General features: G+C 34.1%; 45 protein-coding genes. 24 read left to right on the forward strand and 21 right to left on the reverse strand.

The features are described 5' to 3' along the window. Positions 1-110: 110 nt before the first annotated feature. Positions 111-896, reverse strand: a complete 786-nt coding sequence (locus tag H9636_RS15210; protein WP_191708425.1) for a TerC family protein — start codon at positions 894-896, stop codon at positions 111-113. A 669-nt stretch (positions 897-1,565) separates the two neighbouring features. Between H9636_RS15210 and H9636_RS15215 the strand changes: the two genes are divergently transcribed. From H9636_RS15215 to H9636_RS15230, 4 genes are all read left to right on the forward strand, one after another. Beyond that, on the forward strand, positions 1,566-2,123 hold the full coding sequence (locus H9636_RS15215; RefSeq protein ID WP_191708426.1) for a TetR/AcrR family transcriptional regulator: 558 nt from the start codon (positions 1,566-1,568) through the stop codon (positions 2,121-2,123). A gap of 15 nt (positions 2,124-2,138) precedes the next feature. Continuing rightward, a complete protein-coding gene (locus tag H9636_RS15220; protein ID WP_191708427.1) occupies positions 2,139-2,501 on the forward strand; it encodes a DMT family transporter in 363 nt (120 codons plus the stop codon). 25 nt (positions 2,502-2,526) lie between these two features. After that, positions 2,527-2,904 (forward strand): YvaD family protein, encoded by a 378-nt coding sequence (locus tag H9636_RS15225; protein WP_191708428.1) that lies wholly within the window; start codon positions 2,527-2,529, stop codon positions 2,902-2,904. Positions 2,905-3,288: 384 nt separating this feature from the next. Next, positions 3,289-3,666 (forward strand): hypothetical protein, encoded by a 378-nt coding sequence (locus H9636_RS15230; protein WP_225230263.1) that lies wholly within the window; start codon positions 3,289-3,291, stop codon positions 3,664-3,666. Positions 3,667-3,738: 72 nt separating this feature from the next. Here the strand turns inward: H9636_RS15230 and H9636_RS15235 are convergent, their stop codons facing one another. From H9636_RS15235 to H9636_RS19120, 5 genes are all read right to left on the reverse strand, one after another. Beyond that, positions 3,739-4,149 carry a MerR family transcriptional regulator gene (locus H9636_RS15235; protein WP_191708429.1) on the reverse strand — a complete coding sequence of 137 codons (411 nt, stop codon included), beginning with the start codon at positions 4,147-4,149 and terminating at the stop codon, positions 3,739-3,741. Positions 4,150-4,406: 257 nt separating this feature from the next. Continuing rightward, a complete protein-coding gene (locus tag H9636_RS15240) occupies positions 4,407-5,549 on the reverse strand; it encodes a Ger(x)C family spore germination protein (RefSeq protein ID WP_191708430.1) in 1,143 nt (380 codons plus the stop codon). Then, complete coding sequence (locus tag H9636_RS15245; protein WP_191708431.1) at positions 5,549-7,003, reverse strand: spore germination protein; 1,455 nt, start codon at positions 7,001-7,003, stop codon at positions 5,549-5,551. The genes H9636_RS15240 and H9636_RS15245 overlap by 1 nt, the downstream gene beginning before the upstream one ends. A gap of 1 nt (position 7,004) precedes the next feature. Then, positions 7,005-7,817, reverse strand: a complete 813-nt coding sequence (locus tag H9636_RS15250; protein WP_225230264.1) for a GerAB/ArcD/ProY family transporter — start codon at positions 7,815-7,817, stop codon at positions 7,005-7,007. Beyond that, the gene (locus tag H9636_RS19120; RefSeq protein WP_225230265.1) at positions 7,769-8,128 is read right to left on the reverse strand and encodes a hypothetical protein; all 360 of its coding nucleotides are present in this window, start codon (positions 8,126-8,128) and stop codon (positions 7,769-7,771) included. Before H9636_RS19120 ends, H9636_RS15250 begins: the two co-directional genes overlap by 49 nt. Positions 8,129-8,409: 281 nt before the next feature. Here H9636_RS19120 and H9636_RS15255 point away from each other — a divergent pair, with 281 nt between their 5' ends. From H9636_RS15255 to H9636_RS15290, 8 genes are all read left to right on the forward strand, one after another. Then, entirely contained in the window at positions 8,410-8,673 is a 264-nt protein-coding gene (locus tag H9636_RS15255) for a metal-sensitive transcriptional regulator (protein WP_191708432.1), read from the forward strand. A gap of 72 nt (positions 8,674-8,745) precedes the next feature. Next, a complete protein-coding gene (locus H9636_RS15260; protein ID WP_191708433.1) occupies positions 8,746-9,093 on the forward strand; it encodes a rhodanese-like domain-containing protein in 348 nt (115 codons plus the stop codon). 10 nt (positions 9,094-9,103) lie between these two features. Then, entirely contained in the window at positions 9,104-9,400 is a 297-nt protein-coding gene (locus H9636_RS15265; protein ID WP_191708434.1) for a rhodanese-like domain-containing protein, read from the forward strand. Between the two features lie 104 nt (positions 9,401-9,504). Further along, complete coding sequence (locus H9636_RS15270) at positions 9,505-10,017, forward strand: sulfurtransferase TusA family protein (protein WP_404817765.1); 513 nt, start codon at positions 9,505-9,507, stop codon at positions 10,015-10,017. Positions 10,018-10,059: 42 nt separating this feature from the next. Then, positions 10,060-10,437, forward strand: coding sequence for a DsrE/DsrF/DrsH-like family protein (locus H9636_RS15275; RefSeq protein ID WP_191708465.1), 378 nt, complete (start codon positions 10,060-10,062; stop codon positions 10,435-10,437). A 98-nt stretch (positions 10,438-10,535) separates the two neighbouring features. Next, positions 10,536-11,663 (forward strand): MBL fold metallo-hydrolase, encoded by a 1,128-nt coding sequence (locus H9636_RS15280; RefSeq protein ID WP_191708435.1) that lies wholly within the window; start codon positions 10,536-10,538, stop codon positions 11,661-11,663. Positions 11,664-11,728: 65 nt separating this feature from the next. Then, positions 11,729-11,962, forward strand: coding sequence for a sulfurtransferase TusA family protein (locus H9636_RS15285; protein WP_191708436.1), 234 nt, complete (start codon positions 11,729-11,731; stop codon positions 11,960-11,962). 85 nt (positions 11,963-12,047) lie between these two features. Beyond that, on the forward strand, positions 12,048-12,827 hold the full coding sequence (locus H9636_RS15290) for a sulfite exporter TauE/SafE family protein (protein ID WP_191708437.1): 780 nt from the start codon (positions 12,048-12,050) through the stop codon (positions 12,825-12,827). Positions 12,828-13,018: 191 nt separating this feature from the next. On the opposite strand, the gene H9636_RS15295 is transcribed toward H9636_RS15290, so the two are convergent. Together H9636_RS15295 and H9636_RS15300 are read right to left on the reverse strand one after the other, a co-directional pair. Beyond that, entirely contained in the window at positions 13,019-13,513 is a 495-nt protein-coding gene (locus tag H9636_RS15295) for a hypothetical protein (RefSeq protein WP_191708438.1), read from the reverse strand. A gap of 48 nt (positions 13,514-13,561) precedes the next feature. Next, positions 13,562-13,837, reverse strand: a complete 276-nt coding sequence (locus H9636_RS15300) for a transporter (protein ID WP_191708439.1) — start codon at positions 13,835-13,837, stop codon at positions 13,562-13,564. 176 nt (positions 13,838-14,013) lie between these two features. Here H9636_RS15300 and H9636_RS15305 point away from each other — a divergent pair, with 176 nt between their 5' ends. The 4 genes from H9636_RS15305 (at position 14,014) to H9636_RS15320 (ending at position 16,324) form a co-directional block, all read left to right on the forward strand. Continuing rightward, a complete protein-coding gene (locus H9636_RS15305; protein ID WP_191708440.1) occupies positions 14,014-14,319 on the forward strand; it encodes a YciI family protein in 306 nt (101 codons plus the stop codon). A 209-nt stretch (positions 14,320-14,528) separates the two neighbouring features. Continuing rightward, positions 14,529-14,852 carry a YnfA family protein gene (locus H9636_RS15310; RefSeq protein WP_191708441.1) on the forward strand — a complete coding sequence of 108 codons (324 nt, stop codon included), beginning with the start codon at positions 14,529-14,531 and terminating at the stop codon, positions 14,850-14,852. A 307-nt stretch (positions 14,853-15,159) separates the two neighbouring features. Continuing rightward, complete coding sequence (locus H9636_RS15315) at positions 15,160-15,936, forward strand: LAGLIDADG family homing endonuclease (protein ID WP_191708442.1); 777 nt, start codon at positions 15,160-15,162, stop codon at positions 15,934-15,936. Positions 15,937-15,949: 13 nt separating this feature from the next. Beyond that, positions 15,950-16,324 carry an rRNA methyltransferase gene (locus H9636_RS15320; RefSeq protein WP_191708443.1) on the forward strand — a complete coding sequence of 125 codons (375 nt, stop codon included), beginning with the start codon at positions 15,950-15,952 and terminating at the stop codon, positions 16,322-16,324. 468 nt (positions 16,325-16,792) lie between these two features. Here the strand turns inward: H9636_RS15320 and H9636_RS15325 are convergent, their stop codons facing one another. Next, positions 16,793-17,383: a YdhK family protein gene (locus H9636_RS15325; RefSeq protein ID WP_191708444.1), complete on the reverse strand. Its 591-nt coding sequence runs from the start codon at positions 17,381-17,383 to the stop codon at positions 16,793-16,795. 727 nt (positions 17,384-18,110) lie between these two features. Between H9636_RS15325 and H9636_RS15330 the strand changes: the two genes are divergently transcribed. The 3 genes from H9636_RS15330 (at position 18,111) to H9636_RS15340 (ending at position 20,311) form a co-directional block, all read left to right on the forward strand. After that, positions 18,111-18,440 carry a DUF485 domain-containing protein gene (locus H9636_RS15330; protein ID WP_225230267.1) on the forward strand — a complete coding sequence of 110 codons (330 nt, stop codon included), beginning with the start codon at positions 18,111-18,113 and terminating at the stop codon, positions 18,438-18,440. Next, complete coding sequence (locus tag H9636_RS15335) at positions 18,437-19,981, forward strand: solute symporter family protein (protein ID WP_191708446.1); 1,545 nt, start codon at positions 18,437-18,439, stop codon at positions 19,979-19,981. Before H9636_RS15330 ends, H9636_RS15335 begins: the two co-directional genes overlap by 4 nt. Positions 19,982-20,095: 114 nt before the next feature. Then, on the forward strand, positions 20,096-20,311 hold the full coding sequence (locus H9636_RS15340; protein ID WP_191708447.1) for a hypothetical protein: 216 nt from the start codon (positions 20,096-20,098) through the stop codon (positions 20,309-20,311). A gap of 95 nt (positions 20,312-20,406) precedes the next feature. On the opposite strand, the gene parC is transcribed toward H9636_RS15340, so the two are convergent. Further along, the gene (gene parC / locus H9636_RS15345) at positions 20,407-22,848 is read right to left on the reverse strand and encodes a DNA topoisomerase IV subunit A (RefSeq protein ID WP_191708448.1); all 2,442 of its coding nucleotides are present in this window, start codon (positions 22,846-22,848) and stop codon (positions 20,407-20,409) included. After that, complete coding sequence (gene parE, locus H9636_RS15350; RefSeq protein WP_318241036.1) at positions 22,845-24,821, reverse strand: DNA topoisomerase IV subunit B; 1,977 nt, start codon at positions 24,819-24,821, stop codon at positions 22,845-22,847. The genes parC and parE overlap by 4 nt, the downstream gene beginning before the upstream one ends. Before the next feature lie 374 nt (positions 24,822-25,195). On the opposite strand from parE, the gene plsY reads away from it, so the two are divergent. Further along, positions 25,196-25,798 (forward strand): glycerol-3-phosphate 1-O-acyltransferase PlsY, encoded by a 603-nt coding sequence (gene plsY, locus H9636_RS15355; RefSeq protein WP_191708450.1) that lies wholly within the window; start codon positions 25,196-25,198, stop codon positions 25,796-25,798. A 34-nt stretch (positions 25,799-25,832) separates the two neighbouring features. Next, complete coding sequence (locus tag H9636_RS15360; RefSeq protein ID WP_191708451.1) at positions 25,833-26,123, forward strand: HesB/YadR/YfhF family protein; 291 nt, start codon at positions 25,833-25,835, stop codon at positions 26,121-26,123. Positions 26,124-26,202: 79 nt separating this feature from the next. On the opposite strand, the gene H9636_RS15365 is transcribed toward H9636_RS15360, so the two are convergent. Next, complete coding sequence (locus tag H9636_RS15365; RefSeq protein WP_191708452.1) at positions 26,203-26,592, reverse strand: DUF3221 domain-containing protein; 390 nt, start codon at positions 26,590-26,592, stop codon at positions 26,203-26,205. 179 nt (positions 26,593-26,771) lie between these two features. Beyond that, positions 26,772-28,829, reverse strand: coding sequence for a thioredoxin domain-containing protein (locus tag H9636_RS15370; protein ID WP_191708453.1), 2,058 nt, complete (start codon positions 28,827-28,829; stop codon positions 26,772-26,774). A 191-nt stretch (positions 28,830-29,020) separates the two neighbouring features. Here H9636_RS15370 and H9636_RS15375 point away from each other — a divergent pair, with 191 nt between their 5' ends. Then, positions 29,021-29,452 (forward strand): NUDIX hydrolase, encoded by a 432-nt coding sequence (locus tag H9636_RS15375; RefSeq protein WP_318241037.1) that lies wholly within the window; start codon positions 29,021-29,023, stop codon positions 29,450-29,452. Positions 29,453-29,477: 25 nt separating this feature from the next. On the opposite strand, the gene H9636_RS15380 is transcribed toward H9636_RS15375, so the two are convergent. Continuing rightward, on the reverse strand, positions 29,478-30,050 hold the full coding sequence (locus tag H9636_RS15380) for a flavodoxin family protein (protein ID WP_191708455.1): 573 nt from the start codon (positions 30,048-30,050) through the stop codon (positions 29,478-29,480). Between the two features lie 178 nt (positions 30,051-30,228). On the opposite strand from H9636_RS15380, the gene H9636_RS15385 reads away from it, so the two are divergent. Continuing rightward, positions 30,229-31,125: a 3-hydroxyacyl-CoA dehydrogenase gene (locus tag H9636_RS15385; RefSeq protein WP_191708456.1), complete on the forward strand. Its 897-nt coding sequence runs from the start codon at positions 30,229-30,231 to the stop codon at positions 31,123-31,125. Positions 31,126-31,166: 41 nt separating this feature from the next. Here the strand turns inward: H9636_RS15385 and H9636_RS15390 are convergent, their stop codons facing one another. Then, positions 31,167-31,811, reverse strand: a complete 645-nt coding sequence (locus tag H9636_RS15390) for a glycoside hydrolase family 25 domain-containing protein (RefSeq protein WP_191708457.1) — start codon at positions 31,809-31,811, stop codon at positions 31,167-31,169. Between the two features lie 176 nt (positions 31,812-31,987). On the opposite strand from H9636_RS15390, the gene H9636_RS15395 reads away from it, so the two are divergent. Further along, positions 31,988-32,908: an oxidoreductase gene (locus H9636_RS15395; protein ID WP_191708458.1), complete on the forward strand. Its 921-nt coding sequence runs from the start codon at positions 31,988-31,990 to the stop codon at positions 32,906-32,908. A 44-nt stretch (positions 32,909-32,952) separates the two neighbouring features. On the opposite strand, the gene H9636_RS15400 is transcribed toward H9636_RS15395, so the two are convergent. The 6 genes from H9636_RS15400 to H9636_RS15425 form a co-directional block, all read right to left on the reverse strand. Beyond that, complete coding sequence (locus H9636_RS15400) at positions 32,953-34,536, reverse strand: amidohydrolase (protein WP_191708459.1); 1,584 nt, start codon at positions 34,534-34,536, stop codon at positions 32,953-32,955. A 173-nt stretch (positions 34,537-34,709) separates the two neighbouring features. Next, a complete protein-coding gene (locus H9636_RS15405; protein WP_191708460.1) occupies positions 34,710-35,549 on the reverse strand; it encodes a DMT family transporter in 840 nt (279 codons plus the stop codon). A gap of 141 nt (positions 35,550-35,690) precedes the next feature. Next, a complete protein-coding gene (locus tag H9636_RS15410) occupies positions 35,691-36,641 on the reverse strand; it encodes a VanW family protein (RefSeq protein WP_225230268.1) in 951 nt (316 codons plus the stop codon). Positions 36,642-36,763: 122 nt separating this feature from the next. Then, entirely contained in the window at positions 36,764-37,882 is a 1,119-nt protein-coding gene (locus H9636_RS15415; protein WP_225230270.1) for a Ger(x)C family spore germination protein, read from the reverse strand. 5 nt (positions 37,883-37,887) lie between these two features. Next, positions 37,888-38,997, reverse strand: a complete 1,110-nt coding sequence (locus tag H9636_RS15420; protein WP_191708462.1) for a GerAB/ArcD/ProY family transporter — start codon at positions 38,995-38,997, stop codon at positions 37,888-37,890. Further along, on the reverse strand, positions 38,994-40,577 hold the full coding sequence (locus H9636_RS15425) for a spore germination protein (RefSeq protein WP_191708463.1): 1,584 nt from the start codon (positions 40,575-40,577) through the stop codon (positions 38,994-38,996). The genes H9636_RS15420 and H9636_RS15425 overlap by 4 nt, the downstream gene beginning before the upstream one ends. Positions 40,578-40,762 lie beyond the last annotated feature (185 nt).

The raw sequence follows: 40,762 nt of genomic DNA on the forward strand, positions 1-40,762 counted from the left end.
AATACCCGAAAAACGTTCAAAATTACAAAAGGCCTTCAGAATGTGACCATTCTGAAGGCCTTTTGTCGACAATCTGAGGGAAGGGGTATATCCCTTCCCGTATATACACTTTATTCTGTTGTTGGTTCTTCTATAGGTTCTTCTTTTTTATCTTTTGATAAAAACCAACCAGCTACTGCTATGGAGATTAATACAGCGTAGAAGATCAGTTTCCATTGTGTTGAATGGGCAAAATCATGAGAAATAACACCAATTTCTGGATGACCTAATGTTAATACTGCAAGTTTGACACCAACCCAACCAACGATGGCAAAGGCAGCTATTTCAAGTCCAGGTCTTGAATGTAGTAGTTTTACAAAAAGGTTTGCAGCAAATCGCATGATGACTAAACCTATAAAGCCACCTATAAAGATAACGAGGAATTTTCCTCCGTCCATTCCACCAATTTGTGGTAGAGTCGTATTTGGAAGCGTCATTGCTAGAGCAACTGCTGCTAAAATGGAGTCGATTGCAAAAGCGATATCAGCTAACTCTACTTTTATAACTGTTCCCCAAAAACCTGATTTTTTCTTTTCTTTCACTTCAGTATCTTCTTCTTCTTTCTTTTTAAAGAAAATCTTCCTTACGATGTGGTTAATGGCGATGAATAATAGATATAATGCTCCGAGTGCTTGGATTTGCCATACATCGACAAGAAAAGAAATGATAAATAATGAAGCAAAACGGAAAATAAAAGCACCGGCTAACCCATAAAATAGAGCCTTTTTCCTTTCTTTTTCTGGAAGATGTTTCACCATAATGGCTAAAACGAGTGCATTATCCGCTGCCAGTAACCCTTCAAGTCCAACTAAAAGTAGCAATACCCAACCGTATTCCAATAAAATTGATATATCCAATTTTGATTCCCCCTTAATTTATAGTTATCTATTTAAAAAATATAAGTGATTACCATTTCACTTTAGGCTTCATCCAATTCAACTCCGTTCATCTAGTTTGACAAATTTTACTTCAAAAAAACAAAAAACCTTTATCTAGTTAGATAAAGGTTTAAAAAATAAAAGACCTTTACCATAACATAGGTAAAGGTCTTGCTAACAACAAGTTAGTTGCCAACAAAGCCGAGAAGAACGAATCTTCCGTAATGACGACTTCGCTGTAAAAGCTACTCCCCTTTAGGAGAAATATTCATATTAATTAATTAAAATATACAAAATTTTTCTACTTTTGTCAATGCATTATCTAAAAGATATGGAATTGTTCATTTTTTATTATTTTCAAAGATGTGAATTTATCAACTGAATTGAACGGAATCCTTTAATTAATTGGAGTAGCAGTTGTTGCATTGTCTCCCTTTAAAAACACGCTTTTTTCTATCGTAGGGGAAAGAAGAAGTGAGAATATCAATTTTTTTTACAGCTATTCCTAATTTATTTCCAACTCTACTATTCTTAATAGCGCGATAATTTCAAATTCATAAGATTAATTTCTTTATTTTCATTATTTGATATTACACGATACTTTTGGTACTATTTTGTTACTTACAGTACCAAAAGGGGGAGTCCATTTTGAAAAATCGAATTATACAAGAAGCAATTCATTTAATTAAGGAGAAAGGCTTTTCTTTTACTACGAATGACTTGGCTAAAAATTTAGGTACGAGCAAACGAACAATTTATCAATCTTTTCACTCTAAAGACGCGATCATTGAAACGGTTATTGAACAGTTAATATCAGATATTAAATTAAAAGAGGAAGAAATATATAATAATAATCACTTGAGTTTAAAAGAAAAACTAAAAGAGTTACTTACTTGTATGCCAGAAGAGTTTAAGATAATTGATGTTCGTCTATTAGTAGAATTAAAAAAGCATCATTATGAACAATGGGTCAAATTAAATGAATTTATAACGAAAGAATGGGATTTTGTTATAAAAATCATCGAAAAAGGAATACAGGAAGGAACGATTCGAAAAATTAACGTACAACTATTCATCGAAATGTATTTAGGGACAATCAATCAAATTTATGATGTCAATTCTCCGCTAAAAAGTCATCTTACTATGAGCGAAATTTTAAATTCTGTCATTGATATTCTATTAAACGGTATTGCGTTAGAAAAATAGGGAGGGGATCATATTATGCATTGGCTATATTTATGTTTAGCAATTATTTTTGAAGTAGCAGGGACTATTTCGATGAAATTATCGGACGGCTTTAGTAAGCTCGTTCCAAGTGTGGCGCTAATACTTTTTTATATTTGCAGTTTAGTATTTTTGACATTGACGTTAAAAGAAATAGAAGTATCCATCGCATATGCTATTTGGTCTGGTATGGGGATTGTGCTTATTACTTTAATCGGGGTCATGTATTTCAACGAAAGTATAAACTTCTTAAAGGTGTTTGCTATCGTTCTTATTATTATAGGGGTTGTCACATTGAATTTGACTGAAGAAAATCATTCATCTGCAAGTAAAGATAAAATTGAGCAAATATCGAATTAAATTTTAAATAGGATGTGGTGTAGGTTTGAAACGTTTAAAACCATTTTTTCTAGTAACAGATATAGGATTTATTATATATTGGATTGTCACTTTCTTTCATTTGATACCTGAAAGTGTTGCTTTTAAAAATTATGATAATCCGATCATTTTAGCTTGGAATTGGTCGTTTTTCCCGTTGGACATACTCATTTCTATTACAGGGTTACTTAGTTTGTATTTATATAAGCGGAATATAGATTCGTGGAAGAGCTATGCATTAATTTCTTTAGTATTAACCTTTTGTTCAGGTTTACAAGCAATCGCATTCTGGGTATTCATCAAAGATTTCGACCTCGCTTGGTGGGCGTTTAACTTATACCTCATGATTTATCCATTGTTTTTTATTCGAAAGTTTTTAAAATGAATGTACATAGTAAATTTTCCTAAATTATAAAAATAAATCCCCATCATAGGGGACATATTTTTTATAAAGTCACTTTTACATAAAATTTCCCTTATCTTTTGTTCGCACATTCCTTTTAAGAAAAGTATAGATTACTCAGATATTAGAACAAATGTATTGGTATACACACAATTTTTATTGAAATACTATTTGAAAACAGAATTGCTAGTTCTAAATTGGGAAGTGAAAAATAATGAAAATAATCTGTTTAATCTCTACTATTAGCTTGAGTATTTTTCTGTTTAATAGTCAAGTGGTGTACGCTAATCCTCAAGATACCCCCCAACTTTTGAGGAACAATTTACTGAAGGTAAAGATGGTTATATATCTGTTGAAGAATCAGTAATGGAATTTACTACCTACTGTAAATGTGAAGTGAAATTGCCAACAATTACTCCACCTATTTCTTTCACTCATAAATTCGGGAGGTTTTTTGACGATAAGGAATATAAAATGAATACCAGCCTAGAAATTATGTTTGTTCACAAAAATATTAAAGACCATATTTTTAAAATTGAAATTCGTCCATTGAATAATAAAGTGAAGTTCGAAGGTGAAGAGTTTCTACTACACGATGGTGTTTTAGGGATTTATTTTGAATCCCAAATTTTCAACTTTTTTGTCTTTGAAAAAAATAATTTGCAATATTTGCTTGGTATTCATAAAAGTATAGCAAACGAAGAAGCACCAGATTTTTTTATTGATATCGCGAATTCAATATAATACGCTTAACAAATCTGATAAAAACAGACCCTTTGTACTTCATAACATGATTTATGAATACAAAGGGTTTTATTAATGGGGGATTTCTATTTTATTCGCTTTATGAACATCTTCCGTGCCAGCTTCTAACGCAGTTTTGTAGTAGTCACATTTATGGTCAATGAGTTCTAACGTTTTCTTTAATTCTTTCAGTTGTGTCTCTACACTAGCTTTTCTTTCTATAAACATGTCATATCTTTGCTGTAATGTGGCATCCCCGTCAGAACACCAATCAATGAAATTTTTAATCTCCTTAATCGGCATACCTGTTGATTTTAGGCATTCTATCACTTTTAAAGCTTCAATATCGGATTCTTTAAACATTCGTATTCCGCTAGATGTCCTTTCCACAAAAGGCAAAAGCCCTTCCTTATCATAATAACGTAAAGTATATACGGTCAGATCCAATTGTTTTGCAACTTCACTAATAGAATAAGTCTTCATTTTTAAACTCCTTTCTTTCAAGTAGACCTCGAGTTAACTCTATGTTAAATGAGTCTATCATGCTCATTTCTCTAAGTCAAAGTCGGTTAGGAATAGAAAACTATTTTAAGTGATAGTATCAGTAGATTAAAAGTATAAGCATTAACTAAAGAAAAACGGTTGAATTAAATAAAAGTATGGTTGCATTCCATAAAAATAACAAAAACCCTCAGACTGTGATTAATTCTGAAGGTTTTTCGACAGTTCAATAAAATTTTCTAATTTATTGTTTCTTTAAAAGATTTTCTACCGGATGTTAATTTTTCCACATTAATATTAATTTTGCCGATTGTATTATTATCTAATTTTATATTCCCATTTTGTTGAAGCTTTTTCCATGTCTTTACGTCTTTTCGATATAATACTTCCGAAAATTGATAAATATCCATATTCTTCTCTAAACCAGCTTGATAAGTCTGCTTAATTTCTTTTTTCATTTCCTCAATTACTTGCTTCTTTATTTCTGTTGAAGTTAAATTTTCTTCAAAGCTTGCTAAAGTTGCATTAAATTCAATGTTTATATCGAATTTTACATTATTTCCATTTACAACCGGTTTAATTTTTACATTGATATTTCGGAGAGTTACAGTTAAATATTTCTCTTTGTATTTAGTTGTAATTTCTCCTCTTTTTGCTTGATTACTCATCCATTGAAGACCACTAACATCATCGTTTTTAATATAACCTTTGAATTCTTTTGTTGTAACAACACCAACGCCATTAATTTTTATAGTAGATTCGACACCGTCTTGTGTTTGCCAATCTTTTTTCAATGAGATATATGGAATATTCGCATCGTGTCCAGGCTCATCAAGAGCAATAATTAATCTTCTAACATCAATTGGGTCAATAAAAGATTCCTGCTCGTATGAATTTCGAGGATCTCCAATTACTGTCAAACTAATCCCTTTGTTGAGAACTGGTACAGTGATGAAGAATTGGTCTAAAGGTTGATCAGTACAATAAACCCAAATATTGTACCGAGTATCAGTATAGCGAGTGAGCGTATTCAGAACAGAGTTAACTCGCTCTTTCTTTAATGCTTCTTCACTAAAAATTAACAATGATAAGTGTCCCCAATAAACTCTTTCATCAATTGCATGATAAAGCTTAAACAGTGCTTCATCCATTGTCTTCCCCGAGGCGGATGATACTTGTGACTGTATTCCGTCGATAGAAGATTGCTCCGTTTTTGCAATGTTTGCAAAATTAATTAGTTGAATCCAAATGACAAATTCATCATTTTGATAGTCGACACCTAATCCGTAAGCATAATACATACGTTCATTTTCATTTAAATCCCAGCATCCTGTTAATAAGATAAGTGGTAAAAGGAGGAAGAGTAAATGCTTTTTTTTCATTATTTATTTCCCTCGTTGTTGCGTGTCTTATCTTGGGGATGTAAAAAATTCGGTCTTTTTCTATACTTATACTTTGCTGTTCTAAACAACGTCTGCTTCACATTATCCCAACTTAAATCTGCTGTAATATTTATATATGGAATTCCAAAAACACGTACATTTGCTGTATATAAGAGAAGAAAATATAAACTAATGAAGAATCCAAACAGGCCAAAGAATGCGGTTACTAGAATGCAGAAGATACGTAAAACACTTATTATCGACTCTAATTCTCGATTAACAACTGTGTAAGAAGCGATCGTTGCAGTTGCAATCACTACAACCATTGCTGGACTTGTAATACCCGATCGAATTGCCGCATCACCTATAATTAGCCCCCCTATGACACCGATAATACCACCAATTTTAGTCGGGAGCCTCAAACCAGCTTCTCGAAGTATTTCAAACATAAGAAGAATTAATAACATTTCTAATACTGCTGGAAATGGTAAACCTTGATTCGTCATAACGACCGTTGCTAGTAATGGTAATGGTAATTGGTTTTGATGAAATAATGTTAAGGCAAGCCAAAATGAGGGAAGTGCAATTCCAAGTAATGTGCCAACTAATCTAAGACCTCTTGCGAAAACACTATATATACCTGCGACTTCAAAATCTTCTCCAGCTTTTAATAAAAAGAAAAAGTTGACCGGTGTAATCGTGGCGTATGCGACGGTATCCACCAAAATAACAAACCTTCCTCGCAGCAATGATTGAACCGCGTATTCAGCAGTTCCCGTATAGTTTGATGTCGGAAATATCCAGTTTTTTTTGTCGATATATTCCATTAAAGAGTCTCCGCTTATAATGGCATCTGTATCGATTTCTTGAAATCGTTTTTTTAATTCTGTCAGAATATCTTTATTTGCAATATCATCAAAATAGAGAAGAGCAATTTTCGTTTTACTTCGTCTGCCTAGTTCTATTTTTTCAACACATAATGAATTTGTAGGAAGACGTTTTCGAATAAGGGCAATATTTGTGGAAATGTCTTCGATAAAATTATCTCTAGCTCCTTTGACCATTACTTCCATATTTGTTTCTTCAACTGAACGATTCGGTTTTCGTGCAATGTTGCAAGAATATAGAAGTTGAAGATCTTCGAAAAATATTAGGAGATTGCCACTATATGCAGAAGTAATGATGTCAATTTCTTGTGTCAATTTTTTTATTTCTGGAATAGGTAATTGCTCAATATGTTCTTTAGTAATTTGATTGGTAGAATCTTTATAAAGTTTCTCGATATTTGGAATAACAAGTGTATAGAGCATCTGCTCATCGACCATTGAATCACATTTAACAAATAAAACCTTTGATTGATTAAATGTCATTTCACTAAAAATAATATCATCGGATTTCTCGAATAGTTGCTTTAAGTTAAAAAGATAAGGTGATGATTGTCCAGATGTGTCCATGTTAAGTATCACTACCTTCTGTTTTTTGATTGTTTTTTGGACTTTGGACTTTGTTTTTCTTTTGACTACCAGAGAAAAGGGCAACAGCACCTACAATAAGTGATAGTAGAAAGAAAAAAACGAATGTGATGATTAAAAAATCATGGGTGTTTAATTTGAAAAATAGGTTATCATCCAATAAGTAAAGGATTAAGTTGACAATGAAAAATGGTGGCATCAAATAAGACCATATTTTTTTACTTTCCCCAGTTATATTTAATATGTCCGCTGCAATAAATAATAATAACCCTACACGTATAAATGTTCCTGTTAGCCACTGATAGATAGATAAAAAATCCATGTGAGTAATGAAGGCACCAATTGAAACTAGCCCCCATTCTTCAAATGCTGGATAACGCTGTTTTGCAGCTTCTTCAGGTCCGAATATAGTAATCGCCCCCATAAGCGGTCCTAATGTTAAACCCATCAAAATAAATAGCATGATCGCAAGATGATACCACTTCATTTTTTCTTTAAAATAATGTTGAAGAAAGAGGAGTAAGAATAACTCAATAAAACCGGATGCAGGAAAAACAATACTTTTTGTTATTGGTAGTAACCCATTTTCAAAAATAGGAAGTAGATAACTATAGTCTTTTACTTGTAAATTCGTAAAAGCCACAAAAAAACCAAAAACAACAACAAAAAATAAGACAAACGCATTCACAATAACAATCGTTAAAATGTTCTTAGAAACGAGTAAAAAACAAAGGATTATATAAATCGTTAATAAAAAAAACTGAGGTGTTTCTGGTAAGAAAGTTGGGAGATCCAAAGTATCGTTTCGCGCATTGTAAAAGCAGAAGAAATTACTAAAAAAATAACTGTTCCATACAATAATATTGCAGCTCCAGCATGACCGATTTTATCTTTCAACCATTGTTTCAACGGCTGCTGATTAGATTTATTTTGAATATAAATAATTAAAAATAACAAAGGGAAAATTACGAATGCAGCTAAAATAACTGAAGCCCAACTGTCCCTTTTGGCAGTTTCTAAAATAGGTGGCAGAATTGTTACGTGGTTTTTTAATCCGATAAATGTCATCACTAAAAAAACGACATGAAGTAAACTAATTTTTCCCATATGATCCCCTTTAAAACGATAATATTACTTATCAGTTTTGACAAAATTATGGGAAATTAGTATTAAAATGAGAATCTGAGTAAAACATAACTGTTCATTTATAATAACTTTAATAAAATCAAAGACGTTTCTAAAAATGCAGAACCATCTATGTTTTTGAAAAAATAAGTTTTGGTGAACATTTTATATTTAGAACTTTTCCATTGACATTATACCCTATGGGGTATATTATGTGGATGTCAGGATGATTAAAAATAATAAAAATAAAAGGGGGGACATAATTGAATTCATACGACGATAAAATAAAGAATCGAATCAAACGATTAGAAGGCCAACTCAGGGGAATCATGAAAATGATGGAAGAAGGAAAAGATTGTAAATCTGTTATTACGCAACTTTCTGCTGTTCGTTCAGGAGTAGATAGATCAATCGGTTTAATTGTAAGTCAAAACCTAATTAATTGTATTCGAGAAGCAGAGGGTGATGAAAATGCTATGAATGATTCAATTAAAGAAGCGGTGAATTTGTTTGTTAAAAGTCGATAAATTCTATTGACTTTTTATTTTTCACGCTAATTATACCCTGCTGGGTATAATTTTGGAGGAAGGTTAGACGTAATGGAATTAGGGTTACTTATATTATTCGCTATTACTTTTATCGTTTGGCGTTTGAAACCGGCCAAGGGAATAAAAACAATATCAACAGATCATTTAAAAGACATTCTACATGATAAAGAAAAAGTGTTTCCGGATGTTCGAACTGCTGGAGAATACAAATTACGTAACATCCGACAATTTACGAATATTCCATTAGGAGGAGATTTTACAAAACTTCCAAAGGAAAAAGAAATTATTGTGATATGTCAAAGTGGAATGCGTAGTGCACAAGCTTGTAAACAATTGAAAAAATTAGGATATGAAAATGTTACCAATGTACGTGGTGGTATGAGCGCATGGAGAGGATAGGTGTAGTAAAGTGAAAAAAATTACAGCAAAAGAAGTTCAACAACGTTTAGAAAATGGAGAAATGTTAAACTTAATTGATGTTCGTGAGGTGGATGAAGTGCAGGCAGGTCATATACCCGGCATTATTAATATTCCACTTGGTTTGCTTGAATTCCGAACACATGAACTCGATAAAAACAAGCCATATATTATGGTTTGTCGATCAGGTGGACGTAGTGGAAAGGCAACACAATATTTACAAGATCAAGGCTTTGACGTAACAAATATGACGGGCGGAATGCTTGATTGGGAAGGTAACATTGAATAAGTTTTATTTTTTTAGATAAAATGATACCCTATGGGGTATATGGGGGGTAAAAATTGTTTATTAAAGCAGATGTTCATTTAGATGCAAAAGGATACGCATGTCCCATGCCAATCGTGAAAACAAAAACGGCTATGAACGATTTAACTGATGGTCAAATACTTGAAGTACAGGCAACAGACAAAGGTTCCATTGCTGACCTAAAAGCATGGGCAGAAAGTGTGGGTCATCAATATATTGGTACAATTGAAGATCATGGTGTGTTATTTCACTTTATCCGTAAAAATGGTGATGCTGAAGTAACAGAAAAGAAATTTGAACAAACGATTCAAAATGACGAATTACTTGAACGTGTATCAAATGGTGGGATAGTTCTCGATGTTCGCGAACAAGCCGAATATGCTTTTGGTCATATTGAAGGAGCAAAATCTATACCTTTGGGAGAATTAGAAGAGCGCTTAGTAGAATTAACTAAAGATCAAGAAATATATGTGATTTGTCGTACTGGAAAACGTAGTGATTTAGCCGCTCAAAAGTTATTCGAAAAAGGATTTACAAAAGTTTATAACGTATTACCAGGAATGAGTTCCTGGAATGGTCCTTTAGAAAAAAATATATAAATTTCATTAATAGGAGGAAATTATTATGTCTAACAAGTAGCTATTATTGCAAGTAACGGAGGTCTTTTTGACGCTTATAAAGTATTTAATATCGCAACGGCAGCCGCCGCAACAGAAAAAGAAGTAGCTATTTTCTTTACGTTTGAAGGTTTGAATTTAATTCATAAACAAGCAGTCCACCAATTACCGATGCCAGAAGGTCGCGAGCACTTTGCAGAAGGATTTGCAAAAGCAAATGTACCAAGCATCCCTCAATTAATAGAAATCGCGCAAGAACTGGGTGTTCAGTTTATTGGTTGTCAAATGACAATGGACGTAATGGGATTAACAAAGGAAGACTTTATTGACGGTATTGATGTAGGTGGAGCCGTTACCTTCCTAGAATTTGCAAAAGATGCATCACCAACGTTAACCTTCTAATCAGCAAGAAGAAAACTTCTAAATTGTGAAAGCTAGTGGAAGGGCAAATCCCTTCCACTTAAAAAACTATAAAATAATACCTATGGGGGTAATTTGGGATGGCAAGTATGAAAATGACGGCAGCACAAGTTGCTCGAAAAGTGATTGAAAATCAACCATTATTTATTTTAGATGTACGTAATGGGGATGCTTATGAAGATTGGAAAATTGAAGGACATCGCTTTGATTATTTAAATGTTCCTTATTTCCATTTAATAGACGGTGTTGAAGAAATTTTACATGCGCTTCCAACAGATAAAGATGTATTAGTTGTTTGTGCAAAAGAAGGTTCCTCTCAAATGGTAGCCGAAATGATTTCCGAAGCAGGACGAGATGTATATTACCTTGAAGGTGGTATGAAGTCCTGGAGTTCCTATGTTGAACCAATTAAAGTAGGAAATTTAACTGGCGGTGGTGAACTTTATCAATTTGTTCGATTTGGAAAAGGGTGTCTATCATACATGGTCATTTCTGAAGGTGAAGCGGCAGTTATCGATGCTGTTCGTTTTACAGACGAATTTATTAACTTCGCGAAAGAGAAAAACGTAGAGATTAAACATGTATTTGATACACATTTACACGCTGACCATATTTCAGGAGGACGTCATATAGCAGAAGAAACTGGCGCCATATACTACTTACCTCCAAAAGATGCAACAGAAGTTGAATTTGAGTACACACCACTTGAAGATGGTTTATCCATTAAAATTGGTGTATCCAAATTAGAAGTAGGTGCACTATACTCTCCAGGGCATACTATAGGTTCGACATCTTTTATTGTTGATAGTAAGTATTTATTAACAGGTGATATTTTATTCATCGATTCGATCGGACGGCCAGACTTAGCAGGACTTGCGGAAGATTGGGTAGATGATCTTCGCCAAACTTTATATATTCGTTATCGTGAATTATCAGAAGAATTAACAGTTTTACCAGCTCATTTTATGATCATCGATGAACTAAATGAAGATGGAACAGTAGCCAAGCGATTAGGTGATTTATTGATAGAAAATCATGGATTAAACATTGAAGATGAGGCTGAATTTAGGCGTACAGTAACGGATAATTTGCCACCGCAACCAAATGCGTATCAACAAATTCGTCAAGTAAACATGGGGAAAGTTTCTCCTAATCACGAAGAACAAATAGAGATGGAAATCGGTCCGAACCGATGTGCTGTACGTTAAGTATTGCATAATACGAGGAAGGGATAGTGTTAATCTTTTCCTATAGAAATAAAAGGAGAATTAATATGGATTCAATCACAGTATTAGATGTTAAAGGAATGTCTTGTCCAATGCCGATTGTTCGTACAAAAAAAGCAATGGATACTTTAAGTTCGGGTGACATTTTAGAAGTTCATACTACCGATAAAGGTGCTTTAGCTGATATGCCTGCATGGGTAAATACTGCGGGACATTCAATTGTGGAACAAAAAGAAGTGGAAGATGTTTTAATATTTTTTATTAAAAAAGTTGAAAAGTGAGCGGTTTATCGTCTCACTTTTTCTTCCGAAAATCAGTAGGATTAGGATTCTAAAGATCCTGCTTTATTAGAAAGAAGGAAACAAGATGGATATTTTCCATATGTTACTCTTGTTTGTAGTCGGATTTATTGGATCATTTTTATCTGGGATGCTCGGAATAGGTGGAGCAATTGTAAAATATCCATTATTACTGCTAATACCACCATTGTTTGGTTTTCACACACTAACAGCACATGAAATTTCTGGCATTAGTGCCCTTGATGTTTTATTTGTCTCCTTAGCGGGTGTTATCGGGTTTCGGAACGGGGGATATTTAAATAAATCGCTAATTATTACGATGGGTATATCAGTCACGATCGGTACATTGATTGGTAGTTTTGGCTCACTACAATTAAGCGAAGCTCAAATAAACATTGTTTACGGGATATTAGCATTACTGGCAGCCATTATGATGTTTATTCCTAAAACACAAATTGATGATATGCCATTAGATGAAGTGATCTATAGTAAGCCATTAGCAGCTAGTTTAGCATTCATTGTTGGGATTGGTTCCGGTATTGTAGGGGCTGGTGGAGGATTTTTGTTAGTTCCGATTATGTTATTAATTCTTAGAATTCCTACACGAATGACGATTGCATCAAGCTTAGCTATTACTTTTATATCATCTATTGCTGGATCGATTGGTAAAATATCAACTGGCCAAATAGAATATTTAACTGCAAGCATTGTGATTATTGCTGGAATTTTAGCCGCTCCTCTTGGTGCAAGAATTAGCAAAAATATGAATACAAAAACTTTACAAGGATTATTAGCGGTTTTAATTTTAGGGACAGCGGTTAAAATATGGGTGGATATATTAAAATAAAAACGATTATAAATTGGACGAAAAAAAGTTAATTGGTCCGGAAGTTTTTGTCTAAATTTTAGGACAAGAACTTCCGGTTTTTTAAGTGCTAGATAAGAATCTATAAAAACTAATCGAAAAGGTGATGGTTTACTTGAGAAAGGATGAGATGCAACCTTATTGCATTCGAAAAAGCAAATGAATAATAAATACTATTTACATAAAACAATGATTTGATAAGGTGTTGTTTGAGCTGGGATACTTCTTGTGGAAGGTCCATAGATAACGATTAAATCGCGGTTTGCTGGATATTTTGAAAAGTATTGTCCATTTGTTAATAACATTTGCGTATAGTTCGATAAATTTAATTGTAATTGTCCATCGCTACTGATCAATTGGTTATTAAAATAATCCACTTTTACATTTTGATTTGGGTTGTCTTTTACCATTACAAGGGCGTGATATTGGGGAGGATAAATAAGGATAGTTGGTAAATCTCCATCATAATAGCCCGTTACGCGATCACCTTCAACCATCATTTCATGGTTTACGAAATAAGTTGAGGGCGTAACAACAAAATTTACTACTGAACCCATCTCATTTTGAACAGTAAATAATTTAGTACAACCTTCACTTTCCCCATTTTGCCCTGTAAAAAAATCACTAATCGCTGTAACAGTTCCATGAAATGAATAAAAATTAGTCATTTAATACCTCCAAAACTTTTTAACTATTTATAATCAGGGTTTTTAGGCTTAGTATAATGTTGGGGTAGGTGGACAGGCAACAGCATCTACAAATCTTGGATCAATTCCATAGAATTGCCAGAAGACACCGTTCCATCTATATCCAGATATTTCACCATATTCAACGCGGGTTGGGTAAAACCAAAATTGTTCCCCAGTAATGAGCCATACATAAGTGTTTTGATATACACAGTCAATGATATATGATACGGAAGGTTTTGATGGTATGAAAGGTGGAGGAGGTAATTGTGGTGCCATTGTCCCCTCTGGTTGGAAAAATCCCATGCATCTTCACTCCTATAAGTTAATTACCAATTATTATATGTACAATAGGAGTAAATGGGTTCTTTAACTGGCTTTGCACATTTTAATGCATTTAAACTAGAGAAGATTGTATGTGGAAAACGAGATTATTAATGAAAAAACTTATAAACTGATATTAAGATAAGGAGGTTAAGTTAATGCAATATATAATAACAGCCTATGATGGCACTGATGAGAAAGCAATGGATCGACGATTAATGGCAAGGGAAGAGCATTTAAAATCAGTTGAAAGAAGAGTAAAAGAAGGTCAACATTTATATGGTGCAGCAATCCTTGATGATAATGGAAAAATGATAGGTTCGTTGATGGTAGTCGATTATCCATCAAAAGAAGAGTTGGATAATTGGTTGAAGGTTGAACCTTACGTTGTGGTGAAAGTGTGGGAGAAAATAGACATTAAACCTTGCAAAGTAGCACCTATCTTTATGAATCTGTTTGATTAGGAAACGTAAACCATAGATAGACTTATTATACTTCACCGAGCCGGCGCTTTTCTGAAATACGAAAGCGTCTTTTCATATGAATAAGGCTAATTTATTCAACATTATTGTTTTTCAGATGTTAGGTTTTCAGCAAATTTAGTGGAAATAGGTAATTTTTAAAATAGGGTTGATGAAAATATTTTAATAGAAAATGAAGGAGTTAATAAAAGATGTATGCAATTGTTTTGTTTGTACTAGCAGGTTTAGCAGAAATTGGTGGTGGTTATTTAATCTGGTTATGGTTAAGAGAAGGTAGAACGATTTATTGGGGGATCTTTGGAGGAATAGCATTGGTTTTATATGGAATGATTGCTACATTTCAAGCTTTCTCATCGTTCGGTAGGGTTTATGCAGCTTATGGCGGAGTGTTTATTGTATTATCTGTTTTATGGGGGTGGGGCATCGATAAAAAAACACCTGATTTATATGATTTTATAGGTGCGGGTATATGCTTAGTTGGTGTTTCGATTATGTTATTTGCACCACGCCAGTAAAAATCAGTTTCAACATTTGATCGCTAACCTGGAATAAGAAAAGGTATATTTTTGGAGAGAATAAGTTTGGGATAAACTTTAAAGTCCAGTTATAATTTTATTTTAATAGATGTTGACAAGCTGCGCGGCATCCAGCAGTACGACAACAAAATGATTGAGATAGGTATATCCGTAAATGATTAGCTAAAAAATGTCTATACAATCCTATTTTTGTTAATAATTGAATACAAGAACAAAAGTTCGTATAATTAAATTAACATCTTTGTTTGCCAGCATATGAAACCTAAAAGTAACTGGAGGGTTTAGAATGCCGAGAAATAAAGGGATTACTGATGAGATGATAATAGAAATGTATAAAAGTGGTATGTCCTATAAAGAAATGATGCCTATTGTTGGTCTGTCAAGCAGGGGAATTTATAATGTACTATCAAAACATAATGTTCCGATTCGCAAGCAGTTTAGCGGTCAACCACGAAAACATAAAGTGAATGAGGACTTTTTTAAAGTATGGTCTCATGAAATGGCTTGGGTATTAGGTTTATTTGTGACAGATGGAACAGTTAATGGTCATACACATAGCATAACTTTTTCTCAAAATGATGAGAGGATATTAAAATTGATTGCTAAGTATATGGAGGCAGACTATGTATTAATGTCGACAGGCAAAACAAGGACTGTACCTACATTAGTTATTAATTCGAGGGAAATTAAAAAAGATCTTGCTGCTATGGGAATTACTCATAATAAATCTTTAACACTTCCATTCCCAAAAGTTCCAGAAAAATATTTGTCGTCTTTTATTCGTGGTGTTATAGATGGGGATGGATGGGTACAAGACAGAGGATATGTTATGAATGTAACTACTGCTAGTATAGATTTTGCAAAAGGAATTATATCGGTGTTTATTTCATGGAATCTTAGAACAGAGATGTCATATGAATTGACTAAAACTGGTAGGGAAATTTACCGAGTTTGGGTAAAAGGTAAAGAAAGTATTTCAATGCTTTCAACAATTATTTATAGCAATTGCGATGATAATTATAATTATAAAAAACGTGAAAGATTATCAAAATGGATTAAGTGAGGAGGCAAATATAATGTGGAAATTAGTAAATGGTAAACTAATTCAAACAGTCGATATATCTAGGGTAGAATATAAAACACGCATTAGTAAGAAATTACTTGACGAGCTAAAACAACTAGCAGAAGAGCATAAAACCCATGTAGGATATCTACTAGAGAATGGATTCGAAAATATTCTAGAAGTAAATTACATAAATTTTGATAAGAATAAAAGGCCAAAAGATCGAATTGAGTTTAGAACAACTTGCAATAAAGAGACTCTAGAAAATTTAAGGAAATTAGCTAAAGAAAATAAACTAAACTTAAATGATGTTATTGAAACAAGTATTGCTTACATTAATATCGAACAAGTGAAAGATGGTAATTGGAGATATCGAGTGGAAAATTAGAAAAGGGAGTTTCCAATTACTTCTTTTTCTAATTCTCAAATTGGGATGTGGTCATAATATGAATTATATGAAGTTGCGTATCGTTTCAAAAGTATACTTATAATAGTGAGACAGAAACGAAAATTTCAAAGACAAGTCTTAAGTTTTAGATTATCTTAACTAAAATAATAAAACCTCAATCAGTTTAAATGATTGAGGTTTTATAAATCTTCTCTTATAAGTTGGTTGAATGATATTTCTATATTGGTGCAATTTGTTCTTTTATTCAATTTGCTGAGTTAACTTAAACTAATCGCTGTATATTTTATTAATTAAAATAATCCTATTATTATATGAAACAATTAAGTTTTACATTTACCTATACTTAATTTCTTATGCAGTTTTAACTTCACTAATTAATAATTACCAAAATATACAAAATATATAATAAAAACACCTTAATAATTTAAGATGTTTTCGAAATAAGAATTATTTAACAGATAGTTCGCTTTCTGTAACCCACTTATGGTTAGTTACGCTTTCACCAGTTGTAGAAGTATAATCAACCATGTAAACAGTTGTTACTTCAGCAGAATCAATCGTTGCGGTTGCTCCATTCATACCTTCCATGTGATCTGCATTAATCTTTACTGTATCACCTGGTTTTAACGGTTCGTTCCCTACTCCATCTAATTCTTCGTGAATGACCCATTTATGATTCAAAACAGGCTTCCCGCCATTTGTAGGTGTGTAGGAAGCTGTGTAAACTGTCGTATCGTAGGCCCCAACGATTGTAGCTTCAGCACCATTCATACCTTCCATATGGTCTGCTTGGATAACCGCTGTACTACCTATTGGATATTTAGGGTTTGTTGATTCTTTTAATCCGTTAGGAATTTGGCCGTCTGTTGAATGATTCATAGTAGAATGATCCATTTCCCCTGAATTTTCAGTATGTTCCGTACTATGCGCGTCATGTCCTGAAGTTTCCTTTGCATCTTCATTCGTATTACCGCCGCATGCAGATAAAGTTAAAGCCGCAGTTAATGAAATAAGTCCAATCATCATTTTATTAGCCATTTTTTTGCCTCCCATTTAATTAGATATTTAACAAATAATCTTTCTATAGTATTCTTTATAAGCTTTATCCAAGCTACATTTGCATACTGTGATGCTATTTTATTTCGAATAAATTTTACCATACCATTGTAGGGTATGTAAAGTGTACACTATTTCCTCTTTATGAATTGGTAAAGTACTTTTTGCCAAACTTAAAAGTTATATACCGTTATTATTTCAATATTTATAGTTCATATTTTGTTCGTTAAAGACAATGATTATATTATTTCTAAAACTTCTTCATTCATCTATTAAAATTAGTATATTTTTATTATAAAAGACTCCAATAATTGTAGATTTTTACCACTATCCTTTTAATAGAATTTCCACATCGCATACTGTTTTTTATTGCAAAATATTTATTCTAGAATATTAAATTTTCGGTATATTCTTATATTAAACGTCCTCTTTTCTACTATGGAAGTTTGTCAATGCTTAATAATTCAAAAATATTCTACTTTAGTCATACTGATACTAACCAACCTTTTAGGCGATTAGTAACTAAAAATTATCGTTTTTCACTATAATTTCTCTATTATTCTTGAATCTCTTTGGAAATATATTATTTTTTTAAGCAAAAAGTATTGCAATTTTGTGAACGAGTAAATACAATGAAAATTGTAAAAACTATGAAAATAGAATTTTACAAACATAATGTAGTAAAAAAGAACAAAAAAGGAGGATGTGTATGGCGGGAAATCAAAACCAACCACCCATTGATTATGACAAAATTGCGGAATTGCAATCTTTTAAACAATTATCAAAAAGGAAAAATAAATTTTTATGGACTCTTACAGCTATTTTCCTAATTATTTACTTGCTATTACCAATTTTGACATCATTCACTGAAATCTTACATCAAAAAGCAATTGGTGAAATTACTTGGGTTTGGATCTACTCTGCTGGTCTATTTGTTATGACTTGGGGACTAGCTCACTTGTATGTATCGAAAGCAAACTCTTACGATAAAGAAGCGAAAGCGATTATCGAGGAGTACGAAAGAGGTGTCAATAAATGAGTGTAACTGCTGTTGTTATGTTCTTAGCGATTGTCGGGTTAACATTAGCTATCACTTGGTGGGCATCAAGAAGAACGAGTACTGCGAGCGATTTCTATACTGCTGGTGGAGGCCTTAAAGGATGGCAAAACGGACTCGCAATTTCAGGAGACTATTTATCAGCTGCCTCTTTCTTAGGTATTGCTGGATCGATTGCGTTAACAGGTTTTGATGGTTTCTTCTTCTCATTAGGTTACTTAGTAGCTTATTTAGTTGTTTTATACATCGTTGCTGAACCATTACGTAACCTTGGTAAGTTTACGTTAGCAGATATGATTTCTGCTCGTTTTGATGCTAAAAAGGTTCGTGGAACTGCTGCTTTAAGTTCAATTGTTATCGTATTATTTTATATGATTGCACAACTTGTTGGTGCAGGGGCACTTATTCAATTATTATTAGGTATTGATTATTGGATGGCAGTACTACTTGTAGGATTTATGATGACAATCTACGTTCTATTTGGTGGAATGACTGCAACTTCTTGGGTACAAATTATTAAAGCATGTTTATTAATGTTAGGTACAGTTATTATTTCATTCTTAGTTTTAGCAAAATTTGATTTCAACATCTTAACTATGTTCTCTGAGATGACAACGGCAACAGATGCTGGACAAGCTTATTTAAATCCAGGTTTAAAATATACTAACGGAATTGATACAATTTCCATGTTAGTTGCTTTAGTATTAGGTACAGCTGGATTACCGCATATTTTAATGCGCTTCTTCACTGTAAAAGATGCTCAAACTGCCCGTTCATCTGTTATTTGGGCTACTTGGATTGTAGGTATTTTCTATGTCTTAACAATTTTCTTAGGATTTGGTGCTGCTGCATTCGTTGGGAAAGAAACGATTGTAGAAGCAAATGCTGCTGGTAACATGGCTGCCCCACTTCTTGCACAAGCTTTAGGTGGAGATATTTTATTCTCATTCGTATGTGCGGTTGCCTTTGCAACAATTTTAGCCGTAGTGGCAGGATTAGTATTATCAGGTGCGTCTGCCCTTTCTCATGATATTTACGGTCAAATTATTAAAAAAGATAAAGTAACTGAGAAAGAGCAAGTTGTTGCAGCTCGTGTAGGTTCAATTATTATTTCTGTTATTTCCATTGTTTTAGCACTAGGAGCACAAACGTTAAACGTCGCATTCTTAGTGTCTTTAGCGTTCTGTATTGCTGCATCTGCAAACTTACCAGTAATTATTTATACAATCTATTGGAAACGTTTCAATACAGCAGGAGCTGTTACGGCAATGTTAACTGGTTTAATTTCAGCATTAGTTCTTGTAGCAGTATCTCCAAATGTTTGGAATCCTGAAGCAGGAAAAGCAATCTTCGTTGGAGATCCATTAATTTTCTTAACGAACCCAGCGATTGTATCAGTTCCTCTAGGATTCTTAGGTGGTTGGATTGGTACTCTATTATCGAAAGAAACTGATGAAGCGAAATATCGTGAAGTAGACGTAAAAGCTCAAACTGGTATTTCTGTTCAAGATGTATCTCACTAATATTCTAAACCTCGAGTTCTAAAGCTCGAGGTTTTTATTTTCCCCTCCCCCTTCCCTTTCTCTGTTTAATTGTATAAAATAGGGAATAACTAATTAAAAATGAGGTGAAATAAATTGGCTACATCAAAGGCTAAGAAGAAACGGTTAAAAACGATGCGTGAACAAGGTAAAGATATAACGTTATTAAGAGGACAGTCGGGCTTTAGTACCCACGAACGCATGACAAAGACAAAACTTGAAACGCTTGAAAAAGGGTATAAAAAACATAAAAGGCATTTCCGTGAGGAGGAAGATCACTCAAATGGAAATGTCTTTTATGTTTTTTTATAGATTAAAGGGTTTAATAAAAAAGTTTCCAATATATTATCATTACATTAAAAAAGGATATGTAAAAGCGTTATGCTTGTACATATCCTTTCGTTTTATTAATTATTTTCTTTCGTTTCATGAGGAATTACTTTTACAAGCATTAATTCACCATCATTTGAAACGTCGATTTTCAATGAGCCATTTGAATAGCGATCAGCTCTTGTTAACGATTTAACTTCAATCGTCTCTTGTACATTATTGTTAGTTTCCAATAATATCGAATCATCGATATTTACGATCTTAACGGTATAAATTCGATGAGGATTTGCTTTTAATTCTTTTAAAACGACTACTCCTCGTTTTGCTCTCGAACTTTTCTCAATTTCAGAGACACTCATTCGTTTAACGGCTCCACGGTGCGTCACGATTATTACATCTTGTTTATCCTGTTGTTCTAATAAGTTTACTGAGATGAGGATATCCCCATCTTTTAAGTTAATCCCTTTTACTCCACCTGTTTTTACACCAGTAACCGGAATTTCTTCAATATCAAATCGTAAGCTATAACTTAAATGACTTGTAAGTAATAGCTCTGTTTGTGTCGTAACTAGGCTAGCAAAAATCATTTCATCGTTATCTTTAATATTCATCGTTTTTATCGGTTTGGAATAACGAGTAACCGAATAATCAGCTAAAGCAGAACGTTTAATTTGTCCCTCTTTTGTTGCAGTAAGAATAAAGACATTTTCTTGATCAAACTTCTCAATACCGATTGCTTGGATGATTTCTTCGTCCTTATCAATAGGAACGATACTAGATATATGTTGTCCTAAATCCTTCCAACGAATGTCAGGTAACTCATGAACAGGCTGATAAATATAATTTCCTTTGCTTGTAAATAACAATAGATGATGTTGTGTATTTAAAGTTTGTTCAAACAATAAATAATCAGAGTCCTTCATTGCGAAATCTTGTCCATTGGAAGCGGCATGAGAACGGGTACTTGTACGTTTCACATAACCATCTTTCGTTACAGTTACGACCACTTCTTCACTTGGAACTAACACATCTAATGTTAGCTTAATTTCCTCAATTTCAGCTTCAATGCTGGACCTGCGTGGTTCTTTAAACTTTTTACGAATTTCTGTTAATTCTGATTTGATAACTTTAATTAATTGTTTATCGTTATTCAAAATATCATTCAGTGCTGTAATAGATTTTTGCAGTTCCTCTTGTTCAGCTCGAAGATCTGTAATATCAGTATTTGTTAAACGATAAAGTTGCAAGCTTACGATAGCTTCTGATTGCACTTCTGTAAATCCGAATTGATTTTCTAAATTCGATTTTGCATCCCGTTTATCTTTAGAAGAACGGATTGTCGCAATTACCTCATCTAAAATTGAAATTGCTTTAATTAAACCTTCTACAATATGTAAACGATCTTTTGCTTTTTGAAGGTCGAAATTAGAGCGTTTAATCACTACATCCTTTTGGTGAGCGATATAGGAATCCAACATTAAAGGTAACGTCATCATTGTTGGACGACGATTATGAATCGCAATCATATTAAAATTATAATTTACTTGTAATTCAGTCGTTTTATATAAGTAATTTAATATCCCTTGACCTTGTACGTCCTTTTTCAGTTCAATCACAATACGAAGCCCAGTACGGTCAGACTCATCCCGTATATCTGCAATGCCTTCTAAACGTTTATCGATACGTTGCTCATCAATTTTTTTCACTAAATTCGCTTTGTTTACTTCATAAGGGAGTTCTGTAATGACAATTTGCTCTTTGCCACCTTTAATTGGCTCAACAGTTGCCTTAGCACGGACGATAATCTTGCCCTTTCCTGTTTCATAGGCCTTTTTAATACCTTCAACCCCTTGAATAATTCCACCTGTAGGGAAATCAGGACCTTTAATAGCGGTCATTAAATCGTCTACACTACAGTTAGGTTTATCGAGACGCATTAAAACAGCGTCTAACGATTCTGTTAAGTTATGGGGTGGTATATCTGTAGCATAACCGGCTGAAATCCCTGTAGAACCGTTTACAAGAAGATTTGGAAATCTTGCAGGTAGAACGGTTGGTTCCATATCTTGATCGTCAAAATTTGGGATGAATTCAACTGTTTGTTTATTAATATCACGAAGCATTTCAGCAGCTATAGCTGATAAACGAGCTTCTGTATAACGCATAGCAGCAGGTGGGTCACCGTCAACGGAACCGTTATTTCCATGCATTTCAATTAACATATGGCGCATTTTCCAATCTTGACTTAAACGCACCATAGCATCATATACAGAAGAATCACCATGGGGATGGAAATTACCGATTACATGACCGACCGTTTTAGCTGATTTTCTAAAAGGTTTGTCAGAAGTATTTCCTTCGTTAAACATCGCATATAAAATACGGCGCTGTACCGGTTTCAGTCCGTCTCGAGCATCAGGTAATGCGCGGTCTTGGATAATATATTTACTATAACGACCGAACCGATCGCCCATCACTTCCTCTAGCGGTAATTCTTGAAATCGTTCGGTTGCCGTCATACTTCTAGTTCCTCCTCATGTTGGATGAATTCGCTATCTAAAATATTCAAATCATCCTCCATACCAAAATCTACATTTGTTTCAATCCACTTACGACGTGGTTCAACTTTATCTCCCATTAACGTTGTTACACGACGTTCAGCCCTTGCTGCATCGTCGATTGTTACTCGGATCAAAGTTCTTGTTTCAGGGTTCATTGTTGTATCCCATAATTGGTCTGCATTCATTTCCCCTAATCCTTTATATCGTTGAAGAATATAACCTTTACCAACTTTATCGATGGCAGCTTGTAACTCTTTCTCTGTCCAAGCATACTCAATGACTTCCTTTTTGCCAGTTCCTTTTGAAACTTTATAAAGGGGCGGTAAGGCGATATACACTTTTCCAGCATCAATCAATGGTCTCATATATTTATAGAAGAAAGTTAAAAGCAGTACTTGGATATGTGCTCCATCCGTATCGGCATCGGTCATAATAATAATTTTATCGTAAGCAGCATCTTCTACGTTAAAGTCTGCCCCAACACCTGCACCGATTGTATGGATGATTGTTGAAATTTCTTCGTTTTTCATAATATCCGATAGTTTTGCTTTTTCTGTATTAATTACTTTCCCTCGTAAAGGTAATATCGCTTGGAATGAACGGTCACGTCCTTGTTTTGCGGAACCACCTGCAGAGTCTCCTTCCACGAGGTACAATTCATTTCTTTTAGCATTTCGAGATTGGGCTGGTGTTAACTTCCCAGATAAGATCGTACTGGACTTTTTCTTTTTACCAGTGCGTGCATCCTCCCTAGCTTTACGAGCGGCTTCACGGGCTTGTTGAGCGCGAATAGCTTTACGTACAAGGGAAGCAGATAGTTCAGCATTTTCTTCTAATACGTATAGCATCTTTTCAGATACAACACTTTCAACTGCAGAACGTGCTTCCATTGTTCCGAGTTTACTTTTCGTTTGACCTTCAAATTGTAATAAATGCTCAGGTATACGAACAGAAATAACCGCAGAAAGACCTTCACGGATATCCGTACCTTCTAGATTTTTTTCTTTTTCTTTTAATAATCCAACTTTTCTTGCGTATTCGTTAAATACACGTGTCATTGCAGATTTTGCTCCCGTTTCATGGGTACCGCCATCACGTGTCCGTACGTTGTTTACAAAGGAAAGTATCGTTTCTGTATAACCGTCATTGAATTGAAATGCAAATTCGACTTCAATATCATCCTGAGTACCTTCTACGTATTTAACAGGATGTAGTACATCCTTTTCCTCGTTTAAATAAGTAACAAAGGCTTCAATCCCATTTTCGTAAAAATAAACGTCCGATTGACCCTCGCCACGTTCGTCAATTAGTTCAATTTTTAATCCTTTTAATAAAAATGCTGATTCTCTTAAACGTTCAGCTAACGTATCGTAATTATATTTCGTAACAGAGAAAATATCTTTATCAGGTAAGAAATGAACGTTAGTTCCTGTTTCCTTTGTTTTCCCAATAACTTCAAGGGTTGTAACCGGTTTCCCTCCATCTTCGAAACGTTGGCGGTATATTTGCCCATCACGATAAATTGTTACTTCTAAATAGGCAGAAAGAGCATTTACAACGGAAGAACCTACGCCGTGTAAACCACCACTTGTTTTGTAACCACCTTGTCCAAACTTCCCTCCAGCGTGCAGAATTGTAAAGATGACTTCAGGCGTAGGTTTACCCATTTTGTGCATACCTGTAGGCATTCCTCGACCGAAATCTCGAACGCTTATGGATCCATCTTCATGGATTCTTACGATGATATGTGATCCAAATCCAGCGAGTGCTTCATCCACTGCGTTATCTACTATTTCATATACTAAGTGATGAAGGCCTCGACCATCTGTGGAACCAATATACATCCCTGGTCTTTTACGAACCGCTTCTAATCCTTCTAATACTTGAATGGCATCGTCATCATATGCGATCCCTGGCTGATTTATTGCCAAATCAAATCCCCTCCAAAATACAAACATCCGTTCTCTATCTATTTTCAATCGTACTGACAAAAGCAAATTATGTCAAATGTCATAAGCTTATTTATTGTATCAAACTACTATCAATCTATACAAACAAACTTCAATTGAAATTATTTTAACGATATTTTGACAAATGAGTAAAGAAAAATCTATAGAGTAAAACTATTCATGATAAATTTTCTTTTTCCTTCTTATAAATCCATTTTCTTTCAAAATATTTTGTTATGATTAAGTATAATCCCTTTTATATAACTTGGAAATATATCTTCCGCATATAATAAAAAAGGTGTAATATTATGATTACAACTATTAGTACCAACTATTAATTTTGAAAGGAACAAGCTATGATTAATGCAATTATTTTAATTTGTGCTTATGTTATCGGGTCAATTCCTTCTGGCCTATGGATTGGCAAAGTTTTTTATAAAACAGATATAAGAGAACATGGTAGTGGAAATTTAGGAGCAACAAACTCTTTCCGTGTTTTAGGAAAGAAAGCGGGTATCGTTGTAACGATTCTTGATATATTAAAAGGAACTGCCGCAACATTACTTCCACTCATACCCTACTTTAATGATGCAACGATTCACCCTTTAATCTTAGGAGCCCTTGCTGTTGTTGGACATATGTTCCCACTTTTTGCAGGATTCCGTGGAGGAAAAGCAGTTGCTACATCTGGCGGTGTTTTGTTAGGCTATGCTTGGCCATTATTTATTATTTTAGTGTTAGGTTTTTTAATTGCATTAAAAGTTACAAAGATAGTCAGTCTCTCTTCGATGCTCGTATCAATCATCGCGCTCATTTATAGCATAATTTATGTGTTTGTTACAGGAGATGTATCATTACTTATTTTAGTCATCATTTTATCAGCATTTATTTTCTACCGTCATCGTGCCAATATTAAACGTATTAAAGAAGGTACAGAGCCGAAAGTAAAATGGATTTAATAAGCTTTTTACCTTATCTGAAAGGATAAAGAAGATGAATATTAATATATCTGAAGATGCACTACTTTGGTTTCAAGAAGAAATGGAAGTTAAAGATGGGGACTATATTCGTTTCTATTCTCGATACGGTGGTTCTTCCCCTTTCCACGAAGGTTTTTCCATTGGGATGAATCGAGAGGAACCTCATGATATTGGAGTAGAAGTGATTGTACAAGGCATCCATTTTTATATCGAAAAGGATGATCAGTGGTTCTTTAATGAACATGACTTAGTTGTTGAAGTCGATAACGAATCGGAAGAACTTAAATATAGTTATTTGAAATAACAATTGTAACCCATATTAAGTACACAAATTCAAAGAAAAATGAGGACCATGGGCAAAAGATTTCCCATGGTTCTTTTATTTAATCTTCGGAAATTTCCAGTTGTTCCACCTTGTAAATAGGAGGATTCGATTCTAGAATTTCGTTATACCATATCCTCACCTTTTGGCCGGATTTTACATGTTCTACAAGAGATTCATTTTTAAAACTTAAAAATAGCACGTTATCATATTTATTTAATAACTCCTTTATAGATAAACCTTTATCCTCATATTGAAAGTTTGTATCTTGAATTAATAAGTGTTTTCCAGAAATTTGATCAAATATAATAACGCCTTCTACACTCGTTTGATTTGGAGCATCATCCCCATTTACGAAAACGGATTCGTTATTATGAGCATTCCCGCAGCTAATTAATAGGGGTAAGAAAATAAAAACTAGAAAAAAATACTTTATAGATCTGATTTTCATTAGCTCACCTTCTTCCGGAACTTTTGTACGTATTGATTTACAATGTTTTTCCTTATTATTTTACCATGCTGTCATTATGTTTTCTAAATGTACGTTATTTCCTTTTGAAGCATCTTAAGTTCTATAAAAAAATAAACCCTTACTTTACATAAGGGTTTAAAAAATGTTTAAAAAAATATTTACTCATTTAACATGTTTTTTGCTTCCTGGATGTCTTGGACAGGCTTATGACAAGAGTAATTTTCACAAATATATATCCATGCTTCATGATCTCCCTTTTGATAGTTTGCAATAAAGGGGGCAATTGTTGACAGTTCATCGGTCTCCTTATTAACTAAATAAGTTATTTCCGGATAGAACTCCTGTTGTAAGTTGTTGATAAATGGTTGTTGTTCCTCTGTTAATTCCCCTAAAATAACAATTTCCTTCCCCTTCATCATAGTTGTTAAATAAGCCATTAACATATAAGCATGTCCCATTGGATAGTTTTGAATGGAATAGGAAAAGGCGGAGAAAATTTTATAAACCATTTCTTCCAATGATGCATTTCCAGTAAACCGCGCAAGTCTTAACATTTGCAATGCGGCTACACTATTTCCAGAAGGTAAGGCCGAATCATAAGCCTCTTTTTGACGAATTAGTAAATCCTCAGCATCTTTTCCATATAAGAAAAATCCACCTTTTTCATGATCCCAAAATAAATCAATCATTTGTTCCGTCAATTTTTGTGCTTTCGTTAAATAGTTGACGTCGAATGTGGCCTCATATAATTCTATATAAGCCCACAATAAATAAGCATAATCATCAATAATACCTAGTTCTTTCACTTCCCCATCTCGATACCGAATCATTAATCGCTCCGAAACAAATAAATTTGTTTCAATGAATTCAATCGCTTTTATCGCTTTTGTTAAATATTCTTGATGTTGAAAAACACGAGCGGCCTTCGCTAGTGCAGCAATCATCAATCCATTCCAAGAAGTAATCATTTTATCATCTTTATGGGGAGGGATTCGCTTTTTTCGATGTTCAAACAATATTTTCCGCGCTTTTTCTAAACGAGCTAACAATTCGTCAATACTTAAAACATTTTGATCAGCTAGCTGGGGTAAAGACACTTCAATTAAATTTGGAATGTTCTTTCCTTCAAAATTACCATCTTCCGAAATACCATAGGCTGCACAAAATAATGTGCCAAGCTGGTCACCTAATAAAGACAACACTTCTTCATAAGACCACACATAATATTTTCCTTCTTCCCCTTCCGAATCCGCATCTTCAGCAGAATAAAAGCCGCCTTCAGGAGATGCTAAATCACGAAGTACATATTGAATGGTGTCTTTAGCGACTTTTTCCGAGTCTTCTGATTTTGTCACTTGATAACATTCAGTATAAGCAATTGTTAATAGGGCGTTATCATATAACATTTTTTCAAAGTGCGGAACTAAAAATTCCTCATCGGTAGAATATCTAGCAAAACCAAAGCCGATATGGTCATAGATACCGCCCCTTTCTAACCCATCTAATGTTTTTACAACCATGTTCAACGCTCTTTCATCTTTTGTATAGTAATAATACCGAAGTAAAAACATATGTTGATGGGGTGTTGGAAACTTTGGAGCAGTACCAAATCCACCATAAGTTTCATCAAAAGTACTTAAAAATGAACGAAACCCGTTTTCCACTGCTAATTCGGAAATGGTTTCTTCGGCTTCCAATTGAATTGTCTGATGAAGAGCAGTTTGGACTTGTTTAGTAACGTCTTCAATTTGTTTCTTATCCTTTTTATAAATAGCATATAGCTGGGTTATTACCTCTTTTATGCCTGGCATTCTTGGTCTACTTTCTTTTGGAAAATACGTACCTGCATAAAATGGAACTTTATCTGGAGTTAAAAATAAATTTAACGGCCAGCCACCATGACCGTTCATTAACTGACATACCGTCATATAAACAGAATCAATATCTGGTCGCTCTTCTCGATCGACTTTAATCGCAATAAATCGTTCATTAATTAGTGAAGCTACTTCCTCATCCTCAAAGCTTTCTTTCTCCATTACGTGACACCAATGGCAAGTACTATATCCGATACTTAAAAAAATCGGTTTATCCTCACGTTTTGCTTTTTCAAATGCTTCCTCTCCCCACGGAAACCAGTCAACTGGATTATAAGCATGTTGAAGCAAGTAAGGTGATTTTTCATTTATTAATCGATTTGGATTTTTATTTGTTGACATCGGATCACCTCTTTTAAAGAATTTACTATTACTTTACCCATAAAATTTAAAACCAAAGCATCATTGAACAAAATGGAAATTTTCAACGTTTTTTAAGGAATGAAAGGCTTTTTTATGAGAGGTATGGAATTGATAAGTAAGAAGAATTTGAACATAAACAAGTGAGGTACAAAATGGAGTATTATAAAACGTTGAGAAAATATGTTGGTCATCAGCCAATTATATTACCAGGCTCGGTAGTAATTATTGTCAATGAACAGAAAAACATTCTTTTACAACAAAGGTTAGATGGAAGATGGGGATTACCGGGAGGGTTAATGGATTTGGGAGAAAGCTTTGAACAAGTAGCTTGTAGAGAAGTGTTTGAAGAGACCGGATTAACAATTCATCATTACAAATTGCTTGGTGTCTTTTCCGGAGAAGAATATTTTTGTCGACTATCAAATGGAGATGAATTTTATTCAGTAACAGCTGTTTTTATCTCGAAAGATGTTACAGGTTACTTAAAAAGCAATAATGAATCACTATCCCTCCAGTATTTCCCTTCTTCCAATCTTCCTATCAATATGAAGTTAGAATACCGACGATTTATTGAGCCATTTATGGAAGAAATCATGAAATAACATAAAAAAGAGTTGATTCAAACGATCAACTCTTTTCTTTCTCTATAGCTTTGAATTCGCCTTCTAATGCAGTTTGCATGAGAATGGCATTTGCAATTGCTTTAGTATCTTTTTGAATATCCCCTGGTTGACTTGCTTTACCAATAACGTATCCTGCGAAGGTCATTCCAAAGAAGTCAAAAATGTATTGGAATTGTTGAATTAAAGGAAGTGCTTTAATGGAAGGGTTATCCCCTCCAACTGCAATAACAAATGCTTTCTTTTTTGATAAATCTTCTCTAAAATTCGGTAAGTTTTTATCCCGTAATGTTTGGGACCAACGATCGATAAATAACTTCATCGTACCACTCATACTGTACCAATAAACGGGGGTAGCAAAAACAAGAACGTCATGTTTTAAAACTCGTTCAATTACGGTATTATAATCATCCATCACTTGTTGAAATCCGGCTTCTGTATGTCGTTCATCTTTAATCGGTAAAATGTTATAATCCCGCAAATAAATTTTCTCAACAGGAAGGCCACTTACTACATACTCCGTTAACCATTCTGTATTCCCCTTATCTCTCGTACTTCCGTATATAACCGCAATAGACATACATTCACTCTCTCCTTTAGTAGCATCATATTCCCGCTGGTCAGTCGAAAGAACTTTATTTTTTGAAACTTATTTCCCCCCTTTAGAAAAGACATTTCGAAATCTGTTTAAAAAATAGCAACATGTCAATCATGGAAAATGAACAAATGATTTCGAAAAACAATTTGGGGGTCAACGAATGAATTTTAAACATATTACTGTAGCAGGTAGTGGCGTATTAGGAAGTCAAATCGCCTTTCAAACAGCATTTAAAGGATTTCAAGTTGCCGTATATGATATTAATGAAGAAGCAATTGATCGAGCGAAAAACCGGATGATGAATTTGAAAGTACGTTATCAAGAAGATTTAAAGGCGACGGAAGAAGAAGTAAATTTAGCTTATAACCGTATGTCCTTCCATACGGATTTAGCGGAAGCGGTAAAAGATGCTGATCTTGTTATTGAAGCTGTACCTGAAATTGTCGATGTGAAAATGAAATTTTATGAACAATTGAGTCAAGTAGCGCCTGAGAAGACCATTTTTGCAACTAATTCATCGACAATGTTGCCAAGTCAATTTGCAGAAGCAACTGGCAGACCGCATAAATTTTTAGCACTTCATTTTGCGAATGAGATTTGGTTAAACAACACTGCGGAAATAATGAAACATCCGAATACAGAAAAATCGGTCTTTGAACTGGTAATTGACTTTGCAAAAGCGATTGGTATGGTAGCCCTCCCATTGCAGCGAGAACAGCCTGGATATATTTTAAACTCGTTACTAGTGCCATTTTTAGAAGCCGCTCAAATGTTGCTAGTGAAAAAAATTGCCGATGTTGAAACGATAGATAAAACTTGGATGATCGCTACTGGAGCTCCGAGAGGTCCTTTTGCCATTTTAGATGTGGTTGGCATTAATACAGCTTATAATATTGCCAATGCTAAAGGTGAAGCGGGTCATGAAGAGTTTAAAAAGTTAGCAAATTACCTGAAATCTGAGTATATCGAAAAAGGAAAACTTGGTGCTGAAACAAAACAAGGATTTTATTCTTATCCAGATCCTAGTTACTTGCAACCCGGATTTTTAGAAAAATAAAAAACGATGGGCGACACATTTTGACGAGTGTCGCCCAATTTTTAGTAAAGCATCGGCAATAATCTACTATCTATTAAATTGGTGTTGATTGGTAGTTCTTCTGCATCTCTTCCATATTGCCAAGCCCAAACGTTTGCATCACAATTTGGCGTTGTTGGCTCAAAATTCGGAGCATCTTCCTCGTTTGTTACTCCGGTATGTGGCTCAGTACTCCACAATACCGCTTGATTTGCTACTCGGCGATCTTGATCAGCAGCTTGACAATAAGCTTCTTCAAAAGAACCGTCAATTTTGTATAAAAAGCCTGGTTTATAATCTGTATTATATAAATAGCCTACATAACCCTTAATCCAGCCACTATCCACTTCTAAATTTCCCATTCGGGCAAAAATAATTGTCCCTTTTTTAATTCCTAAACGTTTCGCGTGGTATGCAGCGTTCATTGCTACAACTTTCGCATGACTTTCTCCAACCGCCTGTCGGAAATCGTTGTAAATAGGAAGTATTTTTGTATCGCTATTATGAAGAAGTTCAATTTCATTTTCTGTTAATCCTTCAACTGAGCCTTCTACCCGTGTTAAGTATCTTCCCCAAAATTCCGGTTTCCCATATGTTGATTGAACGGAATGATATAACTCATTCGTGACTGGTTGAGAAGAGTCTACACCCCAATGATAACTAACCATTTGCGTACCTCTTTTCTAATAATTTTCCATAAAAACTTTACCTTCCCTACAAAACAATGCTGAGATTTCTTCTGTTTTTCCATTTAAAACATATAATAGAACATAATTTACTAGACATTTGACCAGTATTTATATCTCCATCTAATTATATGAAACAGGTAAGGAGTGTGTGATAGATGACTAGAGAATGGACAAAATCAAATATTCGTGACTTATCAGGAAAAGTAGCAATTGTCACTGGAGCTAACAGTGGTATTGGTTATGAAACATGTTTAGCCTTGGCGGAAAATTACGCCACGGTAGTCCTTGCGGTACGAAATGTCAATAAAGGCTTTGAGGCAGTCGATAAAATAAAGGCAGTATTCCCTAATGCGGATATTCATGTTTTACAACTAGATTTAAATGAATTAGAAAGTATAAGAGAATTTTCTCAACAATTCAAACAAAAGTTTCGTTCTTTATCTATCCTGATTAATAACGCAGGAATCATGGTTCCCCCTTATCGTGTGACAAAGGATGGATTTGAATCTCAATTTGGGGTAAATTATCTCGGTCATTTTGCTTTAACGGGCTTATTATTAGATCTTATCATCGCTACTCCAGATTCAAGAGTGATTTCATTAGGTAGTTTAGCTGCCCATAAACAAAAACCGGAATTTAAAGAATTTATCGGGACTAAAAAGAAATATAAAAAATTTAAAAGTTATGGTCAGAGTAAATTGGCGTGTATGTTTTTTGCAAAGGAACTTCAATATCGTTTCCGATCCCGAAATGTGGATTCCAAAAGTATTGCCTGTCACCCCGGTATTGCTCAAACATATTTATTTGCTAAAGGATCTCGAAAGTTGACGAAAAGATTAACCCGCGCATCTTTAAAATTGATTGGACAGAGCGCGGAAGAAGGGGCTTATCCTATTTTGTATGCTGCTACTGAACCTTCTGTAAGGGGTGGGGAATATATTGGGCCAGATGGTAGAAAGGGAATAAAAGGTTATCCAACGGAATTAGATATATTGGATGAGTTATTTGATGAAAATGTTTCAACAAATTTATGGTTACTTTCGGAAGGTTTAACGGGAGTGAAGTACCCATTTTAAACATTAAAATCTCCCCTGCCGTTAGCAGACAGAGGAGATTTTAATCATGATTGTGTTTTAAATACAATTCGCCCGGCAACAACCGTTTGAACTGCAGTTGCCTTTAACATATCTTCCGAAGTTCCTTCAAATAAATCTCGGTCAAAGATGGAAAAATCAGCATCATATCCCGGTTTTATTAATCCGCGCTCTTGTTCTTTTCCGATAGCTTGAGCGCTACCAACCGTATAAGCCCGTATTGCTTCAAAGCGACTTAACTTTTCAGCAGGAATGTATCCTTCATGCTCATCCTTTGGCTTTTTCCGTTCTACTGCAGCATAAATTGAAGCGATTGGATCGATATCTTCAACTGGCGCATCTGTTCCTGCTGCACACATTAAACCACGATCTATTAATGTTTTCCAAGCGTAAGCGTATTTTAAACGTTCTTCTCCAAGTCGATCGATTGCCCAAGGGAAATCAGAAGGTACAAAGGCTGGTTGTAAATCCAAAACAACTGGCAAAACCATCATCCGCTGTATCAATTGCTCGTTTAATACGCAACAATGTATTAGGCGGTCCCGTTTTCCATTAGGTGCAGGGTATTTTTCGATTACATTTAATACTTGTTCAGCAGCAGCATCTCCAATAATATGGACCGCAATCGCTTCATGATATTTTCGAGCAAGTTTCACTAAACTTTCTAACTGCTCATCGGAATGAATAAATAATCCTTTATTGTTTGGATTATCTGCATAAGGTTCGATTAATGCAGCTGTTGAACCACCTAATGCCCCATCGATGAAAATTTTCATCGCACCGGGCTCGATAAATGGATCATCAAATCTTACATTTGACTCCATCATTTCTTCAAAAACCGTGTGGTGTCGTAATAAGTTAACCCGAAAATGATGTTTCTCCCCCACTACTCTTTCGTAGGCAATTAAAGGATTTTTAAAGTTTCCAAAATAGCTCATATCTTCACTATGACCACCAGTTAATCCTTTAGACAACATATCATCAATGGATAAATTTAGGGCATCAACTAAATATTGAATGTAGCTATCTCCTTCTTTCGGAATAGCGTTCGAAACAAGAGTCGTTGCTTGATCATAAAGCAGTCCGTTCAGCTGGCCATTTGCATCTCGACCAATTTCACCTCCAGCTGGGGATGGTGTTGTTTTTTCAATTCCTCCTGCTCTAAGAGCCGCTGTATTTCCTAATGCTACATGGTGGCAAACACGAGTTAATAGAATGGGCTCTTTTCGAATGTTATCTAGCTCTTCTAAAGTGGGAATCCGTTTATCTATGAAATTATTTTCATTCCAACCTTCTCCAAATAACCATTTGTCTGATGGTGTAGTTTGGGCAGCCTCTCTCACTAAGTCGAGCATTTCTTCTGCAGAAGTAGCCTTTGATAAATCTAAACGAAGGAGTTTTTCCCCTTGGAATAAAATATGTAGATGGCTATCGACAAATCCTGGATACATCGCATTTCCTTGTAGATCAATCAATTCATCAGCTCGATTTTTTAGTTCATCCACAGTTCCAACGGCAATAACTTTTTCATTTTCAACAAGTACAGCCTCAACGGTTTCCTGCTCTCTTTCCATCGTATAGATGGGTCCTCCAAACCAAAGCTTTTTCATCTTTATAAACCCTCCTGTTCTAAAAATATTTTGCCATTTCCTTTTCTTTCTAATTTTATTATGCAATTGAAATGTGGATTGCTCAAGATAATTTCGATTCCATTTTTATTATTCCAATAAAAAAACACCTTCAAAATGAATGAAAGGTGTTCGTGTAAATAGAAAAATTATTGTTATATTTTTGTCAGAATAATTCCTAATACAGCAGATAATACGCCTACTACTTGGTAGGAACGTAATCGTTCTTTAAAGATCCAACAGCCCCCTAATACAACAACTAAACAACTTAAACTGACAATGGGAAAAACAATACTCGCTGTTCCTGTATTTAATGCAAAAAAATAACAACTATAACCGAAAATACTAAATAACCCAACTAATGTTCCAGATTTTAGTTCGGCCTTTTGCCAATTTTCCCGAGCTAATAAGCTATTAATACATAGATAAATGGCTCCTCCACCATACATACATATTAACGTATTTAAAGAATCGATATGTAAGTAAGAAGATGTTTTCATTAATATCCCTAATACTCCAAATGAAAAAATTGCGAACAAAATTCGGGACAACCAAGGCATGTACTGTATACTACCTCCACTGGCTTGGGGTGAATATTGGATTAAGATTGCAGAACCAAGTATGACGATTATCCCTACCCATTGTAAAATTGTTATATGTTCATTAAAAATAAGTGCTGCACTTAAAATCGGAATAATCGTATTAACACTAACTAAAGGAGAAGTAAGACTAGCAGGTCCCTTTTCGAAAGCTTTCGACATTTGAATATTGCCGTTTGCATTTAAAATTCCAATGACTGCCCCTAATATCATCGTGATTATATCCATTTGATGGATACCAGAAATAACCGCATAGGAAGCAGTTAAAATAAAAGCAACTAAGTAAAAGACAAATTGAATATGTATTTTTGATAGGCCGTTTGTCGTACTCCATTTAAAGATCATGTTATTCGTACCAAAACAAATCATCGTAATGAATGCTGCAACAATCCACATATAAATCCTTCTCTCTATTTATTTGAATTTATTCTATTACGTTAAACCACTATTTTACAATAGGATTTTCGATAGATTATAAAAAATAGTGAGAAAATAAAAAAAGTCTGTAAGACACAGACTTTATTGTTATGAAATTTATTAGCTAAACTCATGTTTTAAAATGTGTTCGTATTCTTTTGAAGTTTTAATTTGTATAGTAATTGCTCCTTGTTGATAGTAACTTTTAATAATGAATGGGACACCTGTCGTATTTTGAAATTGAAAATCAAGTCCACCGAAGGACACGGTAGCGTCCCTTCCCTTAGGTACATATCCTACCTCTTTTGAATGGTGGTGACGTTCAAGAATTTTTAATTCTAGCTGATCCACAGCGTTAAATAAAGTAGAGGAAGTTTGACATATCCCTCCACCGATTCCCATCACCATTTTTCCCTTTATAATTTCTGGTGCCATTTGATATCCTGATGCGACATCTCTTGGACCAACGACAGAGTTAAATGAAAATATATCACCATTTCCTAAAATAACATTATTTATTGCCATCGCGGAAAGTTCGATATTTTTACTTCGCCCGGAATGATAAGATTTAAAGTATGTCGTATACGTAGCGAGTACTACCTCATTAAAATGAGGAACGTCATTTTCACTATAATCACTTTCTGTAAAAATGATAGGGATTTCAACTAAACCGCCAGTAAAGGAAAGGTCTATAATTTTATCAACAAGTTCCTTTTCATTTACAGTGATTAACGGTCTACCTTTTATTACTCTCCCTTTTTCATCAATTCGATCTAATAACATTGGTTTATTGTAACCGATATGATTGTTTGTTCCATTTGCAAACTCATGAACCCAGTTTTCGATTTCGTTTCGATAGGACTCTATATTCGTGATTAATTGATAAATGTCTGGAGTGAATTTTTTCACGACTATTTTCGTTTCTGGATCAATGACGCTAATCGTTTTACCATCCGTTAGTTCGTCTTGAAATAAATCGAATTCACCTGCTTTTGAAACATTTGGCGAAATATAAAAGCTTAAGAAAATTGTAAAAACAATGATTAAACAAACGTTTTGTTTTTTCATCATGATAAAATCAAACCTCACCATAAATTGAAATATGTATCTTTATTTATCGTTCCCCAAACGACTTTAAATATGAAATGAAAAAAACATCCGATAAAGGGAGATTCCATTTACCAGATGTTTTGTTATTCTACTACACCGCTTCGAATAATTTCGGTCTCTATTTTTACATTAACCTTCATTTTCGGATACAACTCGTGCCATTTTTCTTCTGTCAATTTAGCGTCTCTAACCTGGGCATGAAAGTGTTCACCGAATCCAAAAATGTCGGAATTTACTTCTTGGCTATATTTAATAATTCTTGTTATTTCAGATTCGATTTTTTTATTCATGGCCTCTTCAATTTTTTCTGTAACTTTTTGATCCCCTATCGCAAGACTCGAATGGATTTCTAATAACCGGCAGTCTAACGTAATAGTTAAATCAATTTCATTTTTACTATGGTCCATTACTTTTATTTTTCTCTTAGAATTAATAGCATCAATTGCTATCGGAAAATTTTTTGGCGGATGTTTTGGCTTGTTTTTAGTACTATCCGCTAAATCAGCTGGTAAGATAAGTTGGAGTGTGCCGTCATTAATATTCTGACGAATTAGTAAAACATAAAAAGAATCGGAAGCAGGAAGCATACCTACCATTGTCCCACCTTGGAAAAGTGCAATACCACTCATATCGATATATTCCCCTTCTTTTTTAACAACTGGTAAGGTAAAGTCACGTAAAGGGGAATAAATATCACGTACAACTTCATGTAAAGTAGAAGAGATCATTTGTTGTTGTTTTATATTATGATCCATTAAATTAAATACATGCTGTCCAATATCTGTGATGTTAGGATATTCACTTTCCAATAAATTTTTAGATGTTCCTTCTACAACACCTAAATAAATACTCGTCGTGATTTCTGAATTCATAGCGAGGGTATGAATCGCTTCTCCTATCCCTTCCTCTGCTAATTCATCGCCGAACAAAACAACACGTAATTGTCCTGCCATTAACGTTTTAGCTGTTTTTAAATCGGCTTTAACTCTTGTCCCTTTACTTGTTTTTGCTGTTTCAGAGTGTATTTCGACACTACTTTCAAATTCAGGATTAATTTGACGGACAACCGTTGTTGCATCAATTTGATCATCTTCTATATCATAACCAATTAATGTAACTAAACTAATTCTCTCAAGAAGCCGGTATTCGGTACAGGCAGCGAGAAACAAACCTGCAGTGACGAACAATAATAACCCTTTCATATATTTCAATTCGTTCGCTTCCTTTTGAGGAGACTTTTTTTAATCAAAGCGATTAAATAAATGAACAAAGGATAAACAAATACAATGATAAAGCCAAATTGAGAAAAAATATCATTAATGGAGTTAATTTGAGTACGCGACTTAATAAACAACATGCAAATTAAAATAATAGATGAAAATATCCATATAAACTTTTTAGCGCTAATATTAAACATCCGGATGACACCCCGATGTGCGGACCAAGCAAAAAGGCATAGGTTTGGTAAAATGATTATCATCCATAAACAAATGGTAATAATCTCAACCCTCTCTATAAAAGGAAATTTAATAATACTAAATAAGTTTAAAGTTGCCCAAATCGTTTTTTCTAATTGCGGTCCACTAAAATAAGTAAGGGTAATCAACATAATCGCAAGATAAAGAATCAATGTAGCTAATAAGCTAAGATGAGCATATTTTTGAACCTTATTTTTCTCCTTTACATATGGATAAACTACATTAATAATTTCAAATCCAATAATTGTAAAAGTCATTGAATAAGCACCTTTAAGAATGTCCTTTATTGGGTTATCAAATACTGGGAGCAGTTGATTTATATCTGAATATTTCATTGGGATAAATAGTATGGAAGGCACCCATAACGTAAAGATGAAACTAAAAAAACAAATTCCAGCTATCACACGAAATCCACCGTTAAAGGCATAAATAACGACAATGAGTAGTGAAGCACCTAAAAATGTCGATGATAAATTTGGGAAAACCCAAACATTAATGACTTCAATGTAATTTTTTATGTTAACTAGAAAGGCGAAGCTGTAATAAAAAATATAAATACAATTAAAAATGTTCCCTATCAATTTACCAAAGATTTCTTCATGGATCCCGTATAAATCGTTGGATGGAAACATTTCAAGGGTTTTAATCATGATAAATATTAAAAAGTGGGCAAAGACAAAACTGATTAAAATGGATATCCATGCATCCTGCTTTGCATCTTGATAAATCAATCTTTGAAAGCCATGGATTCCAACCCCAATTTGACAGGCATTCACGATAAAAAAGAGAAGAGGTGCATTAATTAACTGACTTTCATTTACAGGAAGAGCATTTTTCACTCTATCACCTTCTCTTTGTTTTCAGGGGTTAAATTTTGGGCTGTATCTTGATTCTGCTTTTGGTTGTTTTTATTATTATTCTTTTTTTGTTTGTTTTTTTGAATCTCTTTCCGACTTCTGGAATTGACAGAATGCTTACTTATATAAGGCAATGGTAAGCGGACAATACTATCTGGCCAATCCCGTAATCTTGGAGGATAGAATGGTGCTAAGTAAGGTGCACCTAAGCTTGATTGTTTTAATAAATGGATAAGCAAAAAGCAAAATGCTAACATAATCCCGTAATAGCCCCAAAAGCCTGCTAACACAATGATTGGGAATCGAATAATTCGTATTACGTTACCCATCATATAGTTTGGTGTTGTAAAGGAAGCTAACGCACCAAGTGCAACAATAATTATTAAAATATTACTCGTTATACCTGCTTGAACTGCAGCTGTTCCAATGACAATACCACCAACGATACCAATTGTTTGTCCAACTTTAGTTGGTAATCTAGCTCCTGCTTCCCTTAATAGTTCAATAACTAATTCTAAAAATAGTGCTTCAATAATGGGAGGAAAGGGAACAATTGCCCTCGATTCACTTAATGGAACTAGCATCGGTTGTGGTATAACTTCATAATGGAATGTTAAAGATGCGACATAAATAGGTGTGAAAAAAGTTGAAACGATTACGGCGATAAATCTAAGTATCCGTATAAAGGATGCAATCGGCCAACGTAAATTTTGGTCTTCCCTACTTTGGAAAAATTCTAAAAAAGTAAAAGGACAAATTATCCCCATGGAACTTCCGTTAACAATAATTCCAACTTTTCCTGTTAATAAGCCATCACAAAAACGGTCAGGGCGTTCGGTTAATAGGGTTTGTGGGAAAATAGAACTGGAACTGTCATCTAATAGTTCCGATAATATGGCACTGTCGATTAAATCCGCAATGTCAAGATCCTCAATTCTTTGACGGACTGTATTGACATGTTTTTCATCTACAATGCCATGAATATAGAGAACTGATACGGTAGTTCTCGTTTCTTTTCCGAGGGTAAACTGCTCATTACATAAATTAGGATTGGAAATAAATCTGCGAATGAGAGAAATATTCGTATTAATACTTTCATTAAAACCTACTTGTGTCCCAATTACTTGTGATTCATTTTCCGGGGCAGATAAACTCCGCTTCTCGAAGGAAGGAATTTTAGAAATGAGAATTTCGGAGTAACCATTTATATGAATTAATACCCCACCTATTAACATTTCATCGATACTTTTCATCATTTCGTTAAACACGTCAACTTCTGGTATTGAAAGCCGTTCTCGAAGGGTACTTGGTGTTTCTTGTGAAGTATCCTCAAAGCGACTTAAAATTTTTTCATTTAATGATTGAGTATCGACTAATCCGTCGATAAATGCAATCGTAATATTGTTTGTAACATATCGAATGACTAAATCAGCTGGGGAATGGACAATTTTATTCAATTCATCTATAAAATCATTTTTAAACGGTGAAATAGGAATCTTTGGCGGATTATATTTTGGTTTTTCTTCGTTCGGTTGGATTTTTTGCTTTATCTTTTTAAACATAATGTTCTCTCCAATTTCTATCTTATAAATAGAATTGTCCTTAAAGTGTTAAACTATACTAGTTTCCCTCTATTCAGCCGTTATAAAAAAAGGCAACTTTTTCGTGAATTGAACTGAACCCCAAATAGTGGACACTTTAAAAAAAGTGGACCTATTCGGGGTTTTTCTATTTTCTTCAATGAACT

Source organism: Ureibacillus galli (assembly GCF_014836845.1).
GTDB lineage: Bacteria > Bacillota > Bacilli > Bacillales_A > Planococcaceae > Ureibacillus > Ureibacillus galli.

Bases quoted from the DNA above. Each gene is read 5' to 3' on its own strand.
- H9636_RS15330 (WP_225230267.1), top strand. From the start codon at position 18,111: ATGGCGGGAAATCAAAACCAACCACCCATTGATTATGACAAAATTGCG.
- plsY (WP_191708450.1), top strand. From the start codon at position 25,196: ATGATTAATGCAATTATTTTAATTTGTGCTTATGTTATCGGGTCAATT.
- H9636_RS15280 (WP_191708435.1), top strand. From the start codon at position 10,536: ATGGCAAGTATGAAAATGACGGCAGCACAAGTTGCTCGAAAAGTGATT.
- H9636_RS15360 (WP_191708451.1), top strand. From the start codon at position 25,833: ATGAATATTAATATATCTGAAGATGCACTACTTTGGTTTCAAGAAGAA.
- H9636_RS15295 (WP_191708438.1), bottom strand. From the start codon at position 13,513: ATGACTAATTTTTATTCATTTCATGGAACTGTTACAGCGATTAGTGAT.
- H9636_RS15335 (WP_191708446.1), top strand. From the start codon at position 18,437: ATGAGTGTAACTGCTGTTGTTATGTTCTTAGCGATTGTCGGGTTAACA.
- H9636_RS19120 (WP_225230265.1), bottom strand. From the start codon at position 8,128: ATGGGAAAAATTAGTTTACTTCATGTCGTTTTTTTAGTGATGACATTT.
- parC (WP_191708448.1), bottom strand. From the start codon at position 22,848: ATGACGGCAACCGAACGATTTCAAGAATTACCGCTAGAGGAAGTGATG.
- H9636_RS15300 (WP_191708439.1), bottom strand. From the start codon at position 13,837: ATGGGATTTTTCCAACCAGAGGGGACAATGGCACCACAATTACCTCCT.
- H9636_RS15235 (WP_191708429.1), bottom strand. From the start codon at position 4,149: ATGAAGACTTATTCTATTAGTGAAGTTGCAAAACAATTGGATCTGACC.
- H9636_RS15385 (WP_191708456.1), top strand. From the start codon at position 30,229: ATGAATTTTAAACATATTACTGTAGCAGGTAGTGGCGTATTAGGAAGT.
- H9636_RS15400 (WP_191708459.1), bottom strand. From the start codon at position 34,536: ATGAAAAAGCTTTGGTTTGGAGGACCCATCTATACGATGGAAAGAGAG.
- H9636_RS15220 (WP_191708427.1), top strand. From the start codon at position 2,139: ATGCATTGGCTATATTTATGTTTAGCAATTATTTTTGAAGTAGCAGGG.
- H9636_RS15245 (WP_191708431.1), bottom strand. From the start codon at position 7,003: ATGGACACATCTGGACAATCATCACCTTATCTTTTTAACTTAAAGCAA.
- H9636_RS15365 (WP_191708452.1), bottom strand. From the start codon at position 26,592: ATGAAAATCAGATCTATAAAGTATTTTTTTCTAGTTTTTATTTTCTTA.
- H9636_RS15260 (WP_191708433.1), top strand. From the start codon at position 8,746: ATGGAATTAGGGTTACTTATATTATTCGCTATTACTTTTATCGTTTGG.
- H9636_RS15370 (WP_191708453.1), bottom strand. From the start codon at position 28,829: ATGTCAACAAATAAAAATCCAAATCGATTAATAAATGAAAAATCACCT.
- H9636_RS15305 (WP_191708440.1), top strand. From the start codon at position 14,014: ATGCAATATATAATAACAGCCTATGATGGCACTGATGAGAAAGCAATG.
- H9636_RS15270 (WP_404817765.1), top strand. From the start codon at position 9,505: ATGCCAATCGTGAAAACAAAAACGGCTATGAACGATTTAACTGATGGT.
- H9636_RS15405 (WP_191708460.1), bottom strand. From the start codon at position 35,549: ATGTGGATTGTTGCAGCATTCATTACGATGATTTGTTTTGGTACGAAT.
- H9636_RS15425 (WP_191708463.1), bottom strand. From the start codon at position 40,577: ATGTTTAAAAAGATAAAGCAAAAAATCCAACCGAACGAAGAAAAACCA.
- H9636_RS15310 (WP_191708441.1), top strand. From the start codon at position 14,529: ATGTATGCAATTGTTTTGTTTGTACTAGCAGGTTTAGCAGAAATTGGT.
- H9636_RS15320 (WP_191708443.1), top strand. From the start codon at position 15,950: ATGTGGAAATTAGTAAATGGTAAACTAATTCAAACAGTCGATATATCT.
- H9636_RS15315 (WP_191708442.1), top strand. From the start codon at position 15,160: ATGCCGAGAAATAAAGGGATTACTGATGAGATGATAATAGAAATGTAT.
- H9636_RS15415 (WP_225230270.1), bottom strand. From the start codon at position 37,882: ATGAAAGGGTTATTATTGTTCGTCACTGCAGGTTTGTTTCTCGCTGCC.
- H9636_RS15240 (WP_191708430.1), bottom strand. From the start codon at position 5,549: ATGAAAAAAAAGCATTTACTCTTCCTCCTTTTACCACTTATCTTATTA.
- H9636_RS15410 (WP_225230268.1), bottom strand. From the start codon at position 36,641: ATGATGAAAAAACAAAACGTTTGTTTAATCATTGTTTTTACAATTTTC.
- H9636_RS15230 (WP_225230263.1), top strand. From the start codon at position 3,289: ATGGAATTTACTACCTACTGTAAATGTGAAGTGAAATTGCCAACAATT.
- H9636_RS15285 (WP_191708436.1), top strand. From the start codon at position 11,729: ATGGATTCAATCACAGTATTAGATGTTAAAGGAATGTCTTGTCCAATG.
- H9636_RS15325 (WP_191708444.1), bottom strand. From the start codon at position 17,383: ATGGCTAATAAAATGATGATTGGACTTATTTCATTAACTGCGGCTTTA.
- H9636_RS15390 (WP_191708457.1), bottom strand. From the start codon at position 31,811: ATGGTTAGTTATCATTGGGGTGTAGACTCTTCTCAACCAGTCACGAAT.
- H9636_RS15395 (WP_191708458.1), top strand. From the start codon at position 31,988: ATGACTAGAGAATGGACAAAATCAAATATTCGTGACTTATCAGGAAAA.
- H9636_RS15380 (WP_191708455.1), bottom strand. From the start codon at position 30,050: ATGTCTATTGCGGTTATATACGGAAGTACGAGAGATAAGGGGAATACA.
- H9636_RS15290 (WP_191708437.1), top strand. From the start codon at position 12,048: ATGGATATTTTCCATATGTTACTCTTGTTTGTAGTCGGATTTATTGGA.